This window comes from Candidatus Methylomirabilota bacterium (genome assembly GCA_028870115.1).
Taxonomy (GTDB): domain Bacteria; phylum Methylomirabilota; class Methylomirabilia; order Methylomirabilales; family Methylomirabilaceae; genus Methylomirabilis.
Window position 1 is genome coordinate 1 of the sequence record JAGWQH010000064.1, and the last position, 57,671, is coordinate 57,671.

Sequence of the window (57,671 nt, forward strand, 5' to 3'; positions counted from 1 at the left end):
CCTGGTAAGCGGATTTATCCAGGACCAGATCGCGCTGATCCAGGATCGGCTCACGCTTACCCTCGGGTCCAAATTCGAGCACAACTCGTTCTCCGGTTTCGAGTTCCAGCCGAACGCGCGATTGCTGTACTCCCCCAACGATTGGAATCGGGTATGGGCGGCGGTCTCGCGGGCGGTTCGGACGCCATCTCGAGCGGGACGCGATATGCGGATCGATACCGCCGCGTTTCCTGGCCCCGGCGGGCTTCCTACGCTCGTCCAAACGGTGGGTAACTCCGACTTTACCTCTGAGGAATCGCTCGCCTTCGAGCTGGGTTACCGGGTACAGCCGGTCGAGTGGCTGACGCTCGATCTGGCCGGTTTCTACACGCACTATGACAACCTGGGAACGGCCGATCCTGGCGCCCCTACGCTTGTGACGGACGCGGGCCTGCCTCATATCGTGCAGCCTCTGCTGTTCGCCAACCAGATGTCCGGGAACACGTATGGTATCGAGATCGCCACTACCTGGCAGCCTCTGAGCTTCTGGCAACTCCATCTCAACTACTCCTACCTTAATATCGAACTCCACCCCAATGCGGGCCAGCACCCAATTGGCGTCAACATAGGACATTCACCACGCCACCAAGTGCAGGCGCGTTCTCTTCTGGACCTCCCCTGGCATCTTCAGTTCGATGCGGCAGCCTTCTTTGTCGATCGACTGTCTGACCTGAACCCGGCAGTTCCGAGTTACCTGCGACTCGATCTCCGCCTGGGGTGGCGTCCAACCAAGGCGTTCGATCTGAGCCTGGTCGGCCAGAACCTTCTGGACAACCGCCATCCGGAGTTTCGTCGCGTTGATGTTGACCCTATCAGCGCTACAGAGATCCAGCGCAGCGCCGTAGTGAAGGCTACGTGGCGATTCTAATCTAAAGGTTGGCCGCTGGGCGAATATGATTCGAAAGGTCGCACTCTTCGTCGCGCTGTCGGTCGCCGGTTTCGTGGGGGGCGGGATGCCCCTTGCGGAGCCCGCCTCTCCACCCCCCCTTGAGTATCAAGTCAAGGCGGCGTTTCTCTACCAGTTCATTAAGTTTGTCGAGTGGCCCCCTCAAGCGCTTCGCAACAGCACCATCATCATCGGTGTGCTGGGCGAGAGCCCCGTATCGGATGCGCTTACCGCTATTGAGGGGCAGGAGGTAAAGGGCCGTACGGTGGTGGTCAAACGGTTCAAGGGGCTGGCTGATCTGGAATTCGCTCATGTCCTGTTTCTCAGCCCCGAAGCAGCAGGTCGCTTGAAGGAGATTTGGAACAGACTGGCGGGTTCTGGCACGTTGGTGGTCAGTGATGTAGAAGGATTTGCCCGGAGCGGCGGGACGATCAACTTCATCAGGGTCGAGAATAAGATCCGGTTTGAGATCAACCTCGAAGCCGCCGAGCGGGCACACCTGAAGATCAGCTCGCAACTACTCAAGCTGGCAAGGATCGTCCAGGGGGTGGAGTAAGATGCGCTTCCTTCGGGATGCCCCGATCCGTAAGAAGCTGATGGGCATCTCCCTACTCACGACGGCTATGGCGTTGGTGCTGGCCGGGACGGCCTTTGTGATCTACGAATTGGCAATCTTCCGGTCTGGCATGACGCGTGAGCTTATGAGCACAGCAGATATCCTGGGCGCGAACAGTACGGCCGCGCTGACCTTTAACGATCCCGGGGGGGCAGAACTGACGCTACAGGGACTGCGAGCGATTCATCGAATCAACTCGGCGGCTATCTACACGAAGGAGGGAACCCTCTTCGCTACATACCATCGTGGGGATCGGCAGCCGGAGGTAATCCCCCTCAGACCCCGAGCAGATGGCGACACCCTGGAGGGAACGCGCTTGACCCTCTTTCGGCCGATCGTCCTTGACCATGAAAGGATTGGCACGATCTGGCTTCAGTCCGATCTACAGGAGGTAGCGAGGCATCTTATATTGTATGCCATCGTCACCATCGTCGTGTTGCTTGCCTCCTCCGCGGTGGCCTTCTTCGTGTCATCACGACTTCAAGAGGTGATCTCCGAACCGATCCAGCATCTGGTGCGGACGGTGAAGGCCGTCTCAGAGACACGAGACTATTCGGTCCGGGTGCAAGGGTCTGGTCGCGATGAGCTTGGGGTGCTCACCGATGGATTAAATGAGATGTTGATACAGATCCAAGAACGCGATATCGCGTTACAGACCGCGCACGATACACTTGAAGAGCGCGTGGAGAGGCGCACGACAGAGTTGCAGCGTGAGATCGCCGAGCGGAGACGAGCCGAGGAAGCGCTGGCCCAGACCCAGAGCGAGCTCCTCCATTCCGAGAAGATGGCATCCTTAGGATTTCTGGTGGCGGGAGTGGCTCACGAATTGAACAATCCCATCAGTGTCGTCCATTGCAATATGGATTTCATCAGGGAACATGTCCTGAGACTGAAAGGGATCATCGAGGCCTATGAGGCGCTCGATCTGCCCGATTGGCCCGCCCTTCAGCAGCTGGAAGAGCTGAGAAAAGGAGCAGAACTCGGCCTGAATGCATTGGATGAACTGGTTTCCAGTTGCAAGCGGGGAACGGAACGGATTACGAAGATTGTCATGGACCTCCGGACCTTTGCCAGGGCAGATGATGTCACTCCTGTGCCTGTCGATCTGCATGAGGGAATCGAGACAACCCTCAGCCTCCTGACAAAGGAGTACAAGGATCGGATCACTATCCATCGAGAGTACGGGAGTCTGCCACAGGTGGAATGTCATCCCGGCCAGATCAACCAGGTGTTCATGAATCTGCTGCTCAACGCTGCCCAAGCGATCCCTGAGACAGGAGAGGTCTGGATCAGAACGGCTTCCCATGGAGATAAGGTCATCATCGTCATCAAGGATAACGGCTGCGGCATTCTTCAAGCGAATCTCGCCAAGATCTTTAACCCCTTCTTTACCACAAAGAAGGTGGGGGAAGGAATGGGCTTGGGCCTGAGCATCAGCTATGGGATCATCCAAAAGCACGGCGGCAACCTGCGCGTGTCGAGCCATGATCGCCAGGGGACGGAGTTCACCGTCGAGCTCCCGGTGAAGTGGAGGGGGGTGTGAGATGAAACGATACGGAATCCTGATCGTAGATGACGAAAGGGATATCTTAACGACTCTCTCCCTTACGTTCGAAGAGGACTATGATGTCTTTCTGGCCCGCAGTGGCGCTGAGGGGCTGGCAATCCTGGAGCGGCAGGAAGTCGCCCTCATCATCGCGGATCAACGAATGCCGGAGATGACAGGGGTCGAATTCCTCGAGCGATCCATTGACAAGCGCCCCCAGGCTATCAGGATGATCCTCACAGGTTATACAGACACCACGTCCCTCATCCGAGCCATCAACGCCGGCAGAATCTATCGATATATCACCAAACCTTGGAGTCGGGATGAATTGAAGATCACCGTCAAGCGCGCCTTCGAAAGCTATGAGCTGACCATGGAGAATCAGCGACTCCTTAAGGAGCTTCAGACGGCCAATGAACGGCTACAAGCGGAGAATCTCTATCTGAAGCAAGAGGTCGAAAGGGATCCTCTTTCCGGCACCATCATCGGCAAGAGCCCAGCCATGAAGCGGGTCTTCGATCTCATGGAGAAGGTCATCGATAGCTCTGTTACGATTTTTCTAACCGGAGAAACAGGAACAGGGAAGGGGGTAATCGCTCACCACCTCCACCATCACGGCCCGAGACGAGGAAGACTGTTTATCGAGCAAAACTGCGGGGCGCTACCGGAGACCCTTCTGGAAAGCGAGCTGTTCGGCCATCGGCGCGGCGCCTTTACGGGGGCCGTACAGGACAAGAAAGGGCTCTTCGAGGTGGCACACGGGGGGACCCTCTTCCTGGACGAGGTCAGCGAGATGAGCCCTACGATGCAGGTCAAGCTGCTTCAGGTTCTTCAGGATGGCAGGATGCGGCGGATCGGAGAGACCGAATCCCGACAGGTCGATGTTCGAATCGTCGCGGCAACTAATCGAGACCTGGAGTCAGAGGTCAAAAAGGGCACCTTTCGGGCGGATCTATACTACCGCCTGAGTGTTTTTCCCATCAGAACTCCTCCCTTACGAGAACGACGGGAGGATATTCCCTTGCTGGTCGACTTCTTTTTGGAAAAACAGTGCAAGAAGCTGAAGAAGCCGGTCATAGGGCTGAGCCAAGAGGCCATGCAGCGCCTGTACGAATACGACTTTCCGGGTAACGTCAGGGAATTACAGAATTTGATAGAGCGAGCGGTCCTTCTCAGTAACGGATCCAGGCTCGATCTGGATGAATGGCTGCCGAGTCCCTCTGATCTCTCTAAGTCCGCAGGGAGCCCTACTCTAACGCAGGTTGAAAAAGACTGTATTCTGGAGCGACTCCAGTCGCGGAAAGGTAATCTCGCGCTGGTCGCTAAGGATCTGGGGATCAGTCGCACCACACTGTGGCGTCGAATGAAGGCCTATCAGATCCCCTGGGGTTCCCGCCAGGTGGACTCCGGCGAATAAGACCGATCCGACAATCCGGACTTCTCCTTTTACTGCCCTTCTCATAGACAGAGGCCTACCAGATTAACTGCTGACGCCTACGGGCCGTTGATGTTTCAGAGTGAAACCGACTGAAACATCCCGTTTCACGTGAAAGTTACCTCTTGCATATGATCCTCTCTGTCCGCTGGCCAAGTCACTCTATTAACTAGCCTGAAATCGAAGAGTTAGAGAAATCTATTGTGGGATTTCCGTTTTGGCATGCCTCTTGTTATTAAGGACAGTTGTCGTGATAGAGATCTTAACGGAGGGGCATAACATGGAGCAGTATTTCAAGCAACCAGTGAGGTCAGACGAGCCCACGCTGAAGATCAGCGCGACGGATCATATCTGCTGCAGTGGCTCCCCAACAGGCTGGTCGGAGCGGCGCACCAGCCGATGGGCCGGTGCCGGGGTGCTGGCGATGACGCTCGGGGCGTTGGCGATCGGGCTGGTGGACTCCTCCCACACGCGGCCTGCCAGTGCCGTCCGGACTACCGCCATCCCAGCCACCCCGCCGCCGGCTGCGCACTCATCCGCGCCGACGGCAGAGGCGACGCGAAGGGGAACGATGCAGATAGCCCGTAGTCAGTCCCCTGTCGCTCTTATCGAAAACCGAGGGCGGATGGCTTCTCGCGTTAGTTACGATGTTCAGGGGCGAGAAACCATTCTGTCCTTTACGCCGCAGGGTCTCACGCTCACCCTAACCGGATCCAGCTTCTCTCCAGGCATCGCCCAAAAGATCACTTGGAACCGATGGCCAATTGCCCGGGAGCAAGCAACCGTCCCCTCGCGCTGGGTCGGTGCGCTCAACTTTGTGGGTAGCAATTCGGCTGCGATCCCCCAATGGCAGGAGTCGACGCCAGCCACCATCCGCCCCTCAACCGACTCCCAACCAGCGGAGAAGACCAGACGTCCTGCCTCTGCTACTCTGCACTATCGGGACGTCTGGCCGGGTATCGATCTGCTCTACACGATCACAGGCGACCGACTGCGATCCACCTTCGTTGTCAAGCCCGGAGCGGACCCGAATCAGATTCAGTTCGCTTACCAGAACGTCACCACTATCAGGCGCACCGAGGCCGGACAGCTAGAGGTGAGTACGCCGGTTGGAAGCTTCGCCGAAGAGATGCCCGTCGCCTATCAGGAGAGCCATTATCTGGCGCGGTTAGCGCGTCTGCGGGATAACGTCTACGGGGAGATGCCCGGTGTATACCAGGAGCGAGATGGACAACGGGTACCGGTGGCCGTAGCCTATACGCTGCAGCCATCAGGGAACAGCTCAGTCTGGGGCATCCACGTGGAGGCCTACGACCCGCACATCCCGCTCATCATCGACCGGGTTATCCGCTATCCTGGCTCCATTGGAGGAAGCGATACCGATATGGACCCCGGCCTTGTCGCAGACCGTGACAGGGCTGCCTATGCAATCGCCTCATCGAGTTCTCCGATCCCATTCACCCCGTAAGGGACGACCCGCATCCGATTTCTCCTGGCGCATAAGTCTTGTTGACTTTCAGAGGGGCACTACAGTATCCTGCCCCGACAGCTTCTGGCGCAGACTCATGAAACGATAATCTTTGCCGATGCGGAGCACGCACGATGATCCCCAGCCACAGCAAGATCCTGATCGTAGACAATGACCACGACATTCGGGAGGTAATGCGTGATCGCCTGAAGGCTATGGGGTGTGAGGTCGTGGAGGCGTCCGACGGTGTCCAGGCGCTGACGCGACTGAGAGAGGAGTCGCCGACGATCACTCTCCTCGATCTTATGATACCGGATAAGAGTGGTCTCGAGGTGCTGAAGGCGATCCGCGATGAGGGGCTCGAGACGACAGCCATCGTAATGACTGCGTATGGCACTATCGATAAGGCAGTGGAAGCTATGCGGGCCGGCGCCTACGACTTCTTGACCAAACCGCTCAGTCCGGGTCATTTGGAAGTGGTCATCGGTAAGGCGCTGGAACGCGAGGCGCTGAAGCGGGAAAACCTCCTGCTCTCGGGGGAGATCCGGGAACACGATCGGCCGATCATCGGTCACAGTTCGTCGATCCTGAACGCCATCGAGGCCGCTAAGCGAGCGGCGGCCAGCGGTTCGACGATCCTCCTGCTGGGCGAGAGCGGAACCGGAAAAGAGGTGTTCGCGAGAGCCATTCACCAATGGAGTCCAAGACGGGATAAGCCCTTTGTGGTCGTCAACTGCGTGGCGTTGTCGGAAGAGTTGCTCGAAAGTGAACTGTTCGGACATGAGCGGGGGGCCTTTACAGGCGCCCACCAGCGCAAGTACGGGAAGTTGGAGCTGGCCGATGGCGGGACGGCCTTCCTCGATGAGATCGGTGACCTGAAGCCGCGCCTTCAGGCGAAGCTGCTCCGCGTCCTGCAAGAGCAGGAGTTTGAGCGGGTTGGCGGGACGAAGCCGATACGGGTCGATCTTCGCTTTGTCGCCGCCACCAACCGACGCCCGGACAAAGCGATCCGGGAAGGATTATTCCGAGAGGACCTCTTCTTCCGACTCAATGTCGTCTCCGTCTCTCTTCCCCCACTCCGAGACCGCCTAGAGGACATTGTCCCTCTGACCAATCACTTTCTGACCCGACACTGCGACAACCTGGGCAAGCGAATCAAGGAGATCACTCCGGATGCATGGGAGTTGCTGCAACACTACCATTGGCCGGGCAATGTGAGAGAACTGGCGAACTTTATCGAGCGAGCCGTTGTTCTGAGCACTCGTGATCGAATCACCTCGGAAGACCTCCCACTGACTGTCCTCACCAGCGCACTGGAGTCGCCCGCATCAGATGTACCTCGTGACTTCCATGAGGCTGTGGTGGCGTACAAGCGACAGATCATCCGGGAGGCCTTGCATCGTTCGGGAGGCAATCAATCGAAGGCCGCGAGCGCCCTCGGCCTGCAGCGAATCTATCTTGCCCGTCTGATTAAGGAATTACAGGTGCGCGAGAAGAGCTGATCTTCACGCTAACAAATTTTTTTCTTGACGTAGTAGTCTAATGTATAATACTAGGAGTGTAGACGATTGAGAGGAGAACAACCAGGGAGACCCGATGGCGCTCACCGACCGGCAGCGGCAGATCCTGAATTTCATCGCCACCTATAAGGCCAGGCATGGCGCCCCCCCGACGCAGCGCGAGATCGCCAAGCACGTGAAGATCTACATCCGGGGCGTCCAGTATCATCTCGAGCGGCTGGAGCGGGCCGGCCATCTCACACGCACGCCCAAGCGGGCTCGGGCCATCGACCTGCGCCGGGAGCAACGCGCCACCCTTACACCCCTGCTCGGCCGGGTGACGGCCGGCCGGCCGATTCTGTCCGACGAGCACGTTGAGGCCACCTATCCGCTTCCCCGGGAATGGACCGGAAGTGGGAAGACCTTCCTCCTGAAGGTTCAGGGCGACAGCATGCGCGATGCCCGCATCTTTGACGGTGACCTCGTACTCGTAACGGCGCAGTCGGAGGCCCACCCCGGCGAGATCGTGGTAGCGATGATCGAGGACGAGGTCACGGTCAAGCGCTTCCAATTGGACGGCACGACGGTCGTTCTCAAGCCGGAGAATGAGCAGTTCTCGCCGATTAGGATCGAGAACGGGGAGCGCGTCAGGATTCTGGGTAAGGTCATCGGCGTCTTTCGGAAGCTGTAAGCCAAGTACATGAAATTTGATGAGTTTTATCCTTTGTACCTTAGCGAGCACTCCAATCATATCTGTCGACTGCTGCACTTCATCGGCACCACGATCGGTGTCTCGCTACTTCTTGCTGCCGTGGTCACGCAAACGTGGTGGCTGGTTCCGGTGGCATTTGTGCAAGCCTACACCTGTGCATGGATCGGTCATTTCTGCTTCGAACATAACAAGCCGGCCACGTTCAAATATCCCAGGCTCAGCTTCCTCGGTGACTGGCGTATGTGGTGGGAGATACTCACGAACAAAATTCGGATGTGATCCTGCGCTTGACAGCTCTTCGAAAAGGCAAGAGAATCAGCCTCGTCTAGGTATGGTACAACTATGAAACAAAATCTCCAAGCACCCATGCGCTCTGTAAACGGCACCTCGAACAAGCTTGCGGCTGAGGATCGGCTCGCACATGACTGGTATCGGTTCGTCCTTTCGTTTCCACCCCACCTGGTGCGCGACTATCTACACCGGTTCGGCATGGACCGGGATTCCATGGTTCTCGATCCATTCTGCGGGACAGGTACGACAATCGTAGAATGCAAGAAACTCGATATTCCGAGCGTCGGAGTGGAGGCGAATCCATTTGCGTATTTTGCGAGTATCGTGAAGACAGATTGGTCACCTGACCCCGACGAACTTCTGAAGCACGCCAGGGAAGTGGCTGAACTGGCAAGTAAAAAGCTCGCTTCGGAAGGATTCGACGATCAGTCTCCCCTACCGCTGTTCAATCGGACTCGTGGAGCCGGCCCAGGCTGCACGGAAGCCCTGCGGAAACTTCCCCCGGAAAAGGAAAAACTTCTCCTAGCAAATTCGATCAGCCCACTTCCCCTGCATAAGACACTCGTTCTGCTTGAGTGCCTCGATCAAATCCGCGACGACCGGTACCGAAACCATGAACTGTTGGCGCTAGGCAAAACACTTGTCAACGTGATCAGCAATCTCCATTTTGGCCCGGAAGTCGGTATTGGTCCTGCTAAGCCAGATAGCCCAGTTGTCGCGCCGTGGCTGGCTACTGTCGAGACGGTCGCCGCTGACCTTCGATGTTTGCAAAGGACGGGTGGTGCATCCGCGACAGTCTATAATGGGGACGCTCGTCGGATTTCACAGCTCCTATCCGGTTTCACAATCGATGCCGTCATTACTTCGCCACCGTATCCTAATGAAAAGGACTACACCAGGACAACTCGTCTCGAGTCGGTATTGCTAGGTTTCATCAACAGCAAGGATGATCTCCAGGCCTTGAAGCAAGGCTTGGTCCGTTCCAATACACGTGGAGTGTACAAGGGGGACGATGACGACAAGTGGATCGCTGATCAGGATGAAATCCAGCGCATTGCGAAGGCAATCGAACAGCGCAGAATCGAGCTCGGGAAAACATCGGGTTTCGAGCGTCAGTATCATAAAGTTGCGAAACTGTATTTTGGTGGCATGGCACGTCATCTTGCGGAATTACGCACCGTATACTGCGCACAGGTGCGCGATTGGCATACGTCGTGGGGGATCAAGCCTCTTACCTGCGAGTCATGATTCGGACGGGCCAGTTATTGGCGGATATTGCCGAATCGCTGGGTTATCAAGTCGAGAGCATAGAATTGTTTCGCACCCGTTTGGCAACCGCAACAAAGGATCAACTGCGTGAAGAGGTGGTGATACTGCGCTGGCCCGGTCCCAGAAGTCATCATCAGCATACAGGCGTAAAGCTTATCGAAGCCAAAAGGTGATCGAATGGCCGAAGCCAACCGATATTCGCAGATTATCGAGAAGCTCTTCCATTCCTGCTTCAAGCCGGGTGCGATGGAGGTACCGTCGATTTGGATGCTTCAGCTTGATTTGCCGTAGGGAGTTCACTGTGTCCCAAGGCACGAGCATTGAATGGACCGACGCGACCTGGAATCCTGTGACAGGTTGCACGAAAATTAGCCCAGGATGCCTACGTTGTTATGCGGAGCGGCTGGCCCATCGCCTGCAGGCCATGGGCAACTACAACTACCGAAACGACTTCGAGGTGACGCTTCAGGAACAGATGCTCCGGCTTCCACTCAGTTGGAAGCGGCCTCGTCGGGTCTTCGTTAATTCGATGAGCGATCTCTTTCACGAAGAGGTGTCCGTCGAGTACGTCACGCGAGTGTTTGAGGTGATGAGACAGGCGCACTGGCATCAATTCCAGATACTCACCAAGCGATCCGAGCGACTCCGACAATTGGCGTCGTCGCTGCCGTGGGCGGACAACATCTGGATGGGTGTCAGTGCTGAGGCTAGACAGTATCTGTACAGGATCGATCACCTTCGATACACCTCGGCAGCCATGAAGTTCATCTCCTTCGAGCCGCTGTTGGAATCGCTTGGCGCTGTCGAACTGCGCGGCATCGATTGGGTCATTGTCGGCGGCGAATCAGGGCCGGGGGCGCGTCCGATGGAGCGATCATGGGTCATCGAAATCTTGCAGGCATGTCGTCAGGCCAGCGTACCCTTTTTCTTCAAGCAATGGGGCGGTACGAACAAGAAGCGCGCGGGTCGTATCCTGGACGGCAAAACCTGGGATGAGGTGCCGGAGAGCGCGACACGGAAGGCTCTATCTTCAAGCCGACCTCTGCGCACTTGCAGTCACTGATGGATGGGTGTTTTTTTGGCTCACAGTATTAGTCATATGTATAGTAAGAAATTGTATGGTAGCCAGTTCCTCTTGCTGCGGCGAGAGAGAAGCACACAAGAGACATGGTGGAGTCTTGAGCAGATCGCCGGGCGGCTGGTGGAGATCTCGGGTATGGGGGCAACGGCCCCGCTCACGCTGGCCTTCGGGCTGGTGTTGGAGGCGCAGCGGCATGGGGAGCCGGTAGTCTGGATCACACGTGACAACAGCCTCTTCTATCCTCCCGACGTAGCTGAGGGAGGAATCGATTTCGACGCCATGGTGATTGTCCGGGTCCCTGACAGCAGGGCCGCGGCTCGCGCCGCGGACCAACTCGTACGGTCGGGCGCCTTCGGCCTGATCGTACTCGACTTGGGTGCCAATATCAATGTGCCTACTCCGATCCAGACCCGTCTGGCAGGGCTTGCGCACAAGCATCAGACCGCGCTCCTCTGCCTTACGGCGAAGGGGGATGAGGCCCCGTCGCTGGGTCCACTCGTCTCTCTCAGGGTTGCCGCTCGGCGAGAGCGGCTTGCCGATGGCCGGTTTTCGTGTGGGCTTACCGTCCTCAAGGATAAGCGTCGAGGTCCGACCTGGCGGTATGCGGAGGTCTGTCATGGACCGGATGGCCTGCGTTAGCCTCCCTGCCCTCCCCTTGCAGCTTTTGCTCCGGCGTCATCCCGAGTGGGTGGCCTGCCCGGTGGCCGTGGCTGCTGAAGATAGACCACAAGGGCTCATCTGCTACGTGAATACAGCAGCGCGGAAGGCCGGCGTGCGTCCAGGTCTCCGCTACGCCGCCGGCTGTTCGCTTGCGGCCGACCTGCGGGCCGGCGTGATCCCGTCAGTCGAAATCGACGAGGCGGTCGAGGCAGTTGCGGAACAGCTCAGACGCTTTACGCCGGAGGTCGAGCCGTCCACTGAGGAGCCCGGCGTCTTTTGGCTCAACGGAATAGGGCTTACTCGCCTCTATCGGTCGTATGAGGCGTGGGCGCGGCTGATCGCGGCCGACCTGAACGACGTGGGCTTTCGCGCGACGGTAGTCGTAGGCTTCACACGTTTTGGTACCTATGCCATGGCCAAGGCGCAGGATGGGACGGTGGTATTTGATAATCCCGCCGATGAGCGCGCCGCAGCGCGGCAGGTTCGGCTCGAACACCTGAAGCTTGATCCGGACCTCCGGGATACGCTCGTGAAGCTGAGTGTAACGACCGTAGGCGCGTTCCTCGCCCTTCCGGCCGGCGGGCTGCTCACACGCTTCGGACCAGCAGCCTATCGCCTTCACCGGATGGCGTCCGGCGAGTTATGGACACCTCTGCAGCCACGCAAGTTACAAGAGCCGATCCGGCAACGGCTCGTCCTCGACGATCCCGAGACCGACGCGACGCGCCTGCTCTTCCACCTAAAAGGGCTGCTCCATCCGCTACTCAAAGCGTTAGTCGTCCGAGGCGAGACGCTTGTCTGGCTCACGCTTCGCCTCCGGCTGGACCTGTCTGCCAGCCAGGCAGGCGGGAACGGACCTGCTTGTGCGTCGCACGCAGACAGGTGGCGCGAGGAGCACGTCTGTCCAGCGGCCCCGACGCTGGATCCGGTACAGATCCTCGATTTGGTTCGGCTGCGGCTTGATGCGATAGAACTGCCGGCTGGGGTGATTGAGATGGAGTTGATGGCAGCGGGTATCCCAGCGCCAGCCGAGCAGTATCGACTGACCTGCCTGTGTCGGCACGGTAGACAGGTCGTAGAGCGGCCCCGGCGCGATCTGGAGGCAGCCAATCGGGCGCTGGCCCGCATCCGGGCTACCTTTGGAGATGAGGCGGTAGGACGAGTACGACTCGCGGACGGTCACCTGCCTGAAGCGAGTTTTAGGTGGGAGCCATTAGAACAGGGGTTGGGGATTGAGGGTTGGAGATTAGAGGTAAAACCAGGAACCAGGAAGCAGGCGCTAGGGACCGCAAAGCGGAGTCTGGTGCGTCGGATCTTTGCCAAGCCGATCCCGCTGCGTCTACCGCCCGGCTCACACCTGCACGGACCGTATATCATCAGCGGCGGATGGTGGGGACGGGATCTGTCTGCGTGCGAGCACGCACAGGCAGAGACGCATCGCGACTACTACTTCGCCGAGACTCGGCGCGGCGAGCTGCTCTGGGTCTATTACGACCTGAATCGCCGTTATTGGTTTCTTCATGGAACAGTTGAGTAAAACGTCATAACTAGCTGTAATACACAGATACATTTACATAGCATGTCGTTGCGAGCGACCACCGGGAGCGTGGCAATCTACTCGTTCTGCTCTACAGATCATCAAGAACGGTGAGATTGCTTCGGTCGCTACGCTCCCTCGCAACGACGCGGGTGAGGGGGTTTTCAGAACTATGGCTTCATATGCACCACTCTGGTGCAAGAGTCATTTCTCATTCCTTGAAGGCGCGAGCCACCCCGACGAGTTGGTTGAAGAAGCTTACCGCTTGGGGCTTAAATCGCTGGCGCTGACCGACCGCGACGGCGTCTATGGGATCGTTCGGGCGCATACCAAGGCGAAAGAGCTCGATCTGCATCTGATCATAGGCGCACAGGTCACGCTGGCCGATCTGCCTGTGCGTCCCCGCACGCAGACAGGTCACTCGATCCTCGTTCTTCTGGCTCAGGATCGGGACGGTTACAGCAACCTCTGCCGGTTGATCACCACCGGACGGCTTCGCTCCCCAAAGGGGGAGTCGTCTGTCACATGGGAAGAGGTCTGCCGGCACGCAGACGGCCTGATTGCGCTGTGGGGCGGTGAGCAGAGCCTGCTTGCGGGCGAGGCCGACCTGTCTGCGTGCGGAGACGCACAGACAGGTCCTGGTGAGGTGTTGGGCCTGCTGCGCGAGGCCTTCGGCGATCGACTCTATGCACTTCTCGTCCGGCACCGCCAAGCCTCCGAGGTCCGAACGGAGGCTCGACTGCGGGCGCGCGCCGCCCGCTATGGCCTGCCCCTCGTGGCGGCCACGGAAGTGCTCTATCACACCAAGGCCCGTCGCCCCACACAGGATGTCCTGACCGCTATTCGCTATGGCGTCGCTGTCTCGGCTGCGGGTCGTCGACTTAAGCCTAACGCCGAGCATGATCTTAAGTCGCCTCATAACTTCGCGATCCTGTTCGCCGACGATCCGGCGGCTATCGCCCGAACTGAGGAAGTGGCCGACCGCTGCGCCTTCTCCCTGGCCGAACTTCGGTACCGCTATCCCTCGGAGCGTCTCCCGGACGGCGCCACTTCCGCCCAGCGATTGCGGCAGCTCACCTTCGACGGGGCCAGACGCCGTTACGGCGATGACGTTCCGTCAGACGTCCTCAGGCAGCTCGAGACGGAGCTGCACCTCATCGGCGCCCTCGACTACCCGGGTTACTTCCTGACCATGTGGGAGATCGTCGAGTTCTGCCGACAACGGGCGATCCTCTGCCAAGGGCGGGGATCGGCGGCCAACTCGGCGGTCTGCTACTGTCTCGGAATCACGGCCATCGACCCGGTGCGGATGGGACTGCTGTTCGAGCGGTTCATCTCCAAGGAGCGCGCCGAGCCGCCCGACATTGACCTGGATATCCAGCACAACCGACGCGAGGAGGTGATTCAGCATGTCTACGACACCTACGGGCGCTCCCATGCTGCGATGGTGGCCAATGTGATCCGCTACCGGCCTCGGTCGGCGGTCCGGGACGTGGGCAAGGCGCTGGGCCTGCCGGAGACTTCCATGAACCGCTTGGCCAAGCTCCTCTCCCACCACGGCAACATCGAGCCGGAGACACTGCGACAGGCCGGTCTTGACCCAGAGACGCTGCTGCACCGGCATCTGTTGCGGCTGGCAAACGAGATCCTGGAGACGCCTCGCCATCTCTCCATCCACCCCGGCGGCTTCCTGCTGGGACATGATCCGATCTGGACCATCGTCCCCATCGAGAATGCCACCATGCCGGGCCGCACGGTGATCCAGTGGGACAAAGACGACCTGGAGGCCTTGAGTCTCTTCAAAGTGGACCTGCTGGGGCTGGGAGCGCTCAGCCACCTCGATCTCTGCTTCCGTCTGCTGAAGCAACACCGCAACCTCGATCTCTCTATGGCCGCCATCCCGCCCAACGATCCGGCAACCTTCGAGATGATCCAGCAGGCCGACACCGTGGGAGTGTTTCAGATCGAAAGCCGGGCCCAGATGGCGATGCTCCCGCGGCTTCAGCCTCGCTCCTTCTACGACTTGGTCATCGAGGTGAGTATCGTCCGCCCCGGACCCATCACGGGCGGCATGGTCCACCCCTACCTGCGTCGCCGACGCGGCGAGGAGCCGGTCCTCTACCCTCATCCGTCCCTTCGACCGATACTGGAGAAGACGCTGGGGGTGCCGCTGTTTCAGGAACAGGTGATGCGTCTGGCGATGATCGCCGCCGACTACACCCCCGGCGAGGCGGATCAGCTCCGGCGCGACATGGCAGCCTGGCGAGGGCCGGGTCGAATCGAGCGCCACCGCGAACGCCTCATCTCGCGCATGCAGGCCAAGGGAATCGCAGCAGAATTTGCCGAGCGTGTCTTCTCCCAGATTCGCGGTTTCGGCGAGTATGGTTTTCCCGAAGCGCATGCCGCCAGCTTCGCCCTGATCGCCTATGCGACCGCATGGCTCAAGCGCCACTACCCGGCGGAGTTCACCTGCGCGCTGCTGAACGCCCAGCCGATGGGCTTCTACGCCCCGGCGACCATCGTCGAGGATGCCAAGCGCCACGGTCTCATCGTGCGACCCGTGGATGTATCGGCGAGCGCCTGGGACTGCATCCTGGAGCCCTGCCCGCAGAGCATGGGCGGCTCTGCCGTACGGATGGGCCTGCGGTACGTGAAGGGGTTGGGCGAAGACGATTGGATGCGAATCGAGGGCGCCCGCCTGCCTGTGCGTTGCACGCAGACAGGCCGCATCGCGCCCTTCGCGTCGCTTACAGATTTCGTCCATCGCACCGAGTTGGACAAAGGAGCACTCGCGGCACTGGCTGAGGCGGGCGCCTTCGAGAGGTTTCGCTCCTCCAGCGTTACTCAGGACAGGCTGGATCGCCGGATGGCGCTGTGGGAGGCGCTGGGACTCGATGCCTTTGCGACCTCCCTGCCGACGATCGTCCAAGAGACCATCCCCGCCTTTACACCGCTTGACGCCAGCGAAGAGATCGCCTGGGACTATCGGCGAACTGACCACAGCCCTCGGGGTCATCCCCTCGCACCTTTGCGGGAAGCGCTGAAGGCGAAGGGACTCTTGGATGCCCGCGCGATCTCCGCCATGCGGCATGGTCGGCGGGTACGCTATGCCGGTCTGGTCATCTGTCGCCAGCGGCCCAGCACCGCAGGCGGCGTCACCTTCATGACGCTGGAGGACGAGACCGGCTTTGTCAACATCGTCCTCTGGCCGAACGTTTTTAAGCGGCATGCCACCTTGGCCAAGACGGCTACCTTCCTAGGCGTCACCGGGACCCTACAGGTCGACCTGTCTGCGTGCGGACCTGTCTGCCGTGCCGAGCACGACACAGGCAGGCACGCACAGGCAGGACAGGGCGTCGTCCATCTCGTCGCCGAACGCCTCTGGCAGCCGCCAATACACCGCGACCTCGCCACCGCCCCCAGCCGCGATTTTCATTAATGTTCGCCATTCTTTTGCCACACCCATCTGCCAGAAAAGGGTTACGATATCCGGACGGTCCAGGAGCTGTTGGGTCATCGGGATGTCAGCACCACGATGATCTATATCCATGTTTTGAATCGCGGCGGTAGAGGAGTCCAGAGCCCGGAGAGTGGTTCGGCTAGAGTGGAATAGGTTGACAACAATACGTGCAGTGTTGCTCCCATTTGACATAGCCAGAAATTCCTTGCCCATCGTTGAACAACACAATAGAATCATCGCTAACTACGAAAATAGCTAACGAGAGTAAGCCGACCAATCTACTTCATAGTCAGAACGCTGCTGAATGGGTTGCCCAGTAGCTGCCTTAGTATCAAAACGCAACCGTGTAGTTGAGGAGACGAAAATGGATGAGAAAATGACCTCTACAGGGGAAAAAATCGAAAACGCTGGGATGCACTTTGTTGCCCATTGGACCCATACTCCGGAAAATTGCCCAGGCAGGTGTAAAGAAGGCGCTCAAATGCTCATTGACTTTTGGGCTAAACGTGAGGAAGCAGCAAAGAAGGGACTCAAAATTCTTGGAGCCTATGTTGGCGCAACAGAGCATGTCTACTACATCATTGTGCAAGCTAAAGACTATCGTAGCATGCTTGAGTTTTTTGAGCCCCTTATCCCAACGCAGCAAGGTGCGATCCATCCTGTGGCAACGATGGATGAATGGACAAAGTTTATTCAACCCAAGTAGCCGGGTAGTCTTGGCAACGGCTACATCGTTGCCTGACATTTTCGATTAACATACCGAATGATTTCGTTTGTCCGATATGTGCCGGAAGAGGACTCATTGTGACCGAGCAGATGGGGGAGAACGACCCCACCGAGTACGTTGAAGTGTCTTGCCCATACTGTGCTGCCCGGGTCTCGATACCGCTCCCTCACGACCAAGCAATCTGTGTCGAGGTTTCGGGTAGGCGAGCTTCTGAGGCTGAGAGCGTTCTGGTTTCGACACTTCGACAACTGCATCCGACAGCATGAGCTAGGGGCATGCACGAAGTACCGACATTGTAATCCTGGTTGCTCTTGACAAGGGACTGGCCGCCGTCCTTCGCAGCGCCGGCCCGTGGGAGCGGTATCAGGCCTCAAGCGACATTCGCACGCTCTACACGTCCACTACGCCGGCTGGTCTCTCGGTCGTCACGGAGGGCGTTCCTACCTACGCTACGCACCTGCAGGGCCGCGCTTACACCCGAACAGTAGACCACAGTGAGTCAATTGTCGGGGGCACTCGATAGAAAGCCTGATGGCGCACGAGAATTATGCGGGGGCTGGCTAACGGCGATATAACAACTGTTCACGAGTTGGCTGGGGGGCAAGGATTCGAACCTCGATAAGCAGATCCAGAGTCTGCCGTCCTACCGTTGGACGACCCCCCAAGCAAAAATGAATGTCCAAAGGGAATCCCTTTGGACATTCACACTATCTACAAACAGTAGAGAAAAGTCAAGGTGAAAAACGGTGAGATTGCTTCGCTATGCTCGCAATGACCACGAGAGGTTGCAGGGTACGATTGAGTGTCATGAGCCCGCCCCATCGGAGTTGCCTTGTGATCTCTCGTGCAGCGTCTGAAGCCTCATCATTTCGAAAGCCTTGGTCCCACTTGGCATATTCATGACGACCCGATCGCCGGCCTGCTTGCCGATGAGGCTTCGCCCGATCGGGGAGGCCACCGAAATCCAGCCACGTGTGCTGTCCATCAGCTCGGGAAAAACCAGGGTGTAGACGCATTCCTCCCCGGTTTCTTCGTCCACAAGATGGACGGTGCTGCCCAGAGCGACGCGGTCTTTCGGGATAGCTCTCAGATCAATCTTGCTGATCTCCGCGATCCGCTGTTGCAGGAAGGCCATTCTGGCCTTGACAAACCCCTGCCGATCCTTGATCGTTTCGTACTCGCCGCTCTCCCGCAGATCACCTAACTCCCTGGCGACCTGAATCTTCTTCGGAATCTCCAGCCTGAACTCCCGATCAAGTTTGTTGAACTCCTGCCGAAGCTCATCAAGCAGCGCCTCAATCTTCATCCTGCCTCCTCCAGTGCTTCTTCTACCCGACTTCGCACCGCGTCCCATCCCATTAACTCCATAATCGGGAAGATGGGGGGACTGACGGTTTTTCCAGACAGCGCAACCCTGAACGGCTGGGCCAAGTCGACCAGCTTCAAACCGAGGGCCGTCCCCCTCGTCCGGAACAGCGACTCCAGGGGTGCGGCAGTAAAGGTCGGCAACGCCTCGATTTCCGGCACGAGCGCGCGGATCCTCTCTTTTGCTTCCGTAGTGAGAACTTTTCTCACTGCAGATTTGTCGCGCTCGATCTTCCCATCAAACACGAACCTCGACGAGGACGCGAGCTCCGTCAGGGTTCTGGCCCGCTCCTGAAAAAGGCCGCCTACCCGCTGTAGCCAGCCCTCACCCCTCTGGTCCATCTCTTCTCGACTCACGCCGGCCGCTTCCCAGAAAGGTCTGAGCAACATCGTCAGTCGATCAGGGGCGGTTTTCTTAATATACTGGCCATTCAGCCACTCGAGCTTAACCGGGTCGAAGACCGCGGGAGTCTTGCCCACCTTCTCGAGGCTGAAGTATCTGATTAACTCGTCCTGGGTGAAGATCTCCTGGTCGCCGTACGACCAGCCAAGCCGCACCAGGTAGTTCACAACCGCCTCAGGCAGGTAGCCCATCTGCTGGTAGGCCAAGGCCGACGTAGCGCCATGCCGTTTCGAGAGGCGGGTGCGATCAGGCCCTAGGATCATCGGGATATGGGCAAAGTAAGGGATTGACAGGCCTAGCGCCTCATAGAGCGTGATCTGACGTGGCGTATTCGAGATATGATCATCACCCCTGATGACGTGCGTAATGCCCATCAGCACGTCATCCACCACGACGGCAAAGTTGTACGTCGGCATCCCGTCGGAGCGGAGGAGGATGAAGTCATCCAGATCGCCGGTCTCGAAGCGAATGGGGCCATGAACGAGGTCCGCAATCTCGATGCTCCCGTCCTCCCCGACCAGCAAGCGGACGACAGCGCCTCTTCCGCCCACTCCCCCCAGGTCGTTACCCCGTTGACGGCAGCGGCCGTCGTACTTCGGAGAGGTCCCAGCCGCAAGCGCTGTCTTGCGCCGGGTCTCCAGTTCTTCCGGCGTACAGGTACAGTAATAGGCCTTCCCTTCATCCAGGAGTTTCTGGGCGTACTCCTGGTATAGCTTCAAGCGCTCAGCCTGGCGGTATGGTCCAACCGGCCCGCCCACTTCCGGACCCTCATCCCAGTCCAGGCCCAACCAGCGAAGCGCCTCGAGGATCGTCGTCGTCGATTCATCTGTAGATCGTTCCGCATCGGTATCTTCAATGCGAAGAATGAAATCTCCGTTCTCATGGCGGGCGAACAGCCAGTTATACAGCGCGGTCCTGGCCCCTCCAACGTGCAGATATCCTGTCGGGCTCGGCGCGAATCTGACCCTGACCTTGGACACCACGTATCGCCCTATTGCTTCGACGGCGGTCCAGACTCCGCCTCGTCGATCAGCATGACGGGGATACCGTCCCGAACAGGATAGCGCCGCCCGCAGGCGGTACAGACGATCCTTGACGCAGGCTCGTCGAGCACCACCTCGGCCTTGCAGGCGGGGCACGCCAAGATCTCAAGCAGTTCCTTATCGATCATCTGTGCTCCTTCTCCCCCAGCTACGCTTACCACCCGCTCCTCTTTTACTTCACTTACTATAGCCTATTGCCGCAGAAGGCTGAAAGCAGATTTTACAACTCAAGAATAGCGCTTGGCAAGGCAACCCGTTCATTCGACTGTCGTTGCGAGCACCCGAAGAGTGCGTGGCAATCTCACCGTCCTGTTTTCATGAGATCGGGAAACTTGCGGGCGAAGAACGGTTAGATTGCTTCGCTGCGCTCGCAATGACCCATTGCAATCTTTATTTCTGAGTATACCAGGCCCCCGTGAAGTTAGAGCGGCTCCCTGCGCATTACGATGGCATCTTCCCGCGGGTGTTCGTAGTAGTTGCGGCGACGGCCGATCGGCTGAAAACCGTAAGACTTGTACAACGCAGCAGCCGCCTCGTTCGATGCCCTCACTTCCAGGTAGCCCACTGTCACACCCTTGATATGGGCTCGGCCAAGCATCGTATCCAGCAGTTGAGAGGCGACTCCGCGACCTCGATAGCCCGGATGCACCGCGATATTGTTAATATGCAACTCCCCGCTAACGATCCACGCGCACAGGAAGCCCACAATTCGCTCGCCAGAGCCTTCGTCCATCCTAGCCACGAGCGATTCGGCGATCCGCTCGGAACTCAGCTCGTGCAAGAACATCTCCTCGGTCCACGGTTCGGCGAACGAGAGGCTCTCAATGACCAGAACCTCCGGCAGGTCTTCTCTGCGCATCACATCGCACGTGACTCCGAGTCTCGTCTTACTCATCATCATAATGTGGGCTTGCGTCCCGGTACTACGAACCTACCTGAGCGAATCTGCCAAGGCGTTTCAACTCCGCTTCGGATGGCCGCAGATAATGGGGGGCCAGTTGGGCGAGATCATCCCGGTGGCCTTGCAGGAGACGGCGGCGTCCCAGTTCTGCGACAGCAGCGGCGCGTCCTCCGCGTCCAGAGAGAGGGGGGAAAAGCGCCAGCTCCTTCAGCCTCGATTGCAACAGCCCTTCGTAGGACGCCACGCCATCACCCAGGAACACGGTTGGCTCATGAATGCGGTTCAACAGCTCATCCGGCGCGACGGCCGCATCGTCCGCCAGGCGGATCAGCCGATCTCCCTCGTGGCGAAACAGGGCACAATAGATTTCACCTTTTCTGGCATCGAGGATGGGACACACCGGATGAGCGCAAAACGGGAGCGTCCAGGCCATGGCTTCAAGGGTCGATACGCCGACCAGCGGTTGACCCCCCGCAACCGCCAGACCTTTGGCGGTACTCAGGCCGATTCGCAGACCGGTGAAGGAGCCCGGCCCGACAGCCACGGCGAGACCTTCGACTTGGCCCATGGTGATCCCGGCATCCTGCAAGGCTCGATCGATCAAAGGCAACAGTCGCTCGCTGTACGTCGCCTTGACATTCAGAGTATATTCGCAGAACACTCCCTGCCCTGATACGAGCGCTACCCCTCCCTGCACTGTCGATGTTTCTATCCCCATCACCAGCATGGCAATCTGACGATACTACAGACGAATTGATCCGGCAAGGGCCTCAGCACGATCATATCCCAGTGCAAGAGACGCCAGGGATCATCTCCCCAGCCTGACTGGTCGGTCCCCCGGCCCGCACACGCGCCAGCAGAATGAGACCTATGAGGAAAAACAGCCCGATAGCAAGAATCGCCGCGCGCTGGTTGCCTGCCAGGGTGTAAGACACCGCGCCAAAGACGAGAGGCCCAAGGATGGACGCGGTTTTCCCGCAGAGGGCGTAGCAGCCGAAGAACTCCCCCTCTCGCCCCTTCGGAATCAGACTGGCCATGAAGGTTCGGCTTGCGGCTTGGATCGCGCCGAGACCGGAGCCGGCGACCGCAGCAAGAAGGTAAAACTGCCGCTGTGCCTCGACGAAATAGGCGGCGATCACCACACCGATCCAGAGGACTAACATGCAGAGTACGACGACTTTCGGGCCAAGGTAATCAGTGGGCTTCCCCCACAGGAAGGCCCCGATCAATGCCGTAACTTGGACGAGAACGTACAGACCGATCAACTGCGCCATCCCAAAGCCGAGCGTCCTGGCCGCGAAGATCGAGGAGAAGAATATCACCGTATTCACACCATCCTCGTACAACAGATAGGCTCCGAGGAACCGCCGTAGTTCACGGAACGTGAGCACATCCCTGACCGTTTGTATTGTGCCCAGAACGCTCTCACAGACCGCTTCAATAACCTCGATCCGGCCGGGCCGATCCTCTGGAAGGATCAGAAAGGATGGGATGGCGAAGAGCCCGAAGAGCACCGCCGCGGACAGGAAGCACCAGTCGAGCGCGCCTACTCTCACAAATGGGAGCGCAACGAGAAGGGCCACAATTGAACCGGCGTAGCCGACCGCGAAACCGTAGGCTGAGACGCGTCCTTGCCACTGCCGGGAAGCAATATCCGGGAGATAGGCGTTGTAGAAGACCAGCGCCCCTTCAAATCCCACCATGCCGAGAACGCCCAGCACAAATCCCCGGAGCACCATCCCCTGCTCCACGGTTGCCATCAATGCAGTAGCGCCGACGCTCAGGTAAGTGGTAATGAAGAAAAGACGCTTGCGGATCCCGGCCCGGTCAGCAATGGCCCCCAGGATGGGGGAGGTCAGCGCCACAATGGCCATAGAAGTAGAGATCAGTCGTCCCCACCACAGATCACCCTCCCCATGAACGTTGCCGACGACAACCTGGGCATAGTAGGTCGCATAGATGGTCGCCGCGATGACCGCCGCAAAGGATGAGTTCGCAAAGTCGTACAGGGTCCAGGCTACGACCTGACGGCGATTCATCACACCACTGTAACATCGCGCATCAGCTCACGGACCAACCTCATATATCGATCGCCGACCGGAACGATCTCGATCGCTCGCGTATCCGACCCGGTATGCTGAAGTCTGAACGTCAGCATCTCCTTTGGCAAGTACCCCCAGCCATGATTGGCCCACTCGATCGCTGCCACACCATCCCCCTGCAGATACTCATCCAGCCCCAAGCCGACAAATGCCTCCGGCGTCTCGATACGGTACAGGTCGATATGGTAAAGGGGAAGGCGGCCACAGTATCGGTGCATGATCGTGAAGGTCGGACTACTCACGTACGCCGCCGGGTCTACGCCAAGTCCGTCGGCCAATCCCCCGACGAAGAGTGTTTTTCCTGTTCCAAGCTCACCGATGAGCGCGATCACATCGCCTGCATCCGTAAGCTTGCCGACCGCCTTCCCCAGCGCGCGCGTCTGCTCGGGTGAGGCTGAGTGATACACGACCACCGACGAAAGTGATGCACCCATACCCAACTTGTTAACTCTCCGCCGGCATCGTATGGGACTTCAGTTGCCGAATGGCCTCCGGGATCTGCGCCATCAGATCGGAGGCCACCATCGCCTCCTGGCCAACCGCCTCGGCCGCGAGATCCCCGGCCAGACCGTGCAGGTAGACCGCGGTTTTGGCTGCCAGGCCGGCGCTCACACCCTGAGCCAGGAGGCCGGCGATCAGACCCGTCAGCACATCACCCGTTCCGCCCGTCGCCATCCCCGGGTTCCCCGTCATATTGATCGCCACCCGACCGTCCGGACTCGCAATGAGGGTGCGGGCGCCCTTCAGCACCAGATGGACGCCGAAACTCTCGGCGACCTTCTGCGCAATCGGAATCCGGTGCCGGACCACCTCATCCCGATCGATGCCGAGTAGACGGGCGAGTTCTCCAGGGTGGGGGGTGAGGATTGGCGGGAGTGAAACATCGCGCAGCATTTCCAGGTTCGGTCCAAGGGCATTGATTCCATCGGCATCCACCACGATCTGTGTCCTGGCGGTATTCACGACTGCCCGGACCAGCTCGGCGGTCTCGGGATGGGTGGATAAGCCGGGACCGATCGCGACCACCCGTTTGCCCTGCATCAGATCCAGGACCCTCTCCAAGGCGGCGTGGGCAACCGTGCGCTCCCGAGTTTCCGGCAGCGGCTCCGTCATGACCTCCGTGAGCTTCGCCTCCATGGCGTCGTTCAGGCTCTCCGGCAATGCGAGCGTCACCAACCCTGCGCCGATCCGAAGTACTGAAAGCGCGCACATTGCCGCTGCCCCGGTCTTGCCGGGCGAGCCGGCCAGGACCAGGGCGTGACCATACGTCCCTTTGTGGGCATTCGGATCGCGTCGCGGGAGCGCGCTCACCAGGTCCTCGGCCTGTACGAGCGAGACATCGAGAAGCGGATCAGTGACCAGTTGCCGAGGGAGGCCGATGTCCACCGTTACGCTCCGACCGGCGCAAGAGGCCGCCGGATAGAGGATCAAGCCCCGCTTCGGCAGACCGAAGGTAACGGTGAGGACCGCGTTGGTACTCGGTCCGTAGATGATCCCTTCATCACTATTCAGGCCGGAGGGGATATCCAGGGCCACGATCGGCCTGCCGGATCGGTTGAGCAGCTCGATAGCTTCGCCGAAGAGGCCTTTCGCGGGCCCCATTATCCCGGTTCCCAGGATGGCATCTACGACGACATCGGCCCGTTCGACCAGCCACCGGCTCGCGTCGAGCCCCTGGCTGGTCGTCACCTCATGGATCGGCACACCTAATTTATGAATAATCTCGAGATTAGTCCCGGCATCCCCCTTGATCTCCGTCGGTTGAGCCAGCAGCACGACCTCGACCGCGATCCCGCGGTTGAACAGGTGACGGGCCGCGACGAAGCCGTCGCCGCCGTTGTTGCCCTTGCCGCAGACGATGACCACGCGGCATTGCGTCAGGCGCGGAAACGCGCGCTCCAGTTCCAGGACTGCCTGAAGCCCTGCATTCTCCATCAGCAGCAATGACGGGATGCCGTACTCCTCTGTTGCCCGTCGATCGAGCTCCCGCATCTGACTCGCCGTCACAACGCTCACGGCCATCGTGTCCTCCTCGTCGCGCGCTCCCTATCTGCCGTCAGTGGCCACGACACAGGCCATCGCGTAGTCGTCATCGTGTGTGAGAGTTACCAGCATCTGCATGATCCCAAGGTTCGCGGCCACGTCGCGGGCGCGGCCCGAAAGGACCAGGCTGGACGGCTCACGCCCGCCGCCCACGATCTCCACATCCTGCCACACCACTCCCTGCCCCCATCCGGTACGGAGCACCTTGAAGGCCGCCTCCTTCGCCGCAAAGCGAGCCGCGAGGTGCCGCGCCGGCGATCGATAGCTTCGCAAACGCGCCTGCTCCGCCGTTGTGAAAAGGCGATCCAGCAGGCGGGTACCGTGGCGCGCGGCGACCTGCTCAAATCGACTGATCTGAACCAGATCAATTCCGATGCCTATCACCATCGCCGTCCCTCGCACGGTCAGTATCCATCGCTGACAGCATTTCGCGGACCGCCCGCTCCAGACCTACAAGTATGGCTTTGGCCATAATACTGTGCCCGATACTCAACTCCTCCACCTCCGGGATCGCTGCTATGGAACCGACATTGCGATAGTCTAAGCCATGCCCGGCATTCACCCGAAGGCCCAACTCCCTTCCCGCTGTCGCCGACTGAATGAGGCGGGTTAACTCAGCCTGCTGGGCCTTGTGTCCCCTCGCCTCCGCATACGATCCGGTATGAAGCTCGACGAAGTCGGCGCCGGCGCGCGCAGCGGCCGATACCTGGCTGTGTTCCGGGTCGATGAAGAGGCTGACGATGATACCGCCCTCTCGCAAGCGGCGCACGGCCTGACCTATCTCGTCGCCGCGCCCGTCAACGTCCAGTCCCCCTTCGGTGGTCAACTCCTCACGCCGCTCCGGGACAAGCGTCGTCATCTCGGGCTTGATCGCCAGAGCGATCCGAAGCATCTCTTCCGTGACGGCCATCTCCAGGTTCAGCTTGGTCTTGACCAGCCGCCGGAGGAGTTCGACATCCCGATCCTGGATATGTCGCCGGTCCTCGCGCAGGTGCACGGTGATTCCGGACGCGCCGGCCAGCTCCGCAATGAGCGCCGCCTGCACCGGATCAGGCTCCTCACCCCGTCTTGCCTGCCTGATCGTCGCGATATGATCGACGTTCACACATAACGTCACCATCGCCTCGCTCCGCTCGCTTTCACGGTTTCGCGTTCCGAGTCCGGGGTTTCGGGTTGAATACTCGAAACTCACAACTCAAAACTCGAAACGGTTGTTAGCCTAGTTCTTTCTCGATTACCAGCGCAATCTCTCGAGCCACCCGCTCGATTTTAGTCGGTTCCTCGCCTTCCACCATCACACGGGCTACCGGCTCGGTACCGGACAAACGAACCAGGATCCGTCCTCTGCCTCCCATATCCGCCTCCGCCGATCGAATCGTCTCCTGTACCCGTGGCAACTCCTCAATGGCGGTTCGGCGTCGGACGGGTGCATTGATCAACACCTGAGGGTACGAGGTCATGCATGCTTTGAGCTCCGAAAGCGGCTTCCCACTTCTCTGCATGGTTGCCAGCACCTGCAGGGCGGTTACGATCCCGTCTCCGGTAGTATGGTGGTCCAGGAAGATGATATGCCCGGACTGCTCGCCCCCCAGCACGTATCGCTTCGCCAGCATCTCCTCCAGGACATATCGATCGCCTACCGCGGTTCGAACGACCGTGATTCCCGCCTCCTGCATCGCAAGATCCAAGCCGATGTTGCTCATCACAGTCGCGACAATCGTGTCTTCGCGCAGACGGCCTTCTCGCTTCAGGTTGAGGGCACAGAGTGCGAGAATATGATCGCCATCCACCAGCTCACCCTGTGCGTCCACGCACAGGACCCGGTCTGCGTCCCCGTCATGGGCAAACCCAAGGTGGGCCTTATGTGTTACGACCGCCTGCCGCAGCTCTTCCGGATACAGCGAGCCGCACGCTTTATTGATATTGGTTCCGTCGGGCTGGACGTTTAGCGACACAACCTCGGCGTTCAACTCCTGAAGGACCGCCGGCGACACCTTGTAGGCCGCGCCGTTGGCGCAATCAACCACGACCCGCATCCCTTTCAGCGTCGTTCCCTTAGGGAGGGTGTTTTTCACAAATTCGATATAGCGGCCGACCGCATCGCCTACACGGTACGCTTTGCCGATCTCACTGGGGGCCGACCTGATTCCGTCAATCTCTCCATTACGGATCAGCTCTTCAATCCGCTGCTCCATTCCATCGGGGAGCTTCAGGCCATCGTGCGAAAAGAACTTGATGCCGTTATCCTCGTACGGATTATGGGAGGCCGAGATTACTATCCCGGCGTCGGCTCGAAGGCTTCGGGTGATAAACGCGATCCCCGGCGTTGGGAGCGGGCCAACCAACAACACATCCACACCCATCGAGGTGATGCCGGAGGTCAGCGCCGTCTCCAGCATGTAGCCGGTCAGACGTGTGTCCTTCCCGATGACAATCGTGGGCCGTTCAGCCGATCCCCTCAGAAGATGGGCGGCTGCCCGACCCACTTTCACCATGGTCTCCGGGGTCATCGGCTCTCTGTTGGCCACACCCCGAATCCCATCGGTGCCGAATAGTTTTCGCACGACTCGCTCCTTTCTCCTCGATGTGCCTCTTCCCGTCGGTCCCCTTATGAAGACGAAGGCTTGGGATTCGTCCTGATCTCAACGGAGACTTGGACGAGGGCCGGTCCTTCCACTTTGATCAGCTTCCCCATAGGTTCAAGAGAGGTCATGGCGCCAAAGTCATGAGACCGCCCCTCAATACTGATAGTTGAGGTATAGACCTTCTCCAGACGATTCACCTCGCTCCGCGGTCCGACCAGCCGGACATGATCAGGGTGCGTCGAGGCCCGCTTGAGATAGTACCCGGCAGCCGGGTTCCCCTCCACGCGGGCTGCGACCCGCACTACCCGCTCTGCCACGGATTCCAGGACCAGACGAACCCACCTCGGCGAGATCTGGACGACCTCTACTCCACGAGGGACGTCAACCTGGTCGGGCTTCACAGCCACGAGGTTTCCCCTTCTTTTAGGGCCGAGAGATCAAGATTTACGTCCACCTCATTGGGTGACAGACCCGAGATCAGACTTTTCGGACCACGCACCTGGACCGTCACGAAGTCTCCAGGAACATTCAGGAGGGCCGTGTTTTTCGGAAGTCGCACCAGCGAAAGCGGAGCATTCAGCGTCCGCTCATCCCTCTGCTCTCCGGCTACGACCATCCAGAGTGCAAACGCGAGACCTAAAGAAGCGAGCTTCAGGCCGAGATTATCAAAGAGTCCTCTGGACATAATCCTCATCAGGGACGTTGAGTGATCAGGCGCGTAGGGTGTGCTGCTTGCTGCGCCCTCTTTGGGCAGGGCGAGCCCTGCCCCTACGCTAACCGCCGACTGCTGATGATGCGGTAACTTCCCTGGACTTCGCGCCGGGACCGCCGCTACGAGGCGGCCCCAACAGCTCCACGAGTTGACGCCGCAACCGCTGAGCATCAAGACCCTCGCTGATGGCGCCTGCCTGAACTAAAGACACGCTGCCCTTCTCTTCCGAGACGACGACGACAAGCGCGTCTGTTTCCTCTGTCAACCCTATGGCTGCGCGATGACGCGTCCCGAGTTCCTCGTTGACGTCGCTGGTCAGCGTTAAAGGCAGCAGGCAGGAGGCGGCCGCTACACGCCCGCCCTGGATGACGACCGCCCCATCGTGGAGCGGCGAACCTGGATAAAAAATCGATTCCAATAACCGCCGCGACACGCGCGCGTCAAGAGACACGCCGGAATCGACGTAGTCGGAGAGCTTTGTCTCTCGCTCCAGGACAATAATCGCGCCGGTCTTTTTCGAGGCTAAGGACGTTGCCGATCGGACAATCTCATCAATCATGTATGCCTCTTCGCGCTTGACAAAGGTGCGAAGCAGACGGGATCGAAGGCCGAAGGTAGCCAGGGCTCGCCGGAGTTCCGGCTGAAAAAGAACAATGATCATCAGAAACCAGACACCCAGCGAGTTCTGCAGGACCCAGTTCACGGTCAGCAAACCACCCTTCAAGGCAATTCGTGATGCCAGGTAGACAAGCGCGAGGCCCAGAATCATTTGCAGCGCCCGGGTGCCTTTGAACATCAGGAGGAGCTGATAGGCTACGAACGCCACGATCAACACATCGACGGCGTCAATCCACCCGAACTGAATAATTGTGGACCACATGGCCGCTAGGCCCTCCTGATGGCGTCCAGCATCCTGACCAGATGCGCACAGGACCGCACATCGTGAACCCTGACAAAGGTCGTGCCCTGCAGCACCGCTGCCGCAATGCACGCCGCCGTGCCATGTTGGCGCTGCTCAACCGGCAGATTCAGCACCTCCCCGACCAGCGACTTGCGGGATGGACCGATCATGATCGGCTTGCCGAGACGATGAAACTCCGTCAGACGCCGGAGCAGGGTGAGGTTGTCTCGTCCCCGCTTCCCGAAGCCCAGTCCGGGATCGACCACGATTGACTGCGGGTCAACGCCCATCTGTTCAGCGAAGGCGACGCGATCCGCCAGAAAGCCCAGGACCTCGGCCACGACATCGTTGTAGCGGGGTTCGATCTGCATATCCTGAGGGGCCCCGTGCATGTGCATGATGATCAGGCCGGCGCGTTTCTCAGCCACCACCGCTGCCAGGCGTCCCTCTCCCCGAACGCCATAGACGTCGTTAATGATATCCGCCCCCTCCTCCAGGACCACCCTTGCTACCTCCGGTTTGTAGGTGTCTACCGCTACCGGAATCGTAAGCTTGGGCCGCAGGTCGCGTAGCGCCGGAATGATTCGGCGAAGTTCCTCGTCTACAGGGACAGGGACGGCACCCGGACGGGTTGACTCACCACCCAGCTCCAGGATATCGGCTCCCTCCTCCACCAGCCGCATGGCCTGATCGGTGGCCGCTCCGCGATCCAGGAAGCGACCGCCATCGGAGAAGGAATCCGGAGTAATATTTAATACCCCTACAATCCAGGTCTTTTCCTGGATATTCAGCAGATGGTCCCTGCATCGGAAGCTCGCAGGTCTGTCATCACTCACAGCCGGGCTCACCTGTATCTGTTGAATCAACTTGGTCTCTTTAAGCTATCTGGTCTATTTGGTCGATTGGGTCATTGAGTCCCTTGAATCTGTGGTTCGAACCAACAGCCGGTACAGAAGGTGGGCGAGAACAGTGGGTGAGGCTGCAGGAAAACGAATCTCAGGCGTTCTCGCCTTACACCCGGTCAAGGGGCAGAGAACTACGTCTTAGACGCGCGCTTGGGCCGGGGCCGCAGCCCCGTTCACGATCGCATCGATCTGAAAGCCGTCAAGCGCCTCGGTTTCCAGCAGGGCCTTGGCCAGGGCGTGCAGAATACCAATACGCTCGATGATCAGCGTCTTGGCCTTTTCGTAGTTGGTTATGACGATCTGTTTGACTTCTCGATCGATCTCTACCGCCGTATGTTCGCTGTAATCCTGATGCTGGGCGATCTCCCGGCCCAAAAAGATCATCTCTTCGCGCTTGCCGAATGTAAGAGGGCCAAGCCGCTCGCTCATGCCCCACTCGCACACCATCTTTCGGGCCAGATCAGTCGCCCGCTCGATGTCATTGCCCGCCCCGGTCGTAATCTGACCGATGACCAGCTCCTCCGCAACGCGCCCGCCCATCATGATGGCAATCTCGTTCAGGAGATACTCCTTGGCGTAGTTGTGCTTCTCGTCGACTGGCAACTGTTGGGTCATGCCGAGCGCTCTGCCGCGCGGGATAATCGTGACCTTATGAATCGGGTCGGTTCCGGGGAGGACCTTAGCCACCAGGGTATGTCCGGCCTCATGATAGGCGGTCACCTTTCGCTCCTCCTCGCTGATGACGATACTCCTCCGCTCTACGCCCATGAGTACTTTATCTTTGGAATTCTCGAAGTCGATCATGCACACCGTTTTCTTATTTTGCCGGGCGGCCAACAGGGCTGCCTCATTGACAAGGTTGGCCAAATCCGCTCCGGAAAAACCGGGGGTCCCGCGCGCCAGGAGCGTAAGGTTCACATCGGCGTCAATAGGAATCTTTTTCGTGTGGACGCGCAGGATACCTTCGCGACCTTTGAGATCAGGTCGCGCCACCACGACCTGGCGATCGAACCGTCCGGGTCGGAGCAGCGCCGGGTCCAGGACATCAGGACGATTGGTCGCTGCGACCAGAATTACCCCGTCGTTCGACTCGAAGCCGTCCATCTCGACCAGAAGTTGATTCAAGGTCTGCTCCCGCTCGTCGTGACCGCCACCGAGACCCGCGCCCCGATGCCTGCCCACGGCATCGATTTCATCCATAAAGATGATACATGGAGCATGCTTCTTACCCTGTTCAAAGAGATCCCGTACGCGCGAGGCGCCGACGCCGACAAACATCTCCACGAAGTCCGAGCCCGAGATGCTGAAAAACGGGGCATTGGCCTCGCCGGCGATGGCCCGCGCCAGTAGCGTCTTACCCGTGCCCGGGGGACCCATGAGCAATACACCCTTAGGGATCCTCCCGCCAAGCTTCTGAAACTTCGGCGGGTCCTTCAGAAACTCAATAATCTCCCGCAGCTCCTCCTTGGCCTCGTCTGCGCCCGCAACATCGGCAAAAGTCACTTTATTCTGCTTGTCGGACAGCAGGCGCGCCCTACTCTTGCCGAATGAGAGGGCCTTCACGCCTCCGCCCTGCATCTGCCGCATGAAGAAGATCCAGACCCCGATAAACAGCAACATCGGAAGCCATGACAGCAGCATGTTGACATACCAGGGATTCCCGTCAATTGGTTTCGCGATAATCCGAACCCCTTTCTGCCGCAACTCTGAAATCATATCCTTGTCATCAGCGGCATACGTCCTGAAGATTTCACCGCTGGTGAGCTTGCCCTTGATATCCGCACCCTTCACAATGACCTCGGCAACCTCGCCTTTGGTGACTTTGGCCATGAAGTCGCTGAAAATCATCTCCTTTTCCTGTGGCTGATTCTGGCTGAAAATATTGAAGACCAGCACCATAATGAGTCCGATCACAAGCCACAGCGCCAGATTCTTAAAAAACGGGCTCAACCTCTTACCTCCTCCGAACAATCTCTTTCCCTCACCAGACAAATCGATACAAATCAGTGGAAGCGTAAAATAGTTCACCCCCTTTTCGCAAAGAGGGGCGCGGGGGAATTTGAACGATCAGAAAATCCCCATCAATCTCCCTTTTATAAAGGGGGACGTTACTTGAGATGTTATGCGAGCGTGTAATCTCGCGTGCGCTCCCGGCAAAAGCAACTGTTGATTTTATAACTTACTATATCAAATCGCTTACGCGTCTTCAACGTAATAAGCTGATGATCGTCTTTCCAACCCATATCCCATGTGTCAATGGCACGCCCATGGGCATAAACGCCCTTCCGCCCCCGTCATTGCGAGCGACCGAAGGGAGCGCGGCAATCTCACTGTTGTTGTTCTGAAGAACTGTGAGATTGCTTCGGCTTCGCCTCGCAATGACACGAAAGAGTTTCGAAGCAATGGAAGGCGCCTGTGACTGGCTGGGCCAAAAAGCTTCAATACGCCTGTGTCTCACGTCAATGAGAACGTGATTGGTGGATTACCCTGCATGTTCACCTGTAGTGGATGCACGCACACGAAGGACGCGCCGCGTTGAATCGGTCACCCTGAACCGGTCATCCACTCGAAAGCCCACGACCCATGCGATCTGCCCACCTGAAACCACCAACGGGATACTGTCGCGTTGATCGCGCGGCACCTTGGCATCCACAAAGAAGTCCTGGAGCTTTTTCCGGCCCCTCATCCCGAGGGGGATGAACCTGTCACCCTCATCCCAACTCCTCACGCGTAACTCCATTCCGGTGCGGTCGACATCAAGGAGAGCGGTCCAGACATCCGGGGCAAGGTGGTCCATCGCCCGCTTCTCCAGAAGTTCGCTTCGAAGGCTCAATGATGATCCCGGAATGACCGTGAGGCCTGGAACGACGAGGGGGCCAGGTAAAATCCGACCCTTCACCTGGCCTTTCCCCACCGACAGGACGATGCCATCACCCACTCTTCTGGCGCGCAACCCGCCCGGCGCTTGAATGATGCCCTGCGCGCCATTTGTCATCAACAGTCGATCAATGGCCAACGTCTGTCGGAAGGTCAACCCTGGGCGGCCCTCTCGCAGCTCTTCGGCGGATCGCCGGATGATGCGCCATCTCAGAGCGGTGGGAAGGGTCGTCATGAAGGGAATAGACAGCGCCAACTCCTGGCGCGATCGCGAGATCAGGCCGGCACGAAGCTCTCTCTCGGCCATCTTATTCAGCAGCGTATCCTCAGCTTCAAGGATCGTAGCTGCATTCGCCAGGGAATGCATGACGCGCGGGTTATACCGCTTCGCCAGTTCCGGTAGGAGCTCCAGCCGAATCCGATTCCGACTGTACGAGAGAACCCGGTTCGAGGAGTCCTCGACGTAGGGAATCCCCTCCTTCCGCGCGTATCGCTCGATCTCCTCCCGTGAGCAATCAATCAACGGACGAATGATGCGACCCCTGACCGGCGGGATCCCTCCGAGCCCCCTTATCCCGGATCCCCGGAGCAGATTCATCAGAACGGTCTCCGCCTGATCGTCACGGTGATGACCCAAAGCGATCCTGCCCGCCCCCTGTTGGTCCGCCACTTGTTCGAGGAATCGGTAACGCAGATCCCGGGCGGCAGCCTGAAGCGAGCCTGATCCGCGTTCCCGCAATGCCCTCCCATCGGCCGCGGTAATGGTCACAGGGATCTGATAGGCATCGCATTGGCTGTGCACAAAGTTGGCGGCATCAGCCGACTCAGCCCCTCGGAGGTTGTGGTTCAGATGGGCGACATGGAGTGAGGTGTGATAGCGGGTTCGAAGGCGCAACAGAAGGTGGAGCATCGTCATCGAATCGACGCCGCCCGAAACGGCGACAATGACAGTCTCTCCCACTGGCAGCATCCGATGCCGGTCGATCGTCTCTTGAACCCTGTAAAGCAGTGCGTCCCTCATGGAGTGAAACCCGCAAACTAGCCTCCGACGGCCATTCGCCGCTAATGGCCTTTACGCCTACTCTAATCGGCCCCCATGCCTCTGTCAATATAAATTGCTCGCACAGAGTGATACCCCCCCCCGCTCTCCAATACGATCAGCACACTCTCTGCCGACCAACCTCGCTATGCTCGCAGAGTTCCGCACTCGATCATTGAGCCACCGATAAAAATCGCCAATAGTACAGATAAGCCACTACAGATCATCGTAATAATTCTGCGATCTACATAAAGATACCAAAAAGCGGAATAATAGAATAAACTCCGTAATCATAATACATATAAATATACAAGCTTATTATTTATCACATAACTTGCAATAATCTACTTGACATTTGGTCTACAGAGGTTTATATAGCTTTCGGTATAAAAGATAGCGTCTACAGAGAACACGTATCGTCACACTTCTGTATGCGCCGTCTGGACAGTCGATGCGAAAGTTTGTTAATGAACCCTAAGCGGGTTGAGTCGTCTGGAGAAGGAGGGTGGACAATGCGCATGACCTGCCATGAGCGTCTTTTCCGGAGCCGCTGCACGTACACGACCCTTGCCGCCTTCTTGACCTGGTCTATGGCCGCGGTCGTACCGCCCACCGCGCGAGCTGTAGAACCGCCGCTGGGGACGGCAACCGGGTCGAAAGAAGCCCAAATCACCACAGATGGGAAGCAGTGGATCACGCTATCAGCTTCCTCTAACCCGTTATATGAGGGCGGCATGATACGGACTGCCAAGGGGACAGCGTCGATACTCCTGAAAGATGGTACTCAGCTTGAGCTCCAGTCGCAAACAGTTGTCGGGCTATCCGGATCACGGACGGCGCCCGTCGTGAAAATTGCCGTTGGCCAGGTCCTTTTCAGGCTACCCTCGTCATCTCGCGGGGCGTTCGTGACCCCAACCGTTCGCTATCAGGCCGAGGGCGGTAACATGGGGAATCGTCCAGATGTCCTGCAAGCAAAGGTATCCACGCTGTCCGTTGCAGACCCCGTTGGGGAGATTACTGTGAACCCGCAGGGAGGGTCCCGCATCGGCTTACAGCAGGGGGAAATGTTCGCCAAGTCGGTGAACGATCCGGGCCTTCATATCGTGAAGGCAGGTCAAAGCGTCTACATCCCCCATATCGGCCCTTCCGATCCCAGTTTTGGGGTGCTGCTCGCTCAGGTGTTGCCCGGTGAGCCGTCCGGCATGCCCGTAGGCGGGATCCCGGTCTATACCGTAGACGGTAAGAGTATCGGCTACATCACCGCTGATGGCTCCTTCTCGTCATCCCCAGGCTTCACACCAAACCTGCCGAATCGCGTGCCGGCAGATACCATCCCGCAGGATGCTACTATCCCGCCAGGTGCCACACCGATCTTCACGGCAACGCCAGAGTATGCCGGTTACATCCTCGACGATAAGCTCTTTGCGTATGCCCCGCCCATCGGCGATGGTATGGCTGGAGTAGGAGGTGGGGCCGGAGCGGGCATGGGAACGGGAGCTGCTATAGGACTGGGCGTCACTGCCGCAGCGATAGGCGTGGGCGTTGGGCTTGGCGTAAGCCACTCCGGCAAGGCGAGCCCCTCTGCTCCGTAGTGAGTCTGCTGGCCTATTTGGTCTATCTGGGCTGTTGTGAGACCGAGCGACCGAATAGACTAAACAGACTAAAGAGACTACGATGAGGCAAGGATATATCCTCTACATCGGCTTGGGTATTCTGGTTGCAGGATGCGCCTCGACAGGTCCCTCCAAAGAAACCCTCATGGCGATGGCTTCCGCCTCACAATCCTCCGAGTCGACAGGTAACGTCGCCGTTAACAGCAAGATCATCAGCACCGCGGCAACCGATGGATTTGTCGGGGATTACGTCATCGGAGCGGGTGATCTCCTCGTCATCTCGGTACTTGATCTGAGCGAGTTGGAGAAGTTGAAGGTCCGAGTCGGGGCAGAGGGATTCATTAATCTCCCGCTGGTGGGTTTGGTCAAAGTCAGAGGACTGACTGCACGCCGACTTGAACGTGAACTCGCCGATCTCGTTGGCCAAAAATTTCTCTACAATCCTCAGGTAAGTGTCTTCATCGAGGAGTACCGAAGTCAGCGCGTGGCCGTTCTGGGAGAGGTCAATAAGCCGGGAATCTACGAGGTGAACGATCGACGGATGCTCACCGATATGCTGGCCCAAGCCGGCGGGCTCGGCAAAGAGGCCGATCGAGTTGTCTACGTCCTGCGAAAAAATGGCGGCACAGGAACCGCCTCGTCGAGCACTGGAGATCTGCTCAAGGTCGACCTTGATGAACTGCTGCTTGGATTGGATCCTTCCTTGAATGTGAAGGTGAGTTCCGGAGACGTGATCAGCGTGCCCAAGTCCGGAGAATTCCTCCTGGGGGGAGCGGTCAGGAAGCCTGGTCCGTATCCGCTGAAAGGGAAGCTGACCGTTGATCAGGCGATCTATTTTGGCGAATCGCTGAAAGACGAGGCTGACTTGAGCAACATCGAGGTCTTACGGTTCAACGGGCCAAAAATTGAAGTGTTTCACGTCGACCTCGAACAGTTGAGACGGGAGGGCAAGCCGGCACAAGCCATTCAGAAAAACGATGTCGTCTTCGTCGGTACAAGCGGTCCCAAGGCCGCCCTGTATGGAGCGGTAGACGTTTTCAAAGCGGTGGTTCACTTTGGATTGTATCCTACAATGACGCCCTGAGTAACGGCCACAATCAGGACTGAGTCAAAGCGATTGTTCACTTTAGGTTCTATGCCGGGGCGGGTTATTAACCGCCGGCCCGCCAAAAACCATGGGGAGTGGTTTGCACCGATGGCAAACAAAGGAGGTAGCGCTCGCATATGGATGCCTTAGTCAAGGCAGACGGGAATCCTCCCAGTCCCCGTGAGCAATTACTGCAGCGCTATTACCTCCAGCAGGACGAAGAGACGCACCTTCGCGATTATTGGCGGATCATCCGGAAGCATCGCTGGATAGTCCTCACCTTCTTCGCCATTATCGTGACTACCGCGACGATTTATACCTTCAGCCTGACCCCCACCTATCAAGCCACTGCCAGTCTCAAGATCGATTATGAACGGCCTCAGATCCTTTCCTTCCAGGAGATCGGGTCTCCTGGACACCAGAACTACGGTCCCGAATTCATGGGTACCCAGCAGAAACTGTTGCAGAGCCGCAGTTTGGCAAAGCGGGTGATCGAGACGCTCAAGGCAAGCGGTCAGCCGATCCTGATGAGCCAAGAATCGTCCGGTTTCGCGCAGATGCAGAGCCTCGTGATGGCCTGGATCACAAGACTGCTCAGTGGCCGTTTCTCGAAGCCAATAGAAACAACGGAGCCTGCCCTTACTGAGGAGCAGTTAAGTTCCCGCAGCGTTGATACCCTGCTGACGATGCTGACGGTAGAACCGATCCGGACATCGAACTTGGTCAAAATCTCCTTCACTACCCCCTCGCCAACTCTCTCTTCCCTCCTGGCTAATACCTGGGCCAAGGCCTTCATCGATCACAGTCTCGACATGAAATACAACGCCACCGCCCAGGCCGGGGAGTGGCTTTCGAAGCAGCTTCAGGATGTGCGGGACAAACTCGAACAATCGGAGGCCGCCCTGCACGAGTTTGTAAAGCGGAAACAGATTCTCACCATCGGGGAGAAGAAAGATATCGTCACGACAAAACTGGCCGATTTGAGTGAGACGCTGACAAAATCCCAGGGGGAACGAATCGCCAGGGAGGCGCTGTATCGCCAGAGTGAAACGATGCGATTCGATTCGATCCCGGCTGTCCTGGAAAACTCCATGATCTCCAACTTGAAAGCCGAGTACTACAAGCGGGATTCCGAGCATCGCCAATTAAGCGAGACCTATAAACCGGGCTACTCCAAGATGGTTCGTCTGCGCGAGAGCATGGACCAGATCAAACGTCAGATCGAGGTGGAGATCGCCCGAATCGTTGACGCCATCAAGCAGGACTACGAGGCTGCCCTCAAGAAGGAGCAACTTCTTCAGGCGGCCGTCAACGAACAGAAGCGGCTGGCCATCACATTGAATCAGGAGCTCATCCAGTACGACATGCTGAAACGCGATGTCGATACGAATCGCCAGATTTATGCCGGTATTCTTGAGCGCCAAAAGCAGGCGGGTATCTCCCAGGGGCTTGAAGCGAGTAACGTCCAGATCGTAGATACTGCCGAGGCCCCGTTGGTTCCGTTCGGCCCAAACAGGACCAGAAACATCTTGCTAAGCATTATCCTGGGGCTGACTGTGGCCATCGGTATGGCTTTTTTCTTTGACTACCTGGACAACACCGTGAAGCAGCCTGAGGAACTCGAGCGCAGGCTTGGCATCCCGAGCCTGGCGCTCATCCCTTCGCTGGCTTCTGCAACCCCTCGGCTGGGGCGTGGCAGGCGCTGGCGAGATGCCGGCACCGGGGATCACAACGGCAGACCGATCTTTGCGACGGTTGCCCACAGCGACCTGCACTCTACACTTACAGAGGCATTTCGGACGCTCCGAACCTCGCTCCTCTTCTCCTCCGCTGGCTCTCCTCCGAAGTCTATCCTGTTCACCAGTGCCCAGCCGGCGGAAGGTAAGACCGGACTGTCCATCAACACAGCCATTACCCTCTCTCAATTGGGGGGCAGTGTGCTCCTCATCGACAGCGACATGCGGCGACCTAGCTGCCATTCTCCTTTGGAGCTTCCCCTCAAGCCTGGCCTCTCGGACTATCTGACCGGCAATGCGGATCTGGTCTCGATTATCAAGCAGACCACAGTGCCGAACCTGCATTGCATCCCCGCAGGAACCATCCCCGTGAATCCCGCGGAGCTGTTGGCATCTCCCAGGACAAAGGACACGATCGATCTCCTCTCCCAACGGTTCGACTACATCGTCGTAGACTCGCCCCCGATCTTCGCAGTGGCCGATGCGCTAATCCTCTCGACAGTGGTCAAGGGCGTGATCCTGGTTGTTCATGGGGGGCGGACGCCACGCGAGATGGTTCAGCGGGCCTTCAAGAACCTCATCGAGCTCAATGCGCCGGTCCTGGGCGCTGTGCTGAATAATGTCGATATCCGAGGCAACGGCTATCCCTACTACTACCACTACCATTACAGCCATTACTACCAGCAGACCCCCGCCGATGAGGCTCAGGTGGTAGAAGATACACCGATACCCAAGGCTTGAGTATATTCCATAGAGACCAGCATGGTAATTCGCCTGCACGCGCGACCATCGCGAGTCGCACTCTCCAGCATAATGATGCTTGGCTTTCTCTTCGCCTCATGGGCCGCCCTGCGGCCTTGGGTCGCCCAAAGAACTTTAAGCCAAAGCCCGGTCGACCAGGCAGCCCGTCAGGCGCTCTCGCTCGATCCTGGTAACGACCGCATTCAGGCCACGCTCGCGACACTGTATCACTACAGCCTGTTTCTCAGAGATTACCCTGCGGCGATCGCTGCCTACCAGTCACTCCTGCGCAACAATCCGCTCGACAGCGCCTCCTGGATGCATCTCGGCAAGTTGTACGAGAGGCTCGATCAAATACCGGAGGCCGAACGAGCATTCCACATCGCTACAGATCTAGGCCAGAGCAACTCAGCACTTCTCTGGGAGATTGCTGTTGCGTATCTGGACCAGGAACAGACCCCCAAGGCGTTGGACACATTAGGTCGGTTTCTTTCAGTCACGAATAACTCCTCCGATCTCGCAAAAGGGTACGAACTGGCGCGCAGACTCCTCTCTCCAGAGGAGGTGCTGAATACGTTAATTCCGCCCAATGTTCCTCACTACACAAACTATGCGAATTATCTGCTCGATCGCAACCTCGGCGATCAGGCTCTCGCGGTGTGGAACCGGCTCGCAGAAACGGCTACCCGCACCGGTGAGTCGATAGACCGGGACCTTCAGCTCCGGGTGGTCGATCTGCTGATGGCTTTGGATCGGCTTGACGAGGCGCACCGCGTGTGGACCAGCCTCATGGTGCAGACAGAACCCGACGCGGGCCCCACGACATCGAATCTTGTGTCCAACGGCAGCTTTGAGCGCAAATCGACAATCGGTAGAGGATTCGATTGGAGGATTGGGGGCGCACCGGGAGTTACCTGGACCTTTGACTATGACACTGCCTACACGGGGCGCCGATCCCTCAGACTCTCGTTTGTAAAAAGTCGCGCTGACTTCTCAAACATCTCACAACTCATCCCGGTTCAGCCCCATTCCATGTACGCCCTCCAGACCCACATCAAAACTGATAGATTGGCCGGGTCGAAGGGGATCACTGTTGAGGTAATCGATTCCGCTGAGGGGATCCTGGCCAAAACCGATGCGGTCGGAGAGATACGGGACTGGCGTCCCGTTACGGTGAAATTCCAAACATCAGCTACCGCCAGGGCCGTCACACTCAGAGTCCATGTCGAACCTCCCCCTCCCTATCTTCCCCCGCTCTCCGGGTCGGCATGGATCGATAACGTCTCTCTAACCAAGGTGGAGTGAGGGTCGAGGTTGAAAATGCCACGCGCAACGCCGAACCACGGGGCTTTTGACTCGAATGACGCGGGTTGCCTTCAACTGATCGAAGCGTTAGCCGACGGCAATCCGGTTCCTGATACATCTACTATCTGTCCGGACAGGCAGCGACTCATCGCCCTTCTCGCAGAGATCAGCAAGGGGGAGCGATCGGAGCTTTTCCAGAATATCCGACAGGTAGCAGAGCGTAGACGGCTCTCCGCGCAAGAGATCGCCTCCAGGGCGGCCTTTCTCCTCGCCTGCCTGGATACCCCTGGCGCCGATGACCCGTATACCATCCTTGGGGTCGATTCGACCGCAACGAGTCAGGAGATCAAGGAGGTCTGGCTCAATCGCCTGACTCTCTATCATCCGGATCGCCATCCGGAAAATAGTGACTGGTTCACGCGACAAACGGCGCGTTTGAACGAGGCATACTACACTCTGAAAGACCCCGCGCGTCGGCAGGCGTACGATGAGCGAAGACGCCGCGAGCTGCTTGTGCGGCATCAAAGCGGCCCCTTCGCGATCCCTCACGCTTCGTCCGCACCGCCTCTCATGCCGTCTCAGTCTCCGCGCCTGCCGCGCTATCGAACGCCGGTATTTATTGCGGCTGCATTAGTGGCGGCAGTTGGGTTGGCTGTGATGGTGCTGTTCGGTCGCCATTCCGAAGGACCGCAGCTATATCTCGAGACCGTTCAGCCCATGGCCGCGGTCACCCTTCCATCCTCTGCCCCCATCAATGGTCCTCCACCCGGAAGACTGACGCGAGGGAGACCCCTTTCGCTCGATGCGTCCGCTACCCCTCCCCTGGATCACCAACCGGAGCAGAGGCGCACGAAGCACATAGATCAAGTCTCCCTGCCTTCCGTACTCCCAGCAGGTCAACCCGACTCTTCCCACGACCCGATCGTCTCTGAACGTTCAGCAGCAAATCCGACACTACTGGCCCAGGCTCTCCCACCAATTATGCCTGAGCCGAAGGCTCTGGATCGACAGGAGATCGACGCCTTGCTCGACGAATATGTTGACGCCTATGAAAAGGCCGACGTGGAACGCGTGATGGCCATCCTCTCGACTCAGGTTCGAGAGAAGGGAACCATGGATTACCAGGCCATCCGTAACGCCTACATAAAAGGATTTGCCGGACGAGACCAGATCATCTATCGGGTGAAGAACGTGCAGGTCGTGATTAAAGGCGAGCAGGCCACCGTAACTGCGCAGTACTTGATCTTAGCGAGGAATGCCGCTCATTCCTCAAAAGGGACCACCGTATCGGGGCGTATCGAATGGAAGATCCAGCGGGAGGGCGACAAGCTCAAGATTGTATCAATCAATTATTAGGCGTTCAGTCTACCGCAGCATTCTTCTCTGGATGCTTGATGACGGGATAAACTCCCGTGGAGGGTCGCAGCACGCCAATCATCTGCCCGCCACGTTTCACTAAGGCCCGCCATAAAAATCCACGCGTAGCCGAATTGCGCCAGAGAGCCTGGATGGTGCTCTTATGCCAGTTAAATGAAGCGTGGTTACGGATAAGCTTGGCCATCGGCTCTCGAGCGACCAATTGAAAGGCCTCGTCAATCTGCGCATCAGAGAGCTGAGATGCAAAGATTCGGAACAGCGCCCCCGTCCGGATCTCTGATCCGAGGGCGGTGCGCCAGGCAGCCTGATACCGGCTCAAGAACCGGGCAGAACCATCCCCCGCATCCAACGCCTCGCCAACGGTGGCAGCCGCAAGCTCCGCGCTCAATAAGCTGTAATAGACTCCTCCGCCGGTCGTCGGTTTGGCGAGGCCGGCAGCATCCCCGATCACCAGCACGCGGTCGGCGAAGGTCTCTGAAAGCGGCCACACAGGGACGGGTCGGCGCGCATACGGCCAGATACAGCCTGGTCGGACTCTGGACGCAACCAGTGGCGATCGAAGGAAGCGGGTCAGGTATCGCACGGCATCCCCGGATGCCAGGACCCCGATCTTGGCCTTGGTCACCCCTTGCTGCGTGAAGGGCACGACCCACGCGAACGATTCAGGCGCCACCTCATTTCCAAAGTACACCTCTACCTCGGAGGTCTCTTCGAACTCGACCTCAACCTGGACGCCATAGACAAAGCGATCAGGCAACCGAAGTCCGAGCCCCCGGTGAAGTCCATAAGACGCACCGGTGGCCACGATGCCAAGTCGTCCACGAACCAGCCGCCCCGTGCCGCGACCGTTAGAGGTTCGGGCCACCAGGTTCCTTCTGAGCCGGCGAAGCGCCTCAACTCGGTGATCTAAAAAGATCTCGGCGCCCGCCGCGAGCGCCTGGTCTGCGAGCCCCCGGTCAAACGCTGACCGGTCCAGCACAACCGTCTCGTCTTTTTCCGAGGTCACAGAAAGGACGTACCCACCGGGAGAATGAAATCGAGCGCGTCGCAGTGCTGCACGGTTCGCCTGCTGGGGCACATCAAACCGTGTAAAGCTCTCCGAGGCCACCAGCCCCGTGCAATGTACGGGACTCCCGATTTCCGGGTGCTCCTCAAAGACCGCCACGCTTCGTCCTGCCTTGGCCAGGCAATAGGCCGCATAGAGCCCTGCCGGCCCGCCCCCAATGATTAAGACATCATACATCGAATCTCGACCCCTTCTAGAACTTTGCGCCCCGTACTTCCCAGCGCCCTCGAAAGGTCACCCAGAACGAGATCGCCACTAATCGGATGTCCAGCCAGAAGCTTCGTCGCCGGATGTACAGGAGGTCATACCGGAACTTCTGACGGCTGGGAATATCCCGATCTGCAAAAATCTGCGCGATCCCCGTAAGCCCAGGTCGAACAACGTGCCGTTGCCAATATCCTGGGATCTGCTCCAATGGCGTCACTGTCCCCCCATCGGCACCTCGCACCTCAATCTCTCCCGGCCGGAGCGCCCGCGGGCCCACAAAACTCATCTCCCCCCGAAAGATGTTCCAGAGCTGAGGCAACTCGTCCATCGCCGTCGCTCGCAGCAACCTTCCCACTCGCGTGACCCGTGGGTCGTCCTCAATCGCCTGACGCGGACCGAAAAGGTTATCTGCGTCACGCACCATGGTACGGAATTTCAACACCGTGAAGCGCTCCCCGTCCTGTCCTACACGGAGGTCCCGAAAAAAAATCGGTCCGCCATCCTCCCACTTGATGGCAACCGCGATCCCGCCCCAAAGCGGAAGTGATGCCAGCAGTCCAACGCCGGACACTACCAGATCGAACAATTGCTTAGCGCGATTTCGTCTGTCTGTCCGATCCCAGCTCTTCATTCCATCTTTCCTGCCTTCAGCTTATCCTGTTCCCTCCACACTTTTTGCTATCACAGTCTCTTCTTGAATGAATATATCCAACCCGTCACGGTCTCCGCAGCCAGCCAAAACGTCCCTCAGTAGACGCATACTTGGCTTCCCCGATGGCCGGCAGGCCTGCCGCATCGAGGTCCGCATCGACCATGATTCGGACCAAGTCGGTAAATCGCACCTGCGCCTCCCAGCCGAGTTGTCGCTTTACCCGCGATGGGTCTGCCTTGAGCAACTCAACCTCCGTCGGGCGAAGATAGCGCAGATCCAGCTTCACATGCTCGCGCCAGTCGAGACCCGCATACTCGAACGCCGCCTCCACGAATTCGCGGACGGAATGGGTCTCGCCTGTGCCGAAGACAAAGTCCTGCGGCGCCTCCATCTGCAGCATCCGCCACATCAGCTCTACGTACTCTGGCGCATAGCCCCAGTCGCGCTGGGCATCGAGGTTGCCGAGATAGAGCGCCTGCTGGCGCCCGGCCTTGATCGCCGCCACGGCACGGGTGATCTTGCGCGTGACAAAGGTCTCGCCGCGCCTGGGCGACTCGTGATTGAACAGAATCCCGTTACAGGCAAAGAGCCCGTAGCCTTCCCGATAGTTATGCACCATCCAGTGGGCGTAGACTTTGGCCGCCGCGTACGGGCTGCGCGGCTGAAACGGGGTGACTTCGCTCTGCGGCGCCGGCGCATCACCAAACATCTCGCTGCTCGAAGCCTGGTAGAGCCGGCAACGCACCCCGCTTCTGCGGATCGCCTCCAAGAGGCGCACCGTACCGAGGCCCGTGACGTCGCCGGTGTAGTCGGGCATATCGAAGCTGACTCGGACGTGACTTTGGGCGCCCAGGTGGTAGACCTCATCGGGCTTGACCTCGTAGAAGAGGTTCGTGAGCTGGCCTGAGTCGGCAAGGTCGCCGTAATGGAGGAAGAGCGTCGCCTTCGGGTCATGCGGGTCCTGGTAAAGGTGATCAATTCGATCCGTGTGAAACGAACTCGCCCGCCGGACCAGCCCATGGACCGTGTAGCCTTTGGTGAGCAGAAGCTCAGCCAGATACGAGCCGTCCTGACCCGTGATGCCGGTGATGAGGGCCACCTTCAGCATTTGATTGGCCTCGCTGGAAAAGGGTAACTCATGAGTGCTCACACAACTCGGTCATAGAGTACACGTCACTCGGGTATCCGGCGATGTGGCCGGTCGAAACTGTCATCAGTCTACCCGGTCCGAAAAGATACACCTGCACAGCATGATGTCGATTGGCCTGTTAGATCTGTTGCTGGTCTAACACAGGTGATCAAGAGGAGCCATGGACCGGGATCGTTTCATGCCTTCGCTTAACCGACTGCAGATATTCCAGAAAGAAGACCAGCATAACACATGTCATCAAAGCGACAGCACCAGCAAGTGCTACGTTCCGCATGACATTTCGACCGCGAGGAGTTATGGAGGCAACGGCCGGATCAAGAATCTTCAGTTCGGTAACGCGTGAACCAACTGAGATCGCGGCCTCGTCAAACTTCTTGGCAAAGAGCTCATAGGCGGCTTTTGCCAACGAATAGTTTCTGGTTAATTCCTCCAATCGAGCCTCGGTGTTGGCGATCCTCCGGTTGATCGAGATGAGCTTAGCCTCGTTCTCTTTGAGCTTTGACGCCACATGATCGAGTTGGCTCTTGAGCGAGGCTAACATTGTCTGGCGATTGATCAGGTCCAACTGGAGAGATTGATAGAGATTATTAATCTCCTGGCTCTTGAGCTGAACAGAGGAGAGCGATTTTAAATCCATCGCGCCTCGCTCTTGGACAGCCGCCAACATCGAGGGATCGCTAAAGATCGATTTGTTGACGGACAAAAGTTGCTCCTGTTTCGTGAGCGCTCGCCCCAGCTCTGCCACTGCAGATTCCAAGCCTTTTAACTGGTGGGTGTCATCCGAATCTTGCTGGGCCAGCTTGAGCTTCTCCTGCAAGAAAAAACTTTGCTCAACGCGGAGAGTCTCAAGATTTGCGCTCTCTTGGAACTCGGTAAGAGTCGCCTGCGCAGTCTCCATCGCCAGTCTGGCTTGATCACGCTGCTGCTGGATAAACTCTTTGGTCGAAACGGTGTCGGCCTGGTTGAGACGCGCATTTAATTCCACCGCCTTTTGGGCTACGAAATTTGCCACGGCGGCTGCCAGTTTTGGATCGGGAAGGATGGCTGTGAGGATGAGGAGGTTTGTCCCGCGTTGCGGTTTTATTGAGATAATGTTATTCAGGAATTTCGTCGGAGTCATGGCAAATGGTTCCTTATCCATCCCAAACTGCTGAATGGCCTGCAACGCCAAAGCCTGACTCTTGATCATCGCCTCAAAGGCTTCCGGGGATATCTCTGGTTTGCCTGCCCCCTCGCCGCCTTCGAGACGAGCGATTTTGGACCCCGTAATCAGTAAGAGCACTCTGGCTTCGAAGGTTCTGCTGGTTATCATGCTCACCGCAAAGGCGGCGGAAGAGACGACAAGTGTGCCAACAAGAATCAGAAGCTTCCACTTCCAGAGAGTATCCAGATAATCGATGACCTCGACCTCGTCCGATTCAGGCATTGGGATCGACTCCGTACTCTTTCAGTACAGTTTTGAGTGCAGCCAACCTCGGGAGAGGTCCTCTCTTCGAAATACCGCTATTAGTCGACGCGGGCAGCGCCCTCCTCCGCGCTACTCGAATGACTTTGCCCGGTTTGCAACCTATCAATGTCACCGGTACCGGTCAGTTTGAGCCCGTGTGGTCCGTCGAAGCGGTCCTTCACATGCTACGCCTGCAGGAGAGATAATCCTCGATCTCTTGTCCTTCATAAAGCGTTTCCTGATACGCGCACTATATCCTTGGAGACCGCACCGGCCCCACTGCCGCCTCGCGTATTATACGCGTCCGGCCATTTATTATAACCAATTGTTTCCCGATTCTCAACTTGCCTGCTATGCTCTCCCAATCGATCTTACTGCCGGCCGCTGACGAGGCCAGTGAGAAGTTCGTGATAGGCCCGCACCGCAACCGGCCGATCGAAAGCCTCAGAGGCCTTCCGAGCGTTGGCCGCCAAGCGCTCCAGCAGCGCCCGGTCGCCGTACAGCGTCCGCAGTCGAGCGGCCAGCGAACCCGCATCGTCTGGCGCCGCAAGCAGGCCGCAACCCTGTTGTCGCGTAATCGCTGCCACCTCCGACTCGTCGTCTACCGCCGCCACATACGGCTTTCCAGCCGCGAGGATCGAGTAAAGCTTCGAGGGGACGATGAAGCCGGAGAGGCCAGGTTTGAGCGAGATGACGAACAGATCCGCAGCGCCGTACGACTCCCGCATTCGTTCCCTGGGCAGGAACGGCAGGAAGCGGATGTTCCTGGCTCCAACCCTCTGAGCCCGAGCTTCGAGCCCGACCCGCTTCGCCCCATCTCCGACAAAGATCAATTCGAGCTTCGGACACTCCGGCGCGAGCAGTACCGCCGCGTCCACCAAGGATTCGAGTCCCTGACTCAGGCCAAGGTTACCCGCATGCATCACGACGAACCGGCCGATAAGCCCGTGTTCCCGTGCAAAGGCGCTGTCGCGTGCTCCCCCGCCCAGCGCGGCACGGTCACCCCAGTTGTGGATCACGGCGACCTTCGCCGGGTCCGCCCGCCGCAGCGACACAAGCCGCTCCTTCATCGTCTCACCGAGCGCGACTACCCGCGTGGCCCTGTGAACCAGGAGGCGGTTCACACGCTCCAGCGCCCGCTCGATCGTAGGGCTGCGAAAGTCATCAAGCAGCCGCGCCACCTCAGGGAAGATATCCTGACAGAGAAAGACGAACGGGACCCGCCACCGTCGGGCCCACGCCAGGGCGGCCAGCCCAAGGATCGGCGGGTCGGTCAGACTCATCACGACATCCGGTCGGCGCGCCCATCCGCCGGCCAGCGTCGCGGAGGCAAAGTATGACACGTAGTTCGCCGCCCGCCCGGCGAACCGCGCCTTGGGAAGTCTGGTCCCAGCAGCGCGTACGACGGCGACGCCGCGCACAGCTTCTTGTCGCACCAGACTCCAGCCTGCCCCCTCTGTACCGTTGTCGGACCCGTTCGTGCCATTCAAACTGACGGTCGGAGGGCCGGCCACGACAGTCACCTCCCAGCCGTAGTGGGCAACAAGGTCCTCGCACAGCTCGGTGAGGAGCTGACCCGTTGCTCCCAGGTCCGGGTAGTAGGAGCGATTAAAGACAAGCAGGTGCGGCATCAGATCGACGTCTCCTTCTCCACCACCCAACTCCCCATCACCACCAAATCCATATCCGTCCGCAGAAAGCAGTCCAGCGCTTCCTCGGGCTTATGGACGATCGGCTCATTCTCGTTGAAAGAGGTGTTGAGGAGAACCGGCACGCCTGTCAGCTTCTCAAACGCCTTAATAAGATGCCAGTAGCGAGGATTCGCATCACGGCTGACGGTCTGGAGTCGCCCGGAACCGTCCACGTGGGTCACTGCCGGGATCATGTCCCGCTTGTCCGGACGCACCGGATAGACCTGGATCATGAAGGGGTCCGGGACCGCCCCGACGAAGTATTCGTGCACCGCCTCTTCGAGTACCGACGGCGCGAACGGCCGGAACTTCTCCCGACATTTGATCTTCGTGTTGATGATCTCGCGCATATCGCAGCGACGCGGGTCGGCCACAATGCTCCGGTTGCCGAGGGCGCGGGGACCCCATTCCATCCGCCCCTGGAACCAGCCAACGACCTTCCCTTCGACAATCCGCTCCGCCGTTACGCGGCACAACTGCTCCTCATCCCCAATCTTTCGTACCCGGCACCTCTGCTTGTTGAACTCGTTGCCATACGCTTCCAACACGTGACGTATCTTTTCTTCTTCACATTCCGGCCCCCAATACGCATGTTCCATCACAAACCTGCGCGACCGCCCGAGTACGTGATGCTGAACGTACAGCGCCGCGCCGAGCGCCGTGCCGTTATCTCCGGCCGCCGGCTGGATGTAGACCTCCTGGAAGGGCGTCAACTCCCGAATCTTCCCGTTCATCACGCTGTTCATGGCGCAGCCTCCAGCGAGGCAGAGCCGCGAAAGCCTCGTCTTCTCGTAGAGAGCGTTCAGGACGTGGAGCACCGCCTCCTCGAAGACCACCTGAAGCGACGCCGCAATCGCCTCGTACCGGGGCGTGAGGGGCTCTTCGGGCTTGCGGGCCGGCCCCAGGAGCTGCTCGAGCTTCGGCGTGTACACGGTCCCCATTGTCGGCTCGCCATCGTCCCAGGTCATGGTCACCCCCTCAGAGTAGTGACGGAAGTAGCCGAGGTCGAGCTCGAAGCGGCCTTCTGGTTTCAGTTGGATAAGCCGGCGGAGTTCGCTGACGCAGTCAGGCCTCCCGTACGGCGCAAGCCCCATGACCTTGAACTCATCGCCATACTTGGGAAAGCCCAGAAACTGGGTGATAGCCAGGTATATGAGCCCGAGAGAGTGAGGAAAGTAGATCTGGTCCAAGACCCCGAGCGTGTGGCCTCGCCCGATGGCCGAGGAGGTGCTCACAAAATCACCAAACCCATCAATGGCGCAGACTGCCGCCTCTTCAAAGGGCGATACGAAGAAGGTGCTCGCCAGGTGCGCCGGGTGATGCTCAACCCGGCGCACCTTTGCCGTGATCTCCTCCCTCTTTACTCCTAACGCCTCACTCAAAACACTCGCCACATCCTGGACCCGCCCGGCATTCTTTAGTCGATCCGTCACCAGCCCAAGGCTCGGTCGATTTCGCACCGCGAAAATCGCTTTCCGGAGCAGGTTCGCCCGAGGATCCCGGGATACGGCAACGTGATCTACCTGCTCCGACGTAATGCCCGCCATCTCGAGGCAGATGCGGATCGCCTCACGCGGGAATCCCGCCCAGTGCTTCACGCGGCGGAACCGCTCCTCCTCGACGGCGGCGACGAGTGCGCCATCGCGAAGCAACACCGCCGACGCATCCCCATGATAGGCGTTAATCCCGAGGATGATCATCCTGTCCCCACCACCAGACCGCCAGGAAATGAATCGAGGGGTTGCTTATCGTCCCACCACTTCCGAACACAACTCAAGGTTGTCACCCACTTCGGGCCGAAGGGTATAGCCAAGCCCGGCAAGCAACCGTATTTCTCCCTCGTCATCATAGACGGCGCCCTCCATGACCACGGTGTTTCTCACGTGATTCAGAGCCAGATGCTTGCGCAGATAGGCCAGGTTGCGGGGAAAAGGCTCGAACGCCACCACGCGGCCGGCGGGTCCCACAAGGACTGAAGCGACCCCACGCACATCCTCACCACACTGCCCGCAGACCCTGGCCAGCGGCCTCAACATTATCACGTCCCTGGGACATACACTCTTCATCCAGGTACAGACGCAGCACTTGGAGCCACGATGTCTTCTATATACAGACAGAAGGATTGTATCACAACGCTGAATGGAATTCCGAAGCGTCGCGGCATCTGCGGGACAGGTCATTTTGTCTTACAGCCTTCTAGTTCCCGAAGCCCGGCCACGAGCCCAGCCGCGACAAATACCAGAATAAAACCACTGACCTTCCACGTCTTCATCAGAAGACAATTTCCTCTGGAGAGGGTTGGCATATCGAAGGGCTCGCCCTGAACGGATAGTTGTGCGGTACGTTTTTCATTACTCATGCAAGCTTCAATAGGCAAGAACGGAGATTGAATAGCCAGGGTGCAGCGCGCTGACGATCAGTTGGTGTAGAGTCACGCACTCCTTTGGTGGAGTGTTGGGCCGGAAGGGACTTCGGAAACCGGAACAGCACTATCTATGCGGCAACACGAACCGAGGTATAGATCAGTCTGCCTTTGACAGTCACCCGTCTCCGGGACGGTGTTGGGATTGGTTCGCCGTGTTTACGCAGACTCCCGAGGTAGCTGGCGATGGCTTCTCTCGTATTACTCATCACTGCTTCAAAGGTTTCCCCTGACGTTGAGCAGCCCGGAAGATCCGGAACCTCAGCGTAATACCCGTCCTCATCAACCGTGATATGAATCGGATACTCAAATTGTTCCTTTGGTTTCATATTGTCTCGATGACCTCCAACACTTTCTTGACATCTTTCGGGTGTAAGGTATTACGCCCACCGTGAGGTCTTATCAACACCAATCGCTTCCCTTCTTTCAAAAAAGTATAATGCGATCCAACCGTATTGTCTACAGCCCAATTGTAGGCTTCGAGTATACGCCGCGCGTCAGCAAACCGCACGTTACGAGGGTTCGCCGTTATCCGTTGGATGAGCTTTTCAATTCGACTCATATACACGCTTGAGAACCGAGATATCGCTCAAGGCTTCATGCTTCGCAGCTCCCAGGAGAGCCCCTGGCCTTCTGACCCACGAGGCAACAGGTTCGTCCTCTGCCCTCCCCTGAGGACGACTTGGTAGGCCACCGGTAGTGTATCGGTTCCTCGACAGCGTGGCCGACCTCGTCGTCCCAAATCCCCCCAATCCCCCTTTCACAAAGGGGGGCGAGGGGGGATTTCAATCCCGAAGTGCCGACATAGGTTACCATTCCCTTTCTCCACCCATATCATCGAGATTATGAGCCGCGATTCTGCGGAGCTGTGAGCCTCCATGCCACGCCGGCCCCGCCTCACTCACGAGTGAACCTCCCAGCCGTTCGTCCTGAGGCTATCGCTCGCATCGCGATTATTGCACCTTTTCGTGATTGACAAGTCACCCATAATGTATTACATAAAATCGAAAGGAGGTATCACATGAAGACCAAGGCGTCACCAAAGACCATCCGCCGGAGTGTGGCTCTCCCCCGCCGGCTCGTCGAAGAAGCGAGCGCGATGGCGCCCCGAGATCTGCGCAAGAACTTTAACCGCCTCGTGACCGTGGCCTTGCAAGAGTTCGTTATCCGACAAACGACGCGTACGTTCGAGGACGCAATGGCCTGCATGGCAGCCGATCCCGCAATTCGGGCTGAATGTGCTGCAATCGGCAGGGACTTCACGATTGCCGAAGGGGACGGGCTGAAGGATGATTAGCCGCGGCCAGATCTACTTTGTGAACCTCAGCCCCACCCACGGCCGGGAACAAGCCGGAAGACGTCCCGTCCTGGTGGTCTCAGCAGATGCGATCAATCGACAGCCACTGGTGGTCACGGTGGTCGTCGGTACCGACGCGGAGAATATACCTCGTGACTACCCGACAAACGTCCGCATGACGGCTCAGGAAACCGGTCTTCAGAGGGATACTGTATTCCTCTGTTTTCAAATTCGCTCGTTGGATCCTATCCGTTTCCTTGACCTCAAGACCCATCGTCCAAACCTTGCGGGAACCGTACCTTCCGCTCGCATGGCAGAGATAGAGGAAGCTCTCAGGTTGGCGCTGAGCTTGTAAGCCTTCCGCCTCACAGTTTTTCACGCCGCCCCCTGGTGCTCCTACCTTCCTGCTCATTACTACCCGTAACTCTATCGCTCTTCCCCGCCCGTGCCCGCCCGCAGCGCCAATTGCCTGGCCAATCGGCCTGCCTGTGCGCGGCACGCAGACAGGTAATGCATCGGGTCTTCGATAGCGTGGCCGACCTACTCGTCTCAAATCCCCCCAACCCCCCTTTCACAAAGGGGGGCGAGGTCAGAGCGGCATGATGAGATTGCACCGGGTCCGAAATGGCACATGCGACAGGGTGCTTGATCGCGTCGATCTTCTTCGTAATTTGTAGGTTGCTGTTACGAGATCAGACCGAGGCGTTTGGCGTCAGCGAGGTTCCATCCCACCGCTTCAAGCACGCTCTTGAGTGTCTTGCGTGTGAGGGTGTCACTACCGTGATGGTAATGAACGACAAGTCAGTCGGCCGTCCTCATGCATGTAAATCCGCCCGCCTGTTCGGGTAGATCGGCGGAGCGTGAAGCCGTCGCGTTCAAGAGCGGTGATGAGGTCGCTGACGGGAAGATTCCTGAGGAGGTGGACGAGCTCGCCCGCCTCACTCATACGACGACAGCAAGAGCGGGGATCTCGATAATTTCTCCATTGGGAGGAGGTTGCGGGATAGGCCGGCCTGCTTCACGCAGGGTAAAGATGTAGGCGTCGATGGCTTCCTGCAAGGCCTTGACGGCTTCCTGCTGCGTATATCCCCAGGTCGCGCAACCGGGGAGAGAGGGCACGACAGCGCTCCACCGACCGTCTTCTTCCTGTTCGACTTCAATCGGATAGATAAATGTTCTCATTGACAGTCCTCTTCAAAACACATTTCATTATAAATCCCTCAGAGCCTGTCCTGCAAACTTCTTGTTGTGCTTTCACGGACTTAGCCTTTTCTCTTGTTTTATCTGCCTTCCGTCAGCCGCCCGTTACGCCTCACTCACGACTCAACCTCCAAGCCGTTCGTCCTGAGGCGCTCGTTCGCATCGCGATTATTGAACGGACTACACCGCTCGGCTTTCTTCGAATGCCAAGATTTCAACAGTCACCTTTTTTTCTTAACCGTATTTTCTCCGTGTGGGTGAACGAAAGAATATACCTCCCAGCTCGAATCTTTGCGCGTATTGGTTCTATATCCATCTTTGACTCTTGGTGATATTGCTCTGGCGCTCACACGCGGCGCCGAATGAGACGAGAGAGCAGCAGAGGAGGATCGAACAGTGTATGCCGCAAGAACAGACGCTGGTCATCGCTGAGTGTGCCGCCACGCATGGCCTTCAGGGCCACTTGAGCGAGCGACACGCTCTCATCTGTGACGGTGCGAGCAGCCGAAGTGGTCCCGGTCAGAATCCACTCAAGCCCGGCGCGAATGAAGTTCAGGCCCATCAACGTGAGGGCATTCATGCTGCCCCAGACTCTTGGATTGGCTTCAATGAGATTCAGCTCTCCGGTCCTCGAGTCCACGCGAGCATCAATGTGCACGATCCCCGACAGGCGTAACGCCTCTGCTATCGTGGCGGCACGGTGCACGAACTCCGAGTTGTGAACGAACCACAGACGACCGTCGATATACGTCTGCACGGCGTGGTGGAGAATACGGCCGTCGATGCCGAAGACGCTGATGTCAATATCGTGACCCGGCACAAAACTTTGGGCGACAAGCGGCTTGAACGCGTAGTTCTGACCTAGAACGGTTTCCTGATAATGCTCCCGAGAAGTGATCACCCGGAAGCCTGCGCTGCCCTCCTTGTCGGTGGGCTTGATCACGAACGGGTATTTGAGTTCCTCGCCCGGCCAGTTTCTGGACAGATCATATTTATCGTCGAATACCTTCGTCCGCGGCGTCTTGATTCCCAATGCCGTGCACAGGTTGAAGAATGCCCACTTGTCATCAAGTTGCGCCACCGCGTCGAGGCTGGGCACTGGGAACGTGAGCACGCGCGGTCCGTGCGCCACCGCGACACTCTTGACGCTGGCCACGTCAACCGGCACCAGAATCACTTCCTCGAACGAGGACTGCAAGGCGCAGAGGTGCAGGGCGGTGGCGTGGTAGTCGGACTCGTCTGAGAACATGTGCCGTACGCACCACCTCGAGCGAGCAACCCCTTTTACGGCCGCAGGACCGACGAGGACGAACTCGGGCCTGGAAAGCGGGAGTGCCCGTACCGCATTCCAGCAAGAAGCGGGGTTGGAGCCAACGATACAGATCTGTCTCGGCATCCGCAGATGAACGCGTCCTCTCGGTCAATGATGTGGATTCCGGGCCCCATTCCCGATGGCTGCTGCCGTGTCTATCGATGGCCTCTTGCGAGCAATATCGGCTTGATATTACGGACTATTTCTTATATCTTTACTGTAAAGAGTAAAGGAGGCTTTACGATGCTTACGAGCAAGCTTTCCAGCAAGGGTCAGGTAACCATTCCGAGGGAAATTCGTGAGACCGTTGGCCTGAAGCCCGGCGATACGATTGCCTATGATATCTACGACGGCGTCGTGACCTTAAAGCAGATTGAGCCCTTTGACGCCGCATTCCATGCGACGCTTTCCCAGACCCTCGACGAATGGGCCACCCCCGAGGACGAAGAGGCGTTTCGTGATCTCTGAACGATGGGATGTGGTCATTGTCCCCTTCCCTTTTACTGAAAGAGCGGACAGAAAACGGCGACCTGCATTAGTACTCAGCACTACGGCATTCAACAAAAACGGACAGACCGTTCTCGCCATGATCACAACCACCACTCACCGACCGTGGCCCGGGGACACTGTCATCGAGGAGCTTGGCGAAGCGGGACTCACCATGCCGTGCATAGTTCGCCTAAAAATGTTTACCCTCGACAACCGTCTGATCATGAAAAAGATCGGCCGCTTGTCGCCGATTGACCGCTATTCTCCAGCCTGAGCCAGCACCATTGCTATGAGTTCGTCGCTCAGCCACTGCCCGGAGGCACGCAAGCTCTCGAGGACCGGTCGGACAGCCTCGAGGTGTCCAGCCTGTTTGGCTTTGATAAGCACACCCACGGTCCCGGTGTACGTGAGGCGGTTGAGCGCTGCCATCCGGCGCGCTAATTGGTCGTCCAGGATCAGCAAGCTACCCGGATGCTCTAGCCCCAAGGCGATGACTTCCGCCTCTCCGGAACCCAGATCTACTACAGCAGGAATGAGTGCCCGCGATTGAACGGTCTTCACCGCGACCCACGGTAACGTTGGGATATCGGGAACACCCACTTTTGCCATGGCACCGGCCTCAAGCTCAGCCAGCACAGCAGGAGGTGTCACGATAGCTCCGTACAGAAGCTGTAACAAACCGAGGTGGCCAACCAGATGCAGGTACAGGAGCGGCGAAGTATTCGCAATGATGAGCCGTTCAGGCATTCGCCACGTCCGCAGCAAGCTCCTCGGCGGTCAGGGTAAATGGGGAGACCCGGTAGCGCCCCAGGGCGGAAAGGAACTCAACGCGAGACATCCCGGCTAACTGGGCAGCTCGCCCGGACGACAACTTACCCAGTTCGAATAACTTCACCGCGGCCAGCAGCCGGAGATCCCGAGAGAAAGACTCGGGGTCTTGCTTCAAGCTGATCAGGGTTTCCTCGGGAATTTCAATGTGCATAATCGGCATTCAATCACCCTCTCCTCTCGGGTCAGGCTTGCTTACCATCACAACCACCACATGCTTGCCGTCCCACAGGTCATTGTACCACCAAGAGAACAGCTTGGCGCCAGCGAATCGAGCGGACCTGTGAACTTGATCCGGATCCGAAAGCGTTTCCACGATCCGCCCGACTCCTCACCCGCATAGTCAATTGCGTAGCCAATCGGCCTGCCTGTGCGCGGCACGCAGACAGGTAATGCATCGGGACCTCGATATAGTGTCCAACATCCTCGCCTCACTCACGACTCAACCTCCCAGCCGTTCGTCCTGAGGCTCTCGAAGGACACGGCTGGGTGCTCCCGTCATGGGCCGACACGGTCGACAGCTCACGGTCGCCGCTGACCGGCGTCCCAAGAACCTACAGCAAGGAGGAAATGAATCGAGGGGGTGCTGTCAGCCACCGCCCTGGCCCCACTCCCCACTTCCCGGTTTCCCACCCCACCTTTTATCCTGAATCCGGCGCAGCAATAGCCAATCCTGGCAAGCGGCCGGCAATGCGTCGAAACTCACCCACATTATTGGTGATGACCGTTGCCCCGATCTGTCTTGCGGTCAACGCGATCAAGAGGTCGTCGATTGCCCCCAGCCGATCGCGAAGTCCGGAGCCATCCCCATAAAGAATTCGAAACAACTGGCCGGCATGGTCAAAGAGTTGCGGAGCCGGCGCGATGAGTCGACCAGCGGGGAAAGCCGCCTTTATCCGGTCCACAGCCCTGTTGCGGCGTGGTGTGTTCGCGCCAAGGCGAAGCTCCATCAAGACGACTGAAGAAAGAAAGCGGATGATATCGCCGACACGGCCAAATACCCAATCAGCGTAGAGTTCGTCCCGCAGATAATCGACAAAGATGTTCGTATCGAGAATCACCTTTCCGCTTACAGGTACGGCCATGGCCTCCGGTCTGCTTTCAGGGTTCCTTTCAAGGGTCTCATCGCTGTGACGATGCGTTGTTCCTCCATGAGTAATGACAGCGTCCTGTCGATGGCCTCTTGCTCGGTTGCAACGCCGAAATAACGTTTGGCAAAGTCGATCTTCCTCTGATCTAATCTGAGATGCTTGTGCTTCAACACCGCTCTTTGCATGGACAGACCTCCTTTATGTACATAGCTTGTACACAAGCTACCATGCATCCTCTCTTAGCGCAAGCCCGCTCACCTCTTACTCCCCACTCCGTTGTCCCCAAGCCTTCCTTGCCTTCCCTCACCCGGCGCAACCGCCTCCTCCTGCCATCCCCGATCTCTCACCCAAGCGCCACAATATCGCTCTCTCTACATCTTTATTGGGTCACATGTGATTCACGGGCTAACGATTCCCCGCCCGCATCTGCCTGCGTAGCCAATTGCGTGGCCGACCTCGTCGTCTCAAATCCCTCCAACCCCCCTTTTATTACGGGGAGCACTAACTAGATTGCACTCTTGCACGACATCTCAAACGGCCTCCCCCTTTAAAAAGGGGGATTGAGGGGGATTTTCTGATCGTTCAAATCCCCCCTTGCCCCCCTTTACGAAAGGGGGGAGCAAGCTATTTTATGCTCCGAGTAATAAAAAGGGGGGGGATAAGCGAGGAGGAAATGAATCGAGGGGGTGCTCATCGCGCTACCACTTCCGAACACAATTCAAGATTGTCGCCCATCTCGGGCCGAAGGGTATAGCCAAGCCCGGTAAGCAACCGACAGCACTCGGTATGCAACTGCGGGCCGTGGGTAGACAGGAAGATGAGCGGCCGCTTCTCTGTCAGGAGTTGGATACCCCTTCG

The 57,671-nt window shown here is 58.3% G+C and carries 56 protein-coding genes, 1 tRNA gene and 2 pseudogenes (1 of these 59 running past the window's edge); 24 read left to right on the forward strand and 35 right to left on the reverse strand.

What is annotated here, in order from left to right; all coding sequences use genetic code 11:
• The 15 genes and pseudogenes from KGL31_07000 to KGL31_07070 all read left to right on the forward strand — a co-directional run.
• The coding region (locus KGL31_07000; protein MDE2321651.1) for a TonB-dependent receptor at positions 1-907 on the forward strand (907 nt) is incomplete at its 5' end.
• A gap of 25 nt (positions 908-932) precedes the next feature.
• Complete coding sequence (locus KGL31_07005; GenBank protein MDE2321652.1) at positions 933-1,481, forward strand: YfiR family protein; 549 nt, start codon at positions 933-935, stop codon at positions 1,479-1,481.
• A 1-nt stretch (position 1,482) separates the two neighbouring features.
• Positions 1,483-3,084, forward strand: coding sequence for a HAMP domain-containing protein (locus tag KGL31_07010; protein ID MDE2321653.1), 1,602 nt, complete (start codon positions 1,483-1,485; stop codon positions 3,082-3,084).
• Position 3,085: 1 nt separating this feature from the next.
• Complete coding sequence (locus KGL31_07015; protein ID MDE2321654.1) at positions 3,086-4,504, forward strand: sigma-54-dependent Fis family transcriptional regulator; 1,419 nt, start codon at positions 3,086-3,088, stop codon at positions 4,502-4,504.
• 268 nt (positions 4,505-4,772) lie between these two features.
• Positions 4,773-5,990 (forward strand): hypothetical protein, encoded by a 1,218-nt coding sequence (locus KGL31_07020; GenBank protein ID MDE2321655.1) that lies wholly within the window; start codon positions 4,773-4,775, stop codon positions 5,988-5,990.
• A 134-nt stretch (positions 5,991-6,124) separates the two neighbouring features.
• Positions 6,125-7,492 carry a sigma-54-dependent Fis family transcriptional regulator gene (locus KGL31_07025; protein ID MDE2321656.1) on the forward strand — a complete coding sequence of 456 codons (1,368 nt, stop codon included), beginning with the start codon at positions 6,125-6,127 and terminating at the stop codon, positions 7,490-7,492.
• Positions 7,493-7,586: 94 nt separating this feature from the next.
• The gene (lexA, locus tag KGL31_07030) at positions 7,587-8,180 is read left to right on the forward strand and encodes a transcriptional repressor LexA (GenBank protein ID MDE2321657.1); all 594 of its coding nucleotides are present in this window, start codon (positions 7,587-7,589) and stop codon (positions 8,178-8,180) included.
• A 9-nt stretch (positions 8,181-8,189) separates the two neighbouring features.
• Positions 8,190-8,480 carry a DUF962 domain-containing protein gene (locus tag KGL31_07035; protein ID MDE2321658.1) on the forward strand — a complete coding sequence of 97 codons (291 nt, stop codon included), beginning with the start codon at positions 8,190-8,192 and terminating at the stop codon, positions 8,478-8,480.
• Between the two features lie 87 nt (positions 8,481-8,567).
• Positions 8,568-9,934 (forward strand): annotated as a pseudogene (locus KGL31_07040) (DNA methyltransferase).
• Positions 9,935-10,062: 128 nt separating this feature from the next.
• On the forward strand, positions 10,063-10,824 hold the full coding sequence (locus KGL31_07045; protein ID MDE2321659.1) for a phage Gp37/Gp68 family protein: 762 nt from the start codon (positions 10,063-10,065) through the stop codon (positions 10,822-10,824).
• A gap of 36 nt (positions 10,825-10,860) precedes the next feature.
• Positions 10,861-11,481 (forward strand): recombinase A, encoded by a 621-nt coding sequence (locus tag KGL31_07050; protein MDE2321660.1) that lies wholly within the window; start codon positions 10,861-10,863, stop codon positions 11,479-11,481.
• Complete coding sequence (locus KGL31_07055; GenBank protein MDE2321661.1) at positions 11,459-13,039, forward strand: DNA polymerase Y family protein; 1,581 nt, start codon at positions 11,459-11,461, stop codon at positions 13,037-13,039. The genes KGL31_07050 and KGL31_07055 overlap by 23 nt, the downstream gene beginning before the upstream one ends.
• Positions 13,040-13,211: 172 nt before the next feature.
• Complete coding sequence (locus tag KGL31_07060) at positions 13,212-16,478, forward strand: error-prone DNA polymerase (GenBank protein ID MDE2321662.1); 3,267 nt, start codon at positions 13,212-13,214, stop codon at positions 16,476-16,478.
• A 21-nt stretch (positions 16,479-16,499) separates the two neighbouring features.
• Positions 16,500-16,652, forward strand: a pseudogene (locus KGL31_07065) (tyrosine-type recombinase/integrase).
• Between the two features lie 211 nt (positions 16,653-16,863).
• On the forward strand, positions 16,864-17,205 hold the full coding sequence (locus KGL31_07070) for a DUF3303 family protein (protein ID MDE2321663.1): 342 nt from the start codon (positions 16,864-16,866) through the stop codon (positions 17,203-17,205).
• A gap of 611 nt (positions 17,206-17,816) precedes the next feature.
• On the opposite strand, the gene KGL31_07075 is transcribed toward KGL31_07070, so the two are convergent.
• From KGL31_07075 to tilS, 18 genes are all read right to left on the reverse strand, one after another.
• Positions 17,817-17,890 (reverse strand) — tRNA-Gln (locus KGL31_07075).
• A gap of 141 nt (positions 17,891-18,031) precedes the next feature.
• Positions 18,032-18,532 (reverse strand): transcription elongation factor GreA, encoded by a 501-nt coding sequence (locus tag KGL31_07080; GenBank protein ID MDE2321664.1) that lies wholly within the window; start codon positions 18,530-18,532, stop codon positions 18,032-18,034.
• Positions 18,529-19,974: a glutamate--tRNA ligase gene (locus KGL31_07085; GenBank protein ID MDE2321665.1), complete on the reverse strand. Its 1,446-nt coding sequence runs from the start codon at positions 19,972-19,974 to the stop codon at positions 18,529-18,531. Before KGL31_07085 ends, KGL31_07080 begins: the two co-directional genes overlap by 4 nt.
• A gap of 11 nt (positions 19,975-19,985) precedes the next feature.
• Complete coding sequence (locus KGL31_07090; protein ID MDE2321666.1) at positions 19,986-20,165, reverse strand: Trm112 family protein; 180 nt, start codon at positions 20,163-20,165, stop codon at positions 19,986-19,988.
• 293 nt (positions 20,166-20,458) lie between these two features.
• The gene (rimI, locus tag KGL31_07095; protein ID MDE2321667.1) at positions 20,459-20,896 is read right to left on the reverse strand and encodes a ribosomal protein S18-alanine N-acetyltransferase; all 438 of its coding nucleotides are present in this window, start codon (positions 20,894-20,896) and stop codon (positions 20,459-20,461) included.
• A gap of 64 nt (positions 20,897-20,960) precedes the next feature.
• Positions 20,961-21,665: a tRNA (adenosine(37)-N6)-threonylcarbamoyltransferase complex dimerization subunit type 1 TsaB gene (gene tsaB, locus KGL31_07100; GenBank protein MDE2321668.1), complete on the reverse strand. Its 705-nt coding sequence runs from the start codon at positions 21,663-21,665 to the stop codon at positions 20,961-20,963.
• A gap of 52 nt (positions 21,666-21,717) precedes the next feature.
• Complete coding sequence (locus tag KGL31_07105; protein ID MDE2321669.1) at positions 21,718-22,977, reverse strand: MFS transporter; 1,260 nt, start codon at positions 22,975-22,977, stop codon at positions 21,718-21,720.
• Complete coding sequence (gene tsaE / locus KGL31_07110; GenBank protein ID MDE2321670.1) at positions 22,977-23,474, reverse strand: tRNA (adenosine(37)-N6)-threonylcarbamoyltransferase complex ATPase subunit type 1 TsaE; 498 nt, start codon at positions 23,472-23,474, stop codon at positions 22,977-22,979. The genes KGL31_07105 and tsaE overlap by 1 nt, the downstream gene beginning before the upstream one ends.
• 10 nt (positions 23,475-23,484) lie before the next feature.
• Positions 23,485-25,056 carry an NAD(P)H-hydrate dehydratase gene (locus KGL31_07115; GenBank protein MDE2321671.1) on the reverse strand — a complete coding sequence of 524 codons (1,572 nt, stop codon included), beginning with the start codon at positions 25,054-25,056 and terminating at the stop codon, positions 23,485-23,487.
• Positions 25,057-25,086: 30 nt separating this feature from the next.
• The gene (gene acpS / locus KGL31_07120) at positions 25,087-25,470 is read right to left on the reverse strand and encodes a holo-ACP synthase (GenBank protein MDE2321672.1); all 384 of its coding nucleotides are present in this window, start codon (positions 25,468-25,470) and stop codon (positions 25,087-25,089) included.
• Entirely contained in the window at positions 25,448-26,203 is a 756-nt protein-coding gene (locus tag KGL31_07125) for a pyridoxine 5'-phosphate synthase (GenBank protein ID MDE2321673.1), read from the reverse strand. Before KGL31_07125 ends, acpS begins: the two co-directional genes overlap by 23 nt.
• Before the next feature lie 94 nt (positions 26,204-26,297).
• Positions 26,298-27,647 (reverse strand): phosphoglucosamine mutase, encoded by a 1,350-nt coding sequence (locus KGL31_07130; GenBank protein MDE2321674.1) that lies wholly within the window; start codon positions 27,645-27,647, stop codon positions 26,298-26,300.
• A 44-nt stretch (positions 27,648-27,691) separates the two neighbouring features.
• Positions 27,692-28,075, reverse strand: coding sequence for a YbbR-like domain-containing protein (locus tag KGL31_07135; GenBank protein ID MDE2321675.1), 384 nt, complete (start codon positions 28,073-28,075; stop codon positions 27,692-27,694).
• Entirely contained in the window at positions 28,066-28,353 is a 288-nt protein-coding gene (locus tag KGL31_07140) for a hypothetical protein (protein MDE2321676.1), read from the reverse strand. The genes KGL31_07135 and KGL31_07140 overlap by 10 nt, the downstream gene beginning before the upstream one ends.
• An 88-nt stretch (positions 28,354-28,441) precedes the next feature.
• Positions 28,442-29,260 carry a diadenylate cyclase CdaA gene (gene cdaA, locus KGL31_07145; protein ID MDE2321677.1) on the reverse strand — a complete coding sequence of 273 codons (819 nt, stop codon included), beginning with the start codon at positions 29,258-29,260 and terminating at the stop codon, positions 28,442-28,444.
• Between the two features lie 5 nt (positions 29,261-29,265).
• Entirely contained in the window at positions 29,266-30,117 is an 852-nt protein-coding gene (gene folP / locus KGL31_07150; GenBank protein ID MDE2321678.1) for a dihydropteroate synthase, read from the reverse strand.
• A gap of 207 nt (positions 30,118-30,324) precedes the next feature.
• On the reverse strand, positions 30,325-32,136 hold the full coding sequence (ftsH, locus tag KGL31_07155) for an ATP-dependent zinc metalloprotease FtsH (protein MDE2321679.1): 1,812 nt from the start codon (positions 32,134-32,136) through the stop codon (positions 30,325-30,327).
• A 532-nt stretch (positions 32,137-32,668) separates the two neighbouring features.
• Positions 32,669-34,084: a tRNA lysidine(34) synthetase TilS gene (tilS, locus tag KGL31_07160; GenBank protein MDE2321680.1), complete on the reverse strand. Its 1,416-nt coding sequence runs from the start codon at positions 34,082-34,084 to the stop codon at positions 32,669-32,671.
• Between the two features lie 530 nt (positions 34,085-34,614).
• On the opposite strand from tilS, the gene KGL31_07165 reads away from it, so the two are divergent.
• From KGL31_07165 to KGL31_07185, 5 genes are all read left to right on the forward strand, one after another.
• Positions 34,615-35,694 carry a hypothetical protein gene (locus KGL31_07165; protein ID MDE2321681.1) on the forward strand — a complete coding sequence of 360 codons (1,080 nt, stop codon included), beginning with the start codon at positions 34,615-34,617 and terminating at the stop codon, positions 35,692-35,694.
• 82 nt (positions 35,695-35,776) lie between these two features.
• Positions 35,777-36,799: an SLBB domain-containing protein gene (locus KGL31_07170; GenBank protein ID MDE2321682.1), complete on the forward strand. Its 1,023-nt coding sequence runs from the start codon at positions 35,777-35,779 to the stop codon at positions 36,797-36,799.
• Between the two features lie 140 nt (positions 36,800-36,939).
• A complete protein-coding gene (locus KGL31_07175; protein MDE2321683.1) occupies positions 36,940-39,279 on the forward strand; it encodes a polysaccharide biosynthesis tyrosine autokinase in 2,340 nt (779 codons plus the stop codon).
• A gap of 21 nt (positions 39,280-39,300) precedes the next feature.
• Positions 39,301-40,584 carry a tetratricopeptide repeat protein gene (locus tag KGL31_07180; protein MDE2321684.1) on the forward strand — a complete coding sequence of 428 codons (1,284 nt, stop codon included), beginning with the start codon at positions 39,301-39,303 and terminating at the stop codon, positions 40,582-40,584.
• Positions 40,585-40,599: 15 nt separating this feature from the next.
• On the forward strand, positions 40,600-41,940 hold the full coding sequence (locus KGL31_07185; protein MDE2321685.1) for a DnaJ domain-containing protein: 1,341 nt from the start codon (positions 40,600-40,602) through the stop codon (positions 41,938-41,940).
• 4 nt (positions 41,941-41,944) lie between these two features.
• Here the strand turns inward: KGL31_07185 and KGL31_07190 are convergent, their stop codons facing one another.
• The 9 genes from KGL31_07190 to KGL31_07230 form a co-directional block, all read right to left on the reverse strand.
• Positions 41,945-43,204, reverse strand: coding sequence for an NAD(P)/FAD-dependent oxidoreductase (locus KGL31_07190; protein ID MDE2321686.1), 1,260 nt, complete (start codon positions 43,202-43,204; stop codon positions 41,945-41,947).
• A 16-nt stretch (positions 43,205-43,220) separates the two neighbouring features.
• On the reverse strand, positions 43,221-43,865 hold the full coding sequence (locus KGL31_07195) for a sugar transferase (GenBank protein MDE2321687.1): 645 nt from the start codon (positions 43,863-43,865) through the stop codon (positions 43,221-43,223).
• A gap of 85 nt (positions 43,866-43,950) precedes the next feature.
• The gene (gene gmd, locus KGL31_07200; GenBank protein ID MDE2321688.1) at positions 43,951-44,994 is read right to left on the reverse strand and encodes a GDP-mannose 4,6-dehydratase; all 1,044 of its coding nucleotides are present in this window, start codon (positions 44,992-44,994) and stop codon (positions 43,951-43,953) included.
• Positions 44,995-45,184: 190 nt separating this feature from the next.
• Positions 45,185-46,462: a hypothetical protein gene (locus KGL31_07205; protein ID MDE2321689.1), complete on the reverse strand. Its 1,278-nt coding sequence runs from the start codon at positions 46,460-46,462 to the stop codon at positions 45,185-45,187.
• Positions 46,463-46,854: 392 nt separating this feature from the next.
• Positions 46,855-48,114 carry a glycosyltransferase family 4 protein gene (locus tag KGL31_07210; GenBank protein MDE2321690.1) on the reverse strand — a complete coding sequence of 420 codons (1,260 nt, stop codon included), beginning with the start codon at positions 48,112-48,114 and terminating at the stop codon, positions 46,855-46,857.
• Positions 48,114-49,874: a carbamoyltransferase gene (locus KGL31_07215; protein ID MDE2321691.1), complete on the reverse strand. Its 1,761-nt coding sequence runs from the start codon at positions 49,872-49,874 to the stop codon at positions 48,114-48,116. The genes KGL31_07210 and KGL31_07215 overlap by 1 nt, the downstream gene beginning before the upstream one ends.
• 45 nt (positions 49,875-49,919) lie before the next feature.
• Positions 49,920-50,210 carry a hypothetical protein gene (locus KGL31_07220; protein ID MDE2321692.1) on the reverse strand — a complete coding sequence of 97 codons (291 nt, stop codon included), beginning with the start codon at positions 50,208-50,210 and terminating at the stop codon, positions 49,920-49,922.
• Positions 50,211-50,667: 457 nt separating this feature from the next.
• On the reverse strand, positions 50,668-50,925 hold the full coding sequence (locus tag KGL31_07225; GenBank protein MDE2321693.1) for a type II toxin-antitoxin system HicB family antitoxin: 258 nt from the start codon (positions 50,923-50,925) through the stop codon (positions 50,668-50,670).
• The gene (locus KGL31_07230) at positions 50,922-51,158 is read right to left on the reverse strand and encodes a type II toxin-antitoxin system HicA family toxin (GenBank protein ID MDE2321694.1); all 237 of its coding nucleotides are present in this window, start codon (positions 51,156-51,158) and stop codon (positions 50,922-50,924) included. The genes KGL31_07225 and KGL31_07230 overlap by 4 nt, the downstream gene beginning before the upstream one ends.
• Positions 51,159-51,617: 459 nt before the next feature.
• On the opposite strand from KGL31_07230, the gene KGL31_07235 reads away from it, so the two are divergent.
• Positions 51,618-51,893: a hypothetical protein gene (locus tag KGL31_07235; GenBank protein ID MDE2321695.1), complete on the forward strand. Its 276-nt coding sequence runs from the start codon at positions 51,618-51,620 to the stop codon at positions 51,891-51,893.
• Positions 51,886-52,248 (forward strand): type II toxin-antitoxin system PemK/MazF family toxin, encoded by a 363-nt coding sequence (locus tag KGL31_07240; GenBank protein MDE2321696.1) that lies wholly within the window; start codon positions 51,886-51,888, stop codon positions 52,246-52,248. The genes KGL31_07235 and KGL31_07240 overlap by 8 nt, the downstream gene beginning before the upstream one ends.
• Positions 52,249-52,835: 587 nt before the next feature.
• Here the strand turns inward: KGL31_07240 and KGL31_07245 are convergent.
• A complete protein-coding gene (locus KGL31_07245) occupies positions 52,836-53,075 on the reverse strand; it encodes a type II toxin-antitoxin system HicB family antitoxin (protein ID MDE2321697.1) in 240 nt (79 codons plus the stop codon).
• A 364-nt stretch (positions 53,076-53,439) separates the two neighbouring features.
• A complete protein-coding gene (locus tag KGL31_07250) occupies positions 53,440-54,342 on the reverse strand; it encodes an ATP-grasp domain-containing protein (GenBank protein MDE2321698.1) in 903 nt (300 codons plus the stop codon).
• Positions 54,343-54,648: 306 nt separating this feature from the next.
• On the opposite strand from KGL31_07250, the gene KGL31_07255 reads away from it, so the two are divergent.
• Together KGL31_07255 and KGL31_07260 are read left to right on the forward strand one after the other, a co-directional pair.
• A complete protein-coding gene (locus KGL31_07255) occupies positions 54,649-54,873 on the forward strand; it encodes an AbrB/MazE/SpoVT family DNA-binding domain-containing protein (protein ID MDE2321699.1) in 225 nt (74 codons plus the stop codon).
• Positions 54,863-55,168: a type II toxin-antitoxin system PemK/MazF family toxin gene (locus KGL31_07260; protein ID MDE2321700.1), complete on the forward strand. Its 306-nt coding sequence runs from the start codon at positions 54,863-54,865 to the stop codon at positions 55,166-55,168. The genes KGL31_07255 and KGL31_07260 overlap by 11 nt, the downstream gene beginning before the upstream one ends.
• On the opposite strand, the gene KGL31_07265 is transcribed toward KGL31_07260, so the two are convergent.
• From KGL31_07265 to KGL31_07290, 6 genes are all read right to left on the reverse strand, one after another.
• The gene (locus KGL31_07265; GenBank protein ID MDE2321701.1) at positions 55,153-55,641 is read right to left on the reverse strand and encodes a DUF3368 domain-containing protein; all 489 of its coding nucleotides are present in this window, start codon (positions 55,639-55,641) and stop codon (positions 55,153-55,155) included. The two genes, KGL31_07260 and KGL31_07265, sit on opposite strands and share 16 nt — an antisense overlap.
• On the reverse strand, positions 55,634-55,885 hold the full coding sequence (locus KGL31_07270) for a UPF0175 family protein (GenBank protein MDE2321702.1): 252 nt from the start codon (positions 55,883-55,885) through the stop codon (positions 55,634-55,636). The genes KGL31_07265 and KGL31_07270 overlap by 8 nt, the downstream gene beginning before the upstream one ends.
• Positions 55,886-56,038: a hypothetical protein gene (locus KGL31_07275; GenBank protein MDE2321703.1), complete on the reverse strand. Its 153-nt coding sequence runs from the start codon at positions 56,036-56,038 to the stop codon at positions 55,886-55,888.
• Positions 56,039-56,363: 325 nt separating this feature from the next.
• Positions 56,364-56,807 carry a type II toxin-antitoxin system VapC family toxin gene (locus KGL31_07280; protein ID MDE2321704.1) on the reverse strand — a complete coding sequence of 148 codons (444 nt, stop codon included), beginning with the start codon at positions 56,805-56,807 and terminating at the stop codon, positions 56,364-56,366.
• Positions 56,792-56,998 (reverse strand): hypothetical protein, encoded by a 207-nt coding sequence (locus KGL31_07285; GenBank protein MDE2321705.1) that lies wholly within the window; start codon positions 56,996-56,998, stop codon positions 56,792-56,794. The genes KGL31_07280 and KGL31_07285 overlap by 16 nt, the downstream gene beginning before the upstream one ends.
• Before the next feature lie 505 nt (positions 56,999-57,503).
• Positions 57,504-57,671: the 3' portion of a hypothetical protein gene (locus KGL31_07290; GenBank protein ID MDE2321706.1), read on the reverse strand. Its footprint extends 63 nt past the window's final position; the window shows 168 of its 231 coding nt (coding positions 64-231); its start codon lies off the right edge, out of view — the gene reads right to left on this strand; its stop codon occupies positions 57,504-57,506.

What these genes read in the sequence shown, in the direction of transcription:
- KGL31_07005 (MDE2321652.1), top strand. Translation starts at nt 933, where the DNA reads ATGATTCGAAAGGTCGCACTCTTCGTCGCGCTGTCGGTCGCCGGTTTC.
- KGL31_07010 (MDE2321653.1), top strand. Translation starts at nt 1,483, where the DNA reads ATGCGCTTCCTTCGGGATGCCCCGATCCGTAAGAAGCTGATGGGCATC.
- KGL31_07015 (MDE2321654.1), top strand. Translation starts at nt 3,086, where the DNA reads ATGAAACGATACGGAATCCTGATCGTAGATGACGAAAGGGATATCTTA.
- KGL31_07025 (MDE2321656.1), top strand. Translation starts at nt 6,125, where the DNA reads ATGATCCCCAGCCACAGCAAGATCCTGATCGTAGACAATGACCACGAC.
- lexA (MDE2321657.1), top strand. Translation starts at nt 7,587, where the DNA reads ATGGCGCTCACCGACCGGCAGCGGCAGATCCTGAATTTCATCGCCACC.
- KGL31_07035 (MDE2321658.1), top strand. Translation starts at nt 8,190, where the DNA reads ATGAAATTTGATGAGTTTTATCCTTTGTACCTTAGCGAGCACTCCAAT.
- KGL31_07050 (MDE2321660.1), top strand. Translation starts at nt 10,861, where the DNA reads ATGTATAGTAAGAAATTGTATGGTAGCCAGTTCCTCTTGCTGCGGCGA.
- KGL31_07055 (MDE2321661.1), top strand. Translation starts at nt 11,459, where the DNA reads ATGGACCGGATGGCCTGCGTTAGCCTCCCTGCCCTCCCCTTGCAGCTT.
- KGL31_07060 (MDE2321662.1), top strand. Translation starts at nt 13,212, where the DNA reads ATGGCTTCATATGCACCACTCTGGTGCAAGAGTCATTTCTCATTCCTT.
- KGL31_07070 (MDE2321663.1), top strand. Translation starts at nt 16,864, where the DNA reads ATGGATGAGAAAATGACCTCTACAGGGGAAAAAATCGAAAACGCTGGG.
- KGL31_07080 (MDE2321664.1), bottom strand. Translation starts at nt 18,532, where the DNA reads ATGAAGATTGAGGCGCTGCTTGATGAGCTTCGGCAGGAGTTCAACAAA.
- KGL31_07090 (MDE2321666.1), bottom strand. Translation starts at nt 20,165, where the DNA reads ATGATCGATAAGGAACTGCTTGAGATCTTGGCGTGCCCCGCCTGCAAG.
- rimI (MDE2321667.1), bottom strand. Translation starts at nt 20,896, where the DNA reads ATGCGCAGAGAAGACCTGCCGGAGGTTCTGGTCATTGAGAGCCTCTCG.
- tsaB (MDE2321668.1), bottom strand. Translation starts at nt 21,665, where the DNA reads ATGCTGGTGATGGGGATAGAAACATCGACAGTGCAGGGAGGGGTAGCG.
- KGL31_07105 (MDE2321669.1), bottom strand. Translation starts at nt 22,977, where the DNA reads ATGAATCGCCGTCAGGTCGTAGCCTGGACCCTGTACGACTTTGCGAAC.
- tsaE (MDE2321670.1), bottom strand. Translation starts at nt 23,474, where the DNA reads ATGGGTGCATCACTTTCGTCGGTGGTCGTGTATCACTCAGCCTCACCC.
- acpS (MDE2321672.1), bottom strand. Translation starts at nt 25,470, where the DNA reads ATGGTGATAGGCATCGGAATTGATCTGGTTCAGATCAGTCGATTTGAG.
- KGL31_07125 (MDE2321673.1), bottom strand. Translation starts at nt 26,203, where the DNA reads ATGGTGACGTTATGTGTGAACGTCGATCATATCGCGACGATCAGGCAG.
- KGL31_07140 (MDE2321676.1), bottom strand. Translation starts at nt 28,353, where the DNA reads ATGTCCAGAGGACTCTTTGATAATCTCGGCCTGAAGCTCGCTTCTTTA.
- cdaA (MDE2321677.1), bottom strand. Translation starts at nt 29,260, where the DNA reads ATGTGGTCCACAATTATTCAGTTCGGGTGGATTGACGCCGTCGATGTG.
- tilS (MDE2321680.1), bottom strand. Translation starts at nt 34,084, where the DNA reads ATGAGGGACGCACTGCTTTACAGGGTTCAAGAGACGATCGACCGGCAT.
- KGL31_07165 (MDE2321681.1), top strand. Translation starts at nt 34,615, where the DNA reads ATGCGCATGACCTGCCATGAGCGTCTTTTCCGGAGCCGCTGCACGTAC.
- KGL31_07170 (MDE2321682.1), top strand. Translation starts at nt 35,777, where the DNA reads ATGAGGCAAGGATATATCCTCTACATCGGCTTGGGTATTCTGGTTGCA.
- KGL31_07175 (MDE2321683.1), top strand. Translation starts at nt 36,940, where the DNA reads ATGGATGCCTTAGTCAAGGCAGACGGGAATCCTCCCAGTCCCCGTGAG.
- KGL31_07180 (MDE2321684.1), top strand. Translation starts at nt 39,301, where the DNA reads ATGGTAATTCGCCTGCACGCGCGACCATCGCGAGTCGCACTCTCCAGC.
- KGL31_07185 (MDE2321685.1), top strand. Translation starts at nt 40,600, where the DNA reads ATGCCACGCGCAACGCCGAACCACGGGGCTTTTGACTCGAATGACGCG.
- KGL31_07190 (MDE2321686.1), bottom strand. Translation starts at nt 43,204, where the DNA reads ATGTATGATGTCTTAATCATTGGGGGCGGGCCGGCAGGGCTCTATGCG.
- KGL31_07195 (MDE2321687.1), bottom strand. Translation starts at nt 43,865, where the DNA reads ATGAAGAGCTGGGATCGGACAGACAGACGAAATCGCGCTAAGCAATTG.
- gmd (MDE2321688.1), bottom strand. Translation starts at nt 44,994, where the DNA reads ATGCTGAAGGTGGCCCTCATCACCGGCATCACGGGTCAGGACGGCTCG.
- KGL31_07205 (MDE2321689.1), bottom strand. Translation starts at nt 46,462, where the DNA reads ATGCCTGAATCGGACGAGGTCGAGGTCATCGATTATCTGGATACTCTC.
- KGL31_07210 (MDE2321690.1), bottom strand. Translation starts at nt 48,114, where the DNA reads ATGCCGCACCTGCTTGTCTTTAATCGCTCCTACTACCCGGACCTGGGA.
- KGL31_07215 (MDE2321691.1), bottom strand. Translation starts at nt 49,874, where the DNA reads ATGATCATCCTCGGGATTAACGCCTATCATGGGGATGCGTCGGCGGTG.
- KGL31_07220 (MDE2321692.1), bottom strand. Translation starts at nt 50,210, where the DNA reads ATGTTGAGGCCGCTGGCCAGGGTCTGCGGGCAGTGTGGTGAGGATGTG.
- KGL31_07225 (MDE2321693.1), bottom strand. Translation starts at nt 50,925, where the DNA reads ATGAAACCAAAGGAACAATTTGAGTATCCGATTCATATCACGGTTGAT.
- KGL31_07230 (MDE2321694.1), bottom strand. Translation starts at nt 51,158, where the DNA reads ATGAGTCGAATTGAAAAGCTCATCCAACGGATAACGGCGAACCCTCGT.
- KGL31_07235 (MDE2321695.1), top strand. Translation starts at nt 51,618, where the DNA reads ATGAAGACCAAGGCGTCACCAAAGACCATCCGCCGGAGTGTGGCTCTC.
- KGL31_07240 (MDE2321696.1), top strand. Translation starts at nt 51,886, where the DNA reads ATGATTAGCCGCGGCCAGATCTACTTTGTGAACCTCAGCCCCACCCAC.
- KGL31_07245 (MDE2321697.1), bottom strand. Translation starts at nt 53,075, where the DNA reads ATGAGAACATTTATCTATCCGATTGAAGTCGAACAGGAAGAAGACGGT.
- KGL31_07250 (MDE2321698.1), bottom strand. Translation starts at nt 54,342, where the DNA reads ATGTTCTCAGACGAGTCCGACTACCACGCCACCGCCCTGCACCTCTGC.
- KGL31_07255 (MDE2321699.1), top strand. Translation starts at nt 54,649, where the DNA reads ATGCTTACGAGCAAGCTTTCCAGCAAGGGTCAGGTAACCATTCCGAGG.
- KGL31_07265 (MDE2321701.1), bottom strand. Translation starts at nt 55,641, where the DNA reads ATGCCTGAACGGCTCATCATTGCGAATACTTCGCCGCTCCTGTACCTG.
- KGL31_07270 (MDE2321702.1), bottom strand. Translation starts at nt 55,885, where the DNA reads ATGCCGATTATGCACATTGAAATTCCCGAGGAAACCCTGATCAGCTTG.
- KGL31_07280 (MDE2321704.1), bottom strand. Translation starts at nt 56,807, where the DNA reads ATGGCCGTACCTGTAAGCGGAAAGGTGATTCTCGATACGAACATCTTT.
- KGL31_07285 (MDE2321705.1), bottom strand. Translation starts at nt 56,998, where the DNA reads ATGCAAAGAGCGGTGTTGAAGCACAAGCATCTCAGATTAGATCAGAGG.